At 70.9% G+C, this 56,839-nt stretch carries 52 protein-coding genes, 1 tRNA gene and 1 riboswitch (2 of these 54 only partly in view); of the genes, 21 read left to right on the plus strand and 32 right to left on the minus strand.

Features of this window, described 5'->3' with window-relative positions:
- From ABTY62_RS12570 to ABTY62_RS12590, 5 genes are all read right to left on the minus strand, one after another.
- Positions 1–171 carry the start of a putative bifunctional diguanylate cyclase/phosphodiesterase gene (locus tag ABTY62_RS12570; RefSeq protein ID WP_352129402.1) on the minus strand. 1,995 nt of this gene lie to the left of the window's left edge, so 171 of the gene's 2,166 nt are visible here — the first part of the coding sequence; the start codon lies at positions 169–171; its stop codon lies off the left edge, out of view.
- Positions 172–504: 333 nt separating this feature from the next.
- Positions 505–2,691 carry an NAD-dependent DNA ligase LigA gene (gene ligA / locus ABTY62_RS12575; protein ID WP_352129403.1) on the minus strand — a complete coding sequence of 729 codons (2,187 nt, stop codon included), beginning with the start codon at positions 2,689–2,691 and terminating at the stop codon, positions 505–507.
- Between the two features lie 15 nt (positions 2,692–2,706).
- A complete protein-coding gene (locus tag ABTY62_RS12580; RefSeq protein WP_352129404.1) occupies positions 2,707–3,744 on the minus strand; it encodes a methionine synthase in 1,038 nt (345 codons plus the stop codon).
- 48 nt (positions 3,745–3,792) lie between these two features.
- A complete protein-coding gene (locus ABTY62_RS12585; protein WP_311730309.1) occupies positions 3,793–4,482 on the minus strand; it encodes an SDR family oxidoreductase in 690 nt (229 codons plus the stop codon).
- Positions 4,483–4,572: 90 nt separating this feature from the next.
- Entirely contained in the window at positions 4,573–7,386 is a 2,814-nt protein-coding gene (locus ABTY62_RS12590) for an AfsR/SARP family transcriptional regulator (protein ID WP_352129405.1), read from the minus strand.
- A 212-nt stretch (positions 7,387–7,598) separates the two neighbouring features.
- On the opposite strand from ABTY62_RS12590, the gene ABTY62_RS12595 reads away from it, so the two are divergent.
- On the plus strand, positions 7,599–8,801 hold the full coding sequence (locus tag ABTY62_RS12595; protein WP_352129406.1) for an LVIVD repeat-containing protein: 1,203 nt from the start codon (positions 7,599–7,601) through the stop codon (positions 8,799–8,801).
- 56 nt (positions 8,802–8,857) lie between these two features.
- Here ABTY62_RS12595 and ABTY62_RS12600 read toward each other — a convergent pair whose 3' ends face one another.
- Both ABTY62_RS12600 and ABTY62_RS12605 read right to left on the minus strand, forming a co-directional pair.
- Positions 8,858–9,382, minus strand: coding sequence for an LOG family protein (locus tag ABTY62_RS12600; protein WP_352129407.1), 525 nt, complete (start codon positions 9,380–9,382; stop codon positions 8,858–8,860).
- Between the two features lie 68 nt (positions 9,383–9,450).
- A complete protein-coding gene (locus ABTY62_RS12605) occupies positions 9,451–9,912 on the minus strand; it encodes an ATP-binding protein (RefSeq protein WP_352129408.1) in 462 nt (153 codons plus the stop codon).
- A gap of 168 nt (positions 9,913–10,080) precedes the next feature.
- Between ABTY62_RS12605 and ABTY62_RS12610 the strand changes: the two genes are divergently transcribed.
- The 3 genes from ABTY62_RS12610 (at position 10,081) to ABTY62_RS12620 (ending at position 13,708) form a co-directional block, all read left to right on the plus strand.
- Complete coding sequence (locus tag ABTY62_RS12610) at positions 10,081–10,935, plus strand: helix-turn-helix domain-containing protein (protein WP_352129409.1); 855 nt, start codon at positions 10,081–10,083, stop codon at positions 10,933–10,935.
- A gap of 12 nt (positions 10,936–10,947) precedes the next feature.
- Positions 10,948–11,151, plus strand: a complete 204-nt coding sequence (locus ABTY62_RS12615; protein WP_352129410.1) for a DUF397 domain-containing protein — start codon at positions 10,948–10,950, stop codon at positions 11,149–11,151.
- 292 nt (positions 11,152–11,443) lie between these two features.
- Entirely contained in the window at positions 11,444–13,708 is a 2,265-nt protein-coding gene (locus ABTY62_RS12620) for a peptidoglycan recognition protein family protein (protein ID WP_352129411.1), read from the plus strand.
- A 69-nt stretch (positions 13,709–13,777) separates the two neighbouring features.
- Here the strand turns inward: ABTY62_RS12620 and ABTY62_RS12625 are convergent, their stop codons facing one another.
- Positions 13,778–14,380, minus strand: a complete 603-nt coding sequence (locus tag ABTY62_RS12625) for a hypothetical protein (RefSeq protein WP_352129412.1) — start codon at positions 14,378–14,380, stop codon at positions 13,778–13,780.
- Positions 14,381–14,440: 60 nt separating this feature from the next.
- Here ABTY62_RS12625 and ABTY62_RS12630 point away from each other — a divergent pair, with 60 nt between their 5' ends.
- Both ABTY62_RS12630 and ABTY62_RS12635 read left to right on the plus strand, forming a co-directional pair.
- Positions 14,441–15,094 (plus strand): phosphotransferase family protein, encoded by a 654-nt coding sequence (locus tag ABTY62_RS12630; protein ID WP_352129413.1) that lies wholly within the window; start codon positions 14,441–14,443, stop codon positions 15,092–15,094.
- 16 nt (positions 15,095–15,110) lie between these two features.
- The gene (locus ABTY62_RS12635; protein ID WP_502997446.1) at positions 15,111–15,521 is read left to right on the plus strand and encodes a GNAT family N-acetyltransferase; all 411 of its coding nucleotides are present in this window, start codon (positions 15,111–15,113) and stop codon (positions 15,519–15,521) included.
- 19 nt (positions 15,522–15,540) lie between these two features.
- Here ABTY62_RS12635 and ABTY62_RS12640 read toward each other — a convergent pair whose 3' ends face one another.
- Positions 15,541–15,942, minus strand: coding sequence for a nuclear transport factor 2 family protein (locus tag ABTY62_RS12640; protein WP_352129415.1), 402 nt, complete (start codon positions 15,940–15,942; stop codon positions 15,541–15,543).
- Positions 15,943–16,039: 97 nt separating this feature from the next.
- Between ABTY62_RS12640 and ABTY62_RS12645 the strand changes: the two genes are divergently transcribed.
- From ABTY62_RS12645 to ABTY62_RS12660, 4 genes are all read left to right on the plus strand, one after another.
- Complete coding sequence (locus ABTY62_RS12645; protein ID WP_352129416.1) at positions 16,040–16,627, plus strand: TetR/AcrR family transcriptional regulator; 588 nt, start codon at positions 16,040–16,042, stop codon at positions 16,625–16,627.
- A 323-nt stretch (positions 16,628–16,950) separates the two neighbouring features.
- The gene (locus tag ABTY62_RS12650) at positions 16,951–17,760 is read left to right on the plus strand and encodes a hypothetical protein (RefSeq protein ID WP_352129417.1); all 810 of its coding nucleotides are present in this window, start codon (positions 16,951–16,953) and stop codon (positions 17,758–17,760) included.
- Between the two features lie 105 nt (positions 17,761–17,865).
- Entirely contained in the window at positions 17,866–18,144 is a 279-nt protein-coding gene (locus ABTY62_RS12655) for a hypothetical protein (RefSeq protein WP_352129418.1), read from the plus strand.
- Positions 18,141–18,566 (plus strand): type II toxin-antitoxin system VapC family toxin, encoded by a 426-nt coding sequence (locus ABTY62_RS12660; RefSeq protein WP_352129419.1) that lies wholly within the window; start codon positions 18,141–18,143, stop codon positions 18,564–18,566. Before ABTY62_RS12655 ends, ABTY62_RS12660 begins: the two co-directional genes overlap by 4 nt.
- Before the next feature lie 25 nt (positions 18,567–18,591).
- Here the strand turns inward: ABTY62_RS12660 and mnmA are convergent, their stop codons facing one another.
- Together mnmA and ABTY62_RS12670 are read right to left on the minus strand one after the other, a co-directional pair.
- A complete protein-coding gene (gene mnmA / locus ABTY62_RS12665; protein ID WP_352129420.1) occupies positions 18,592–19,746 on the minus strand; it encodes a tRNA 2-thiouridine(34) synthase MnmA in 1,155 nt (384 codons plus the stop codon).
- Between the two features lie 80 nt (positions 19,747–19,826).
- Positions 19,827–20,729 (minus strand): TIGR03619 family F420-dependent LLM class oxidoreductase, encoded by a 903-nt coding sequence (locus ABTY62_RS12670; protein WP_352129421.1) that lies wholly within the window; start codon positions 20,727–20,729, stop codon positions 19,827–19,829.
- 160 nt (positions 20,730–20,889) lie between these two features.
- Between ABTY62_RS12670 and ABTY62_RS12675 the strand changes: the two genes are divergently transcribed.
- Positions 20,890–21,597 carry an N-acetylmuramoyl-L-alanine amidase gene (locus ABTY62_RS12675; RefSeq protein WP_502997447.1) on the plus strand — a complete coding sequence of 236 codons (708 nt, stop codon included), beginning with the start codon at positions 20,890–20,892 and terminating at the stop codon, positions 21,595–21,597.
- A gap of 24 nt (positions 21,598–21,621) precedes the next feature.
- Here the strand turns inward: ABTY62_RS12675 and ABTY62_RS12680 are convergent, their stop codons facing one another.
- Entirely contained in the window at positions 21,622–22,107 is a 486-nt protein-coding gene (locus ABTY62_RS12680; RefSeq protein WP_352129422.1) for a hypothetical protein, read from the minus strand.
- Between the two features lie 176 nt (positions 22,108–22,283).
- A complete protein-coding gene (locus ABTY62_RS12685) occupies positions 22,284–23,453 on the minus strand; it encodes a cysteine desulfurase family protein (RefSeq protein ID WP_352129423.1) in 1,170 nt (389 codons plus the stop codon).
- Positions 23,454–23,566: 113 nt separating this feature from the next.
- Here ABTY62_RS12685 and ABTY62_RS12690 point away from each other — a divergent pair, with 113 nt between their 5' ends.
- A complete protein-coding gene (locus ABTY62_RS12690) occupies positions 23,567–24,019 on the plus strand; it encodes a carboxymuconolactone decarboxylase family protein (protein ID WP_352129424.1) in 453 nt (150 codons plus the stop codon).
- A 24-nt stretch (positions 24,020–24,043) separates the two neighbouring features.
- On the opposite strand, the gene ABTY62_RS12695 is transcribed toward ABTY62_RS12690, so the two are convergent.
- From ABTY62_RS12695 to ABTY62_RS12735, 9 genes are all read right to left on the minus strand, one after another.
- Entirely contained in the window at positions 24,044–24,943 is a 900-nt protein-coding gene (locus ABTY62_RS12695) for an SRPBCC family protein (RefSeq protein ID WP_352129425.1), read from the minus strand.
- 72 nt (positions 24,944–25,015) lie between these two features.
- Entirely contained in the window at positions 25,016–25,675 is a 660-nt protein-coding gene (locus ABTY62_RS12700; protein ID WP_352129426.1) for a trimeric intracellular cation channel family protein, read from the minus strand.
- Positions 25,676–25,753: 78 nt separating this feature from the next.
- Complete coding sequence (locus ABTY62_RS12705) at positions 25,754–26,803, minus strand: ABC transporter ATP-binding protein (protein ID WP_352129427.1); 1,050 nt, start codon at positions 26,801–26,803, stop codon at positions 25,754–25,756.
- 20 nt (positions 26,804–26,823) lie between these two features.
- The gene (locus tag ABTY62_RS12710) at positions 26,824–27,957 is read right to left on the minus strand and encodes an ABC transporter ATP-binding protein (protein WP_352129428.1); all 1,134 of its coding nucleotides are present in this window, start codon (positions 27,955–27,957) and stop codon (positions 26,824–26,826) included.
- Positions 27,954–28,928: an ABC transporter permease gene (locus tag ABTY62_RS12715; protein ID WP_311730332.1), complete on the minus strand. Its 975-nt coding sequence runs from the start codon at positions 28,926–28,928 to the stop codon at positions 27,954–27,956. Before ABTY62_RS12715 ends, ABTY62_RS12710 begins: the two co-directional genes overlap by 4 nt.
- Positions 28,929–29,082: 154 nt before the next feature.
- Complete coding sequence (locus ABTY62_RS12720; protein ID WP_352129429.1) at positions 29,083–30,849, minus strand: ABC transporter substrate-binding protein; 1,767 nt, start codon at positions 30,847–30,849, stop codon at positions 29,083–29,085.
- A 131-nt stretch (positions 30,850–30,980) separates the two neighbouring features.
- Positions 30,981–31,985, minus strand: coding sequence for an ABC transporter permease (locus ABTY62_RS12725; RefSeq protein WP_352129430.1), 1,005 nt, complete (start codon positions 31,983–31,985; stop codon positions 30,981–30,983).
- A 378-nt stretch (positions 31,986–32,363) separates the two neighbouring features.
- On the minus strand, positions 32,364–33,137 hold the full coding sequence (locus ABTY62_RS12730) for an enhanced serine sensitivity protein SseB C-terminal domain-containing protein (protein WP_352129628.1): 774 nt from the start codon (positions 33,135–33,137) through the stop codon (positions 32,364–32,366).
- A gap of 143 nt (positions 33,138–33,280) precedes the next feature.
- Positions 33,281–34,093: an enhanced serine sensitivity protein SseB gene (locus ABTY62_RS12735; protein WP_352129431.1), complete on the minus strand. Its 813-nt coding sequence runs from the start codon at positions 34,091–34,093 to the stop codon at positions 33,281–33,283.
- A 248-nt stretch (positions 34,094–34,341) separates the two neighbouring features.
- On the opposite strand from ABTY62_RS12735, the gene ABTY62_RS12740 reads away from it, so the two are divergent.
- Positions 34,342–35,577 carry a hypothetical protein gene (locus ABTY62_RS12740; protein WP_352129432.1) on the plus strand — a complete coding sequence of 412 codons (1,236 nt, stop codon included), beginning with the start codon at positions 34,342–34,344 and terminating at the stop codon, positions 35,575–35,577.
- A 31-nt stretch (positions 35,578–35,608) separates the two neighbouring features.
- On the opposite strand, the gene ABTY62_RS12745 is transcribed toward ABTY62_RS12740, so the two are convergent.
- A complete protein-coding gene (locus ABTY62_RS12745; RefSeq protein ID WP_352129433.1) occupies positions 35,609–36,331 on the minus strand; it encodes an AAA family ATPase in 723 nt (240 codons plus the stop codon).
- Positions 36,332–36,617: 286 nt separating this feature from the next.
- Positions 36,618–36,728, plus strand: a riboswitch (glycine riboswitch).
- A gap of 184 nt (positions 36,729–36,912) precedes the next feature.
- Between ABTY62_RS12745 and gcvT the strand changes: the two genes are divergently transcribed.
- From gcvT to ABTY62_RS12775, 6 genes are all read left to right on the plus strand, one after another.
- Complete coding sequence (gene gcvT, locus ABTY62_RS12750) at positions 36,913–38,073, plus strand: glycine cleavage system aminomethyltransferase GcvT (protein ID WP_352129434.1); 1,161 nt, start codon at positions 36,913–36,915, stop codon at positions 38,071–38,073.
- A gap of 92 nt (positions 38,074–38,165) precedes the next feature.
- Entirely contained in the window at positions 38,166–38,546 is a 381-nt protein-coding gene (gene gcvH / locus ABTY62_RS12755) for a glycine cleavage system protein GcvH (protein ID WP_352129435.1), read from the plus strand.
- A 24-nt stretch (positions 38,547–38,570) separates the two neighbouring features.
- Positions 38,571–39,836, plus strand: a complete 1,266-nt coding sequence (glyA, locus tag ABTY62_RS12760; RefSeq protein ID WP_352129436.1) for a serine hydroxymethyltransferase — start codon at positions 38,571–38,573, stop codon at positions 39,834–39,836.
- 99 nt (positions 39,837–39,935) lie between these two features.
- Positions 39,936–41,330 carry an L-serine ammonia-lyase gene (locus ABTY62_RS12765; protein WP_352129437.1) on the plus strand — a complete coding sequence of 465 codons (1,395 nt, stop codon included), beginning with the start codon at positions 39,936–39,938 and terminating at the stop codon, positions 41,328–41,330.
- 384 nt (positions 41,331–41,714) lie between these two features.
- Positions 41,715–42,005 (plus strand): hypothetical protein, encoded by a 291-nt coding sequence (locus ABTY62_RS12770; RefSeq protein WP_352129438.1) that lies wholly within the window; start codon positions 41,715–41,717, stop codon positions 42,003–42,005.
- A 7-nt stretch (positions 42,006–42,012) separates the two neighbouring features.
- Positions 42,013–42,768: a hypothetical protein gene (locus tag ABTY62_RS12775; protein ID WP_352129439.1), complete on the plus strand. Its 756-nt coding sequence runs from the start codon at positions 42,013–42,015 to the stop codon at positions 42,766–42,768.
- 215 nt (positions 42,769–42,983) lie between these two features.
- Here ABTY62_RS12775 and ABTY62_RS12780 read toward each other — a convergent pair.
- Positions 42,984–43,083 (minus strand) — tRNA-OTHER (locus ABTY62_RS12780).
- A gap of 202 nt (positions 43,084–43,285) precedes the next feature.
- Here ABTY62_RS12780 and ABTY62_RS12785 point away from each other — a divergent pair.
- Positions 43,286–43,477 carry a type IV toxin-antitoxin system AbiEi family antitoxin domain-containing protein gene (locus ABTY62_RS12785; RefSeq protein ID WP_352129629.1) on the plus strand — a complete coding sequence of 64 codons (192 nt, stop codon included), beginning with the start codon at positions 43,286–43,288 and terminating at the stop codon, positions 43,475–43,477.
- Here ABTY62_RS12785 and ABTY62_RS12790 read toward each other — a convergent pair.
- The 6 genes from ABTY62_RS12790 to ABTY62_RS12815 form a co-directional block, all read right to left on the minus strand.
- A complete protein-coding gene (locus ABTY62_RS12790) occupies positions 43,474–44,850 on the minus strand; it encodes a serine/threonine-protein kinase (protein WP_352129440.1) in 1,377 nt (458 codons plus the stop codon). The genes ABTY62_RS12785 and ABTY62_RS12790 overlap by 4 nt on opposite strands.
- The gene (locus tag ABTY62_RS12795) at positions 44,847–45,641 is read right to left on the minus strand and encodes an FHA domain-containing protein (protein ID WP_352129441.1); all 795 of its coding nucleotides are present in this window, start codon (positions 45,639–45,641) and stop codon (positions 44,847–44,849) included. Before ABTY62_RS12795 ends, ABTY62_RS12790 begins: the two co-directional genes overlap by 4 nt.
- Before the next feature lie 400 nt (positions 45,642–46,041).
- Positions 46,042–48,060, minus strand: coding sequence for a DUF8189 domain-containing protein (locus ABTY62_RS12800; RefSeq protein WP_352129442.1), 2,019 nt, complete (start codon positions 48,058–48,060; stop codon positions 46,042–46,044).
- Between the two features lie 78 nt (positions 48,061–48,138).
- On the minus strand, positions 48,139–49,563 hold the full coding sequence (locus tag ABTY62_RS12805; RefSeq protein WP_352129630.1) for a DUF8189 domain-containing protein: 1,425 nt from the start codon (positions 49,561–49,563) through the stop codon (positions 48,139–48,141).
- 68 nt (positions 49,564–49,631) lie between these two features.
- A complete protein-coding gene (locus ABTY62_RS12810; RefSeq protein ID WP_352129443.1) occupies positions 49,632–51,143 on the minus strand; it encodes a DUF8189 domain-containing protein in 1,512 nt (503 codons plus the stop codon).
- Between the two features lie 65 nt (positions 51,144–51,208).
- A complete protein-coding gene (locus tag ABTY62_RS12815) occupies positions 51,209–52,213 on the minus strand; it encodes an alpha/beta hydrolase (protein ID WP_352129444.1) in 1,005 nt (334 codons plus the stop codon).
- Positions 52,214–52,496: 283 nt separating this feature from the next.
- Here ABTY62_RS12815 and ABTY62_RS12820 point away from each other — a divergent pair, with 283 nt between their 5' ends.
- Positions 52,497–54,617, plus strand: coding sequence for a hypothetical protein (locus ABTY62_RS12820; RefSeq protein WP_352129445.1), 2,121 nt, complete (start codon positions 52,497–52,499; stop codon positions 54,615–54,617).
- Between the two features lie 34 nt (positions 54,618–54,651).
- On the opposite strand, the gene ABTY62_RS12825 is transcribed toward ABTY62_RS12820, so the two are convergent.
- On the minus strand, positions 54,652–56,361 hold the full coding sequence (locus ABTY62_RS12825; RefSeq protein WP_502997448.1) for a hypothetical protein: 1,710 nt from the start codon (positions 56,359–56,361) through the stop codon (positions 54,652–54,654).
- Positions 56,362–56,614: 253 nt separating this feature from the next.
- Positions 56,615–56,839 carry the 3' portion of a hypothetical protein gene (locus ABTY62_RS12830; RefSeq protein ID WP_352129447.1) on the minus strand. 6 nt of this gene lie beyond the right edge of the window, so the window shows 225 of its 231 coding nt (coding positions 7–231); its start codon lies off the right edge, out of view — the gene reads right to left on this strand; it ends in the stop codon at positions 56,615–56,617.

The raw sequence follows: 56,839 nt of genomic DNA on the forward strand, positions 1-56,839 counted from the left end.
GAGGGACCAGCCCACGGTGCCGTCGGGAAAGAGCGCATGGCCCGCGTCGAGCACTCGGAATACCCCGATGCCGAGTGCGAAAGCGGCCATCGCGACGGCCGCGGCGGGCAGCGCCGGCAGCACGAGCCGGTGCAGCCGTGACGCCGGGGCGGCGCTTTCGGTCGGTTTCATACCCGTCCCTCTCACAGCCGGCGGTGCCAGCGCCACGGCAGGCGCACACCATCAACAGTAGGCGGCAGATGGCTTTGACGGGCGGCGATCGGCGACGGTTGCCCGAATGCCGCCCGACGATCCATAACCATCTGGTATGCGCTGTAAGGGTGATGCCCGCTCGCTATGCCCGGGAAGTGCTCCCAGTCGTAATCCGGCCAGGTTGGACCGGAACCCACTTGGTACTCCACCGGACAGTTCGGCCGGACGGGTCATGCGGAGTCATCCGGAGTCGGGTGGAGCCCATCCGGATGACTCCTGACAGCTCGTTACTTGGTCTCGACTTGATCCCGACTACTCCGCCGGCGTCACCGCGACCTCTCTCGCGGCCTCGGGCCCCTGTTCGAGCAGGACCGCAAATCCATCCTCATCGAGCACGGGAACCTTCAACTGCATGGCTTTGTCGTACTTCGATCCTGGATTGTCGCCGACAACAACAAAACCCGTCTTCTTCGAAACGGAACCCACGACTTTCGCGCCGCGGTTCTGAAGCGCGTCCTTCGCCCCGTCCCGGGTGTGCGATTGCAGGGTGCCGGTGACCACGACGGTGAGCCCTTCGAGCGGCCGCGGCCCCTCGTCCTCGGCGGCCTCCTCCTCGAACCGGACCCCGGCCCGGCGCCACTTCTCCACGATCTCGCGGTGCCAGTCCTCGGCGAACCACTGCTTGACCGAGGCCGCGATGGTGGGCCCCACGCCTTCCACGGCCGCCAGCTCCTCCTCGCCCGCCTCGGCGATCCTGTCCAGCGAGCGGAACTCGCGGGCCAGCGCGGCGGCCGCGACGGGCCCGACATGACGGATGGAAAGGCCGGTGAGGATACGGGCCAGCGGGCGCTCCTTGGCCGCCTCAATGTTGGCCAGCATCGCCAGGGTGTTCTTCTTCGGCTCGCCCTTCTGATTGGCGAAGAAGGTGACGACTTTCTCCTCCCCCGTCTTGGGGTCGCGCTTGGGCAGTCCGCTGTCCGGGTCCAACACATACGACCGGATGGGGAGGAGTTGTTCGACCATCAGGTCGAACAGATCGCCTTCGTCCTTCAGTGGCGGCTCGGCGGGCTCCAGCGGCTGGGTGAGCGCACCGGCGGCGACATAGCCGAAATTCTCGATGTCCAGACACTTGCGGCCCGCCAGGTAGTAGACGCGCTCGCGGACCTGGGCCCGGCAGTAGCGGGCGTTGGGGCAGCGCAGATCGACGTCGCCCTCCTTCATCGGCTGGAGCGGAGTGCCGCACTCCGGGCACTCGGCGGGCATCACGAACTCCCGCTCGGTGCCGTCCCGCAGATCGACGACCGGCCCCACAATTTCCGGAATGACATCGCCCGCTTTACGCAGCACCACGGTGTCGCCGATCAACACCCCTTTGGCCTTCACGACGTCCTGATTGTGCAGGGTCGCGAATTCGACTTCCGAGCCCGCCACCGTGACCGGCTCGACCACGGCGAACGGCGTGACGCGCCCGGTGCGCCCGACGCCGACCCGGATGTCGACCAGCTTGGTATTGACCTCTTCCGGCGGGAACTTCCAGGCGATGGCCCAGCGCGGCGCCCGCGAGGTGGAACCCAGCCGCCCCTGGAGCGGGATCTCGTCGAGCTTGACGACCACGCCGTCGATCTCGTGCTCCAGCGAATGCCGCCGCCTGGGGTCCCCGTAGTACGCGATGTACTCACGGACGCCGTCGAGCGAATCCACGACCTTGTAGTGCGCGGCCGTCGGCAGCCCCCACTCGTGCAGCAGCTCGTACGCCTGCGACTGCCGGTCGATGGCGAAGCCGTCGCGCGCGCCGATGCCGTGGACCACCATGCGCAGCGGGCGGCTCGCGGTGACCTTGGGGTCCTTCTGGCGCAGCGAGCCCGCCGCCGCGTTCCTCGGGTTGGCGAACGGCGGCTTCCCGGCCTCCACCAGCCGCGCGTTCAGCTCCTCGAAGCGCTCCCCGGGGAAGTAGACCTCGCCGCGCACCTCCACCAGCTCCGGGACGCGGTCGCCCTTGAGGCGATCGGGGATCGCGGAGATCGTCCGCACATTGGGCGTGATGTCCTCGCCGGTGACGCCGTCGCCGCGCGTCGCGGCGCGGGTCAGCCGGCCGCGCTCGTACGTCAGGTTGACCGCGAGGCCGTCCACCTTGAGCTCGCATAGGAAGTGGTACGGGATCTCCGCCAGCTCCCTGACGATGCGGTCGGCCCAGCCGGCCAGCTCGTCGTTGTCGAAGGCGTTGTCCAGGCTGAGCATGCGCTCGCGGTGCTGGACCTCCGTGAACTCCGTCTCGTACGCCCCCGCGACCTTCTGGGTCGGCGAGTCGGGCGTCCTGAGCTCCGCGTATTCCTCCTCCAGCGCCTCGAGCGCCCGCAGCAGCCTGTCGAACTCGGCGTCGCTGACGACCGGGGCGTCCTTGACGTAGTACCGGAAGCGGTGCTCCTCGACCTGCTCAGCGAGCTTGGCGTGCTTGTCCCGTGCCTCCGCGGGCACTGTCGACTGCTGTTCGCCGGCCACCGTGTCGTCCTCCCGTTACTCAGGGTTGTCCGCGAGCGATCTCGCCGCCCGGACGCAGTGGGCCAGCGCGGCGCGCGCGTACGCGGGCGAGGCGCCCGCGAGGCCGCACGCCGGGGTGACCACCACGGACTCGGCGAGAGTCCCAGGCGAGAACCCCAGCCTGCGCCACAGCGTCCTGACACCCATGACGCTACCGGCAGGGTCCGACAATGGGGTGTCGGTCCCCGGCACCGCGCCGACGAACAGCGAGGTGCCGCCCTCGACGGCCTCCCCGATCGCCTCCTCTTCACGCTCCGTGAGCAGGGAGAAGTCGAAGGAGACCCCGGCGGCCCCCGCCCGCCGCAGCAGCCCGAAGGGCACCCCGGGCGCGCAGGAGTGGACGACGACCGGCCCGTCCGCCACCGCGATCACATCCCGCAGCGCGCCCTCCAGCACGCCCCGGTCCACCGCGGCGTAGGTGCGGTAGCCGCTGGCCGACCGGACCCGCCCGAGCGCCACCGCCGTCAGGGACGGCTCGTCGAGCTGGAGCACCACCTGGGCCCCGGGGACCCGGCGGCGCACCTCCGCCAGGTGGCCGCGCAGCCCCTCCGCGAGCGAGGCCACCAGGTCCCGGCAGGCGCCCGCGTCGTTCAGCGCGGCCTCCCCGCCCCGCAGTTCGAGCCCGGCGGCCAGGGTCCAGGGCCCGACGGCCGACACCTTGAGCGCGCCCTGGTAGCCCTGGGTGAACTCCTCCAGGGCGTCCAGGTCCTCCCTCATCCAGGAGCGCGCCCGCCGGGTGTCGCGCCCGGGGCGGTCGCTGATCCGCCAGCCGCTGGGCTCCACGTGCGCGTACACCTCGACCAGCAGCCCGGCGGTCCGCCCGATCATGTCCGCGCCGGGCCCGCGCGCGGGCAGCTCCGGCAGGTACGGCAGCGTCTCCAGCGACCCGGTGACGGTCTTGGCGGCCTCCCGCGCGTCACCGCCCGGCATCGACCCGACGCCGGTCGCGGCCCCGGCGCCCCAGCTCGGCTTGTTCGCGTTGTCCGCGCTGTCCGCGGTGGTCTTCTCGCTCACCCCGGAAGGGTACGAGCCCCGGGGCCGCTCGCGTGAACCGCTCGGCCCTCAGGCGATCGGCCGCACCGACAGGTCCGTGATCTCCGCGTCGCGCGGCAGGTCGAGGGCCGCGAGGACCGTGGTCGCCACCGACCCGGCCGTCATCCAGCGCTCCGGGTCGTACTCCTTGCCCTCCTGCTGGTGCACCTTGACCTGCATGGGCGTGGCCGTCCGCCCCGGATAGACGGTGGTCACCCGCACCCCGTGGCCGCTCTCCTCCCAGCGCAGCGCGTCGGCCAGCGCCTTGAGCCCGTGCTTGCTCGCCGCGTACGCGCCCCACTGGCTGCTGGCCCGCAGCCCGGCGCCGGAGTTGACGAAGACCACATGCCCCTGGGCCACCCGCAGCTGCGGCAGCAGCAGCCGGGTCAGCTCGGCGGGCGAGACCAGATTGACGGCGAGCTGGCGGGTCCACACCTTGGGGGTCAGCTCGCCGACCTCGCCGAGGTCCACCACGCCGGCGATGTGCAGCAGCGAGTCCAGCCGCTCGGGCAGCGCCTGCTGTCCCAGCGCCCAGGACAGCCGGTCCGGGTCCGCCAGGTCACCGACGACCGTACGGGCGCCGGGAAAGCGCGCCGCCAGCTCCCGTGCCCGCCCGGCGTCGCGGGCCAGCAGCCACAGCTCCTCGCCCCGCTCGACGAGCCGCTCGGTGACCGCCTCGCCGATGCCCGAACCTGCTCCAGTGATCAGATGCGTTCCCATGCCCCCAGCTTGCCGCACCGGGCGGGGCCGCGGCGGCGCGGGTGCGCGGGTGCGCGGGCCGCCGTTGTCCGGAGGGCACCGAGAAGACGGTCATGGTCCGTCCAACCCTGGTCCGTCCAACTGTTCCTGGACGTGCCGGGCCTGCGCCGCGCGGCGCTGGGCGCGGAACAGCGCGAGGGCCCGCAGCCGGTTCTCCCGGGCCTCCTCGGGCCGTCCCAGGGCCTGCTGGGCGTCGGCGATATGGGCGAGGGTGTCGGCCTCGTCATACGCGTTGCCCGCCTCCTGGAACAGCTCCAGGGCCTCGCTGTAGTGGACGAGCGCCCGGTCGTGGCGGCCGGTCCGGTGGGCGATGTAGCCGAGGCTGTCCAGCGTCGAGGCCTCGGCGCCCCGGCCGGCCTCGGCGCGGAACAGCGCCAGGGCCCGCTCGCAGTGGTCACGGGCCTCCTCGAAGCGGCCCAGCTGGGCGTGGCACCAGCCGACCGCGTTGAGCTGGCCCGCCTGCCAGACGGGGTTGCCGAGCCCCTCGTACAGCCGCAGGGCCTGGCCCGCGTGGGTCAGCGCGGCCTCTTTGTCGCCCTGTTGCTCCCAAACCCATCCAAGCGTGCGATGTGTGTGGGCCTGGCCGGGGACGTCGCCGGCCTCCTCGTACACCGCCAGCGCCCGGCCGAGGTGGTCCAGGGCCTCGGCGCCCTGCCCCAGGTGCGAGGCGGCCTGGCCCAGGCGCCAGTGGGCGAGCGCCCGCGCGGGCGGATGGCCCTCGCGCTCGGCGGCGGTGAGCCCCGCCCGCCAGACCCTGAGGTGGTCCCGGAAGTGGGCGCCACGCCAGTGGTACGAAATCAGCGTCCAGGCCTGCTGCCAGACCGCGGTGTGCCGTTCCTGCTTCAGGGCCAGCCGCTGGGCGGCGAGAACGCAGGCGTGTTCGGCGTCGAACCAGTCCAGGGCCGCGGCGGGGTCCTCGAGGCGGACCGGGACGCAGCCGGGCGCGGCCGGGTCGAGCTCGGGTCTGAACGGCGTGTTCGGCCCGTCCACCAGGCTGTTGGCGGCGAAGGCGGTGTGCAGATAGAAGTCCACCAGCCGCCGCAGCGCGTCCGTGCGTTGCCCAAGCTCGGCGGCCTGACCGCGCTCGGCGGCGTACAGCCGGACGAGATCGTGCATCCGGTAGCGGGCCGGGGCGTGCCGCTGGACCAGGTGCGCGGCCTCCAGCTCACCGAGCAGTACGCGGGTGCGGGGCGCGTCGAGCCCGGCGAGGGAGGCCGCGGCGGGCAGTCCGATGTCGGGGCCCGGCGCCAGGCCCAGCAGCCCGAACAGCTCGGCCGCCGGGGCGGAGAGGGCGCGGTGCGAGGCGGCAAAGACGGCGCGCAGGTTCGCGGTCAGATCTCCGGTGTCCAGCGCGTCCAGCCGGGTCGCCGCCTCCCGCAGCTCCTCGGCGAGCGCGGCGAGCGGCAGGTCGGGGTGGGTGGCGGCGCGCGCGGCCACGATCCCCAGAGCCAGCGGAAGGCCCGCGCAGTGCTCCAACAGCACCTCCACCGCGTCCGGTTCGGCCTCGACCCGCGCGGCCCCCAGGTGCCGCACCAGCAGCTCTCGCGCCTCGGCCGCGCCGAAGACATCGAGCGGCAGCGGCAGCGCGCCGTGCGTGGTGACCAGGGAGGTGAGCCTGGAACGGCTGGTCACCAGCACGGTGCAGCTGGGGCTGCCGGGCAGCAGCGGCCGCACCTGCCCGGCGTCGCGGGCGTCGTCCAGCACGACCAGCACGCGCCGGCCCGCCAGCAGGCTGCGGTACAGCGCGGTCTGCGCGTCCAGGTCCACCGGGATCGAGTCGGGCGCGACGCCGAGCGCGTCCAGGAACCCCCGCACCGCGACCGCTGTCGGCACCGGTTCCGCCGACGGGTCGAAGCCGCGCAGGTTGACGTACAGCTGCCCGTCGGGGAACCGCGCCATGTTCTCGTGCGCCCAGCGGACCGCCAGCCAGGTCTTGCCGACCCCGCCGATCCCGCCGATCGCCGAGATCACAACCGTCTCGCCACCGGCCTCGGCCCGTACGTCGCACACCTCGCTCAGCCGCAGCAGCTCCCGCGCGCGGCCGGTGAAGGCGGGCGGCGGGGCGGGCAGCTGACGCGGCACGGGGATGTGGGCCTCCGGGCCGAGGCTCGTGTCACCCGCGGGCGGTTCCGCGAGCGCGGGGTCCCCCTCCAGGATCCGCTGATGCAGCTGGTCCACCGCCCGGCCCGGGCCGATCCCCAGCTCCGCGACCAGCAGCTCCCGTGTGCGCCGATAGTGCTCCAGCGCCTCGGCCTGACGGCCACAGCGATACAGCGCGAGCATCAGCTGCCCCGCCAGCCGCTCGTCCAGCGGGCGCTCCCCGGCCCGGGTGAACAGCCCGGCCAGCAGCTCCCCGTGGCGCCCCCGGCGCAGCCCGGCGTCGTTACGGTCCAGCTCGGCCGCGAACCGCTCCTGGGCGAGGGCGTCGCGCAGCGCGTTGAACCAGGGCGTGTCGATCGCGCCGAACGCGTCGCCGCGCCACAGCCCGAGCGCCTGCTCCAGCAGTGCCTCGGCCCCCTCGTCGGCGGCGCCGCGGGCCTCGGCGACCAGCTCACGGAAGCGGTGCAGGTCGATGGCCGCCCTCTCGGCCGCCAGGACGTAGCCCCCCGCCTCCTTCCCGATCTCCACCCCGGTCTCGGACAGGGCGGTCCTCAGCCGCGACAGATAGCTGTAGAGCGCCGTACGGAACCGCCGCGGCGGCCGCTCCCCCCAGATCCGGTCCGCGAGCTGATCGATGGAGACCGAACGGTTGGCATCGACGAGCAGCGCCGCCAGAACGGACCGCTGCCGCACATGCCCGACGTCCATCGGACGGCCGTCGGCCCACACCTCGATGCCGCCCAATAACCCGAACGTGACCGCCATTTCGCTCCCACGGTGGAAACAGCCTGCCCTGTGACAGCCCATCCGATCAGCCGATTCAAGGTCCGCACAAGGTCTCTGCAACACCGGCCCGAAAGGCTGTCCTATGCGGCGCCCGGCAGGGGGGCGGGCGCCGCCACTCCTCGCCCGCGCGCCGCCCCGACGCGGCGGCGTGCGGCCCCCCGCCCGAATACCGAATGGGGGATGCGTCTGTCATGGACGTCACACGCCGAACACTTCTCCGCGGCATCTCCGCCGCTCCGCTCGCCGCGGCCGCCGGCGGCCTGGTACTCCCGTCCACAGCGCACGCGGCGGGGTCCGACTTCCGGGTGAAGATGCGCGACCATCCGCGGCGGTCGACCAGCTACTCCTACCCCTACGCGATCGCCGGTCTCGCCAACGCACTCCCGGCCGCGCCCCTGGTGGCGGAGGTGCTGCGGAACGCCGACCGTAAAGCGGCGGTGAACCACCACTGGCCCGACGGGGGCAAGCCGCAGAGGCTCAAGTACTCCTTCGGCTGGGACCCTGACACCAAGGACGGCACCACTCCGGCGTGGTACCCGCAGGGCATCTCCACCAGCTACGACGCCTACCACGGACCGATCCCCGGTACGAACACGGACGTGGAGAAGCGGGCGGTCCTGGTGTCCTGGTACGCAAAGGGCACGAACGCGTGGCAGGGCGCGCGCATCACCTTCGTCGATGTGACCGTCCCGAGCAGGCCGCGATACCGGCACGTGCTGCTCGTGGAGCCCTTGAAGCTTCTCGGCCGGCCCTACGACTTCCGGCCGGTCAAAGTCCACGTGGGAGGCATTGCCTGGTACGGGGACAGGCTCTACATCGCCGATAGCGCGGGCGGCGGATTGCGTGTGTTCAACATCAACCAGATGTTCCAGGTTTCCACCAGTGGGATTCCGTCCCCGGGCTACTGCGGATACAACCGGGCAGACAACAAGTACTACGCGTTCGGCTACCAGTATGTGCTTCCGCAGAGCCGTGCTTACGACAACGCGGGAGCGGAGCTCAGGTATTCGCAGGTCGCGGTGGACCATACGACCCCGCAGCCTTCCCTCCTCGTCAACGAGTTCTTCGGCGGTGGCAGCACCCGGTGCATACGCTGGAACATGAACTCCAGCACGAGTTCCATCACCTCCGAAGAGGCCGTGGAGGAGCGGTCGTTCGAGCGGGCCAACGTCCAGGGGGTCGTCAGTGTGAACGGCTCCTACTACTTCTCGGTCAGCAAAGGTTCCGACCCCGGGCACCTGTACCGCTGCCCGCGCGGCAGCTTCGAGAGGCCCAAGAAGCGCGGAAAGCTCTCGATCGGCCCCGAGGACCTCAGCTACGACGGTGACCGGAACGGCATCTGGAGCCTGGGCGAGCACCCGCGCAGGCGCGCCGTGTACGTGGTGGGCCGCTGAGCCTCGACATCACCAAGGCGTGGCTCCGCTCCGGCGGAGCCACGCTCACGGCTATCTCACTGCTCCAGGTGCGCCAGCGCGTCCGCGCCGCTCTCCGCGAAGAAGACCAGCTCGCTGAGGGGGAGCGGCAGAAAGCCCTCGTCCTCCATCCGCTGGAACTGCTGCTTCAGCCCGTCGTAGAAGCCCGCCGTGTTGAGCAGCACCACCGGCTTGATGTGCAGGCCGTGCTTCTTCAGCTCCAGGATCTCGGTGGCCTCGTCCAGCGTCCCCGTGCCGCCCACCATGACCACCACCGCGTCCGCCCGGGCGAGAAGCTGCGCCTTCCGCTCGGCGAGATCCTTGGCGATCACCATCTCGTCGGCGTTCTCCCTGGCCTTCGCGGACAGGAACTCCACCGATATCCCGACGAGCCGCCCGCCGTTCTCCTGCACCCCGTCCGCCATCACCTTCATCAGCCCGACGTCCGACCCGCCCCACACCAGCGTGTGCCCACGCTTGCCGATCAGCTCGGCAAACTCGCGGGCCGGGGCGGTGTAGCGGTCGTCCAGGTCGGCGGCGGAGCAGAAGACGCAGATATTCATGCTCGCCACTGTACGGCGCGGGTCCGACAGCGCCCCGGATCCGCGCCCGCGCGCGGGTGTGCCGCCGGTCAGGCGGCGAGCGCCGCCATGGGCGTCGGCGACGGCCCGCCCCAGGCCAGCTCGAACCACACCGTCTTCCCACCGAGCCCGAACGGCTCCTCGCCGATGGCACAGCCACCCCACCGGTCCGCGAGAACGTCGAGAATGAACAGCCCCCGGCCGCCGTCCACCTCCACGGAGGGCTTGAACGGCTCGGGGAGCTCGGGATTGGTGTCGGTGACGCTGACCCGCAGCACGGGGTGCCTCCAGAGCAGTCGTACGGACGCGCAGTCGTCGGAGTAGCGGACGGAGTTGGTTGCCAGCTCGGAGGTGAGCAGCGACGCCAGCTCGACCAGTTCACGCAGCCCGTGAGCCGTCAGCACGGCGCGCAGCGTGGCCCGGACGATGCCCGGGCCGCGCGGGTCTCGGGGGAAGCGGAGTTCGTACTCCCAGGGTTCGGTGAACAGCAGCGGTGGCGGATGCGGGGTCACGTGGCACCTCCGGTGGGCGTTTTGCGCGGTGGCGAGTAGCTTGCCCGTGCAGCAGCGCCCACGCATAACGCGTGCTACCAAGTTAGCTAGAACGGGTGACTAGTTCGGGTTTCTTCACCGCACAGCGCACTCCTGGGCAAAACTGTGCGCGAACGCAGGAGAGGACATATGGCACCCAAGCAAGCACCGACCGTCCGCCGGCGAAGGCTCGGAGCTGAACTGCGACGGCTCCGCGAAGAGGCGGGCATGTCGGCGCCGACCGCGGGCGGCCTCCTGGGAACGGACCGAACGGTGATCTCCAACATCGAATCGGGCCGCTTCGGCATCAGCGAGGAGCGCCTGCGGCGGCTCGCCAGCATCTACGAGTGCGACGACTCGGCCCTCATCGATGCCTTGGCACAGATGACGGGACGACAGAAGCCCGGCTGGTGGGAGGAGTACCGAGGCAAGATCCCGCCAGGGTTCCTGGACGTCTCCGAGATCGAGCACCACGCTGTTCGGCTACGGACAGTCCAGACCGCCCACCTACCTGGGCTCTTCCAGACCGAAGACCATGCACGCGCGGTATTCGACCTCTTTCTTCCGCCGCTGCCTCGCCTGGAAGTGGAACTGCGAGTGGCCCACCGTCTCGCACGGCAATCCGTATTGCTCGGCGACAAGCCCACCCCATACACGGGCGTGATCCACGAGGCGGCCCTGAGGATGCAGCTCGGCGGCAGGCAGGCCGCCCGCACGCAGCTTGAACACCTACTGACCGCAAGCGACCGCGAGAACGTCACCATCACCGTGATCCCGTTCGAGGCGGGCGGCTACCCGTTCATGGGGGACTCGTCCGTCCTCTACGCCGAGGCACCGAACCGACGCCTGGACACGGTGCACATGGACTCACCCAACGGTGCGGTGTTCATCGACTCTTCCACCCAACTCGCGCACTTCCGGACCCGACTGGACTTGGTCGAGAAGGTGGCATTGACTCCGGAGAAGTCGCGAGACTTCATCCAAGCGATCGCCAAAGACCTGTGAGGGGTTCCCTTCGTGTCCACCTTGAGCTGGCTCAAGTCCTCCTTCTCCGATGCTGGCGGCAACAACTGCATGGAGGTCGCTTCCGACGGCAGCCGCATAGCCATACGCGAGAGCTCCGAACCCAACGCCATCCTTGCCACCGACCGAACCGCGCTGCGCGCGTTCGTCCGCGGCGTGAAGGACGGGCGCTTCGACCCCCTGCTGGACCGCCGGTAACCGACGCGGCAATACGGCCATGGGCCCCGAGTGCGGACGCGCACCAGGGCCCCTCGCATGCCGCGACTCACGCCGATGCGTGACGCGCATCACCCAGGCGACCCAGCAAAGTGACCTTCCAGCCCCATAAGCTGCCCAATGCACTTACCGGAACGACTCAATCCGCTTCCCCCCACGCTCGGCGGCGGTCACGACGACCGTTCACGCCTGATCAGACAGCCGGAACGCCCGGACAACCGTGGGCTGGGAGAGAACGTTGAGATCAAGACGCACGTGGGTAACGGCTGCCGCAGTGACAGTCGGCCTGACGGGGGCGCTGGCCTTCGCAGGGCTGGCCGGCGGCTCGGCGGACACCGGAAGGGCAGACAGCTCCAAGCCGGTCAAGGCCGCCGTCCACCGCATCGCCTTGAAGCCCGGCACGGACGGGAACGTGACGCTCGGAGACCGCTCCACCGAGCCCTTCAGTCTGCTCGGCGTGAGCTGGACCAACCCCAGGGCCAAGGCGCCCAAGAAGGTCGAAGCGCGCACCCGTGACGCGAAGACCGGCGCGTGGTCGCAGTGGTTCACCGTGGGAGAGAATGACGCCCGGGGGGACGTTCCGGTGAAGGGCGAGCGGGGAGCGACCGAGCCCTACTGGGTCGGGCCTTCCAACGGCGTCGAGTTGCGCGTCCTGGCGGGCAGCAAGACCTCGGCCACCCTGCCGCACGGCCTGCGCCTCGACCTGGTGGACCCCGGAAAGGCCGCCACCGCCGACCCCGCCCCGGCCGCGTACACCCTCGACGATCCCAGCGCCTCCGCCTCCGCCTCGGACAGCGCGACGCCGGCCGATACGCCGACCGACACACCCACGGACGCGGCGACCGACACCCCCACCCCCAGCGACACCCCCACCACGGCAACGGACTCCCCCTCGCCGAGCGACCCGCCGACCCAGGCCCCGACCAGCGACGCCCCGTCCGCCTCGCCGAGCGACACGGCGACGGCCTCGACCTCACCATCGCCGAGCGCCTCCGCCACCAGCGGCCCGCCCTCCACCGCGCCCGAGCCGCCGATCGTCTCGCGCACCACATGGGGCGCCGGCGCCACGGGCATCACGCCGGAGGACCCTCCGACGTACAACACGGACGTGAAAGCGGTCTTCGTCCACCACACGGACGGGACCAACGACTACAGCTGCGCGGATTCCGCCTCGATTGTGCGTGGCATTTACATCTACCACGTCAAGACCAACGGCTGGAACGACATCGGGTACAACTTCCTGGTCGACAAGTGCGGCACCATCTTCGAAGGCCGCGCAGGCGGCATCGATATGCCGGTACTCGGCGCGCACACGTACGGCTGGAACCGCGAGAGCGCCGGCATCGCCGTCCTGGGCAACTACACCTCCACCGGCGCGTCCACGGACGCGCTGACGTCGATCGCCCGGCTGGCCGGATGGAAGCTCGGCCAGTACGGCGCCGACCCCTCCGGCACCGTCCAGCTCACCGCTGGAGCGACCCAGAAGAACTACTTCGGCACCAGCTACACGGCCGACGCGAAGTACACCTTCAACCGGGTCTCCGGACACCGCGATGGCTACAACACCGAGTGCCCCGGCAACTCGCTGTACGCCCAGCTACCCACCATCCGCAGCTGGGCAGCGGGCCCCGTCGCCGGTTTGAAGATCACCTCGGTATCCGGGGCCGGTCTGTACAACTCGGCCTACTACACCAAGTCCGGCATCACCGTTCGCTGGTCGGCCACCACTCCCGCGGTCCTGATCAAGAAGTACGAGCTGCTGGTCGACGGCAAGGTCGTCGCCACCACCTCCGGCACCAGCGCCTCCGCGTCGGCCACCCTGGCGGTGGGCACGCACAAGGTCGCGGTGCGGGCCGTGCACCAGTCGGGGAAGACGGCGACCACCGCCGCCACCACCGTCATCGCCGAGACCACCGCCCCGACCTTCACCACGACACCGAAGCTCACGCTGCGGACCGGCACGGTCAACACCACCGCGGTCCCGGTCCGCCTGGACTGGAAGGCAACCGACGACGCCGCGCTCCAGAACGTCAAGCTGCTGTCCCCGACCACCGCGACGTTCGGCCCGACGACCACCACTTCCAACCGCACGGCCACGTCCGGCACCGCCTCCACCTGGTCCATGCGCGCCTACGACTACGCGGGCAACTACCGCACCTCCTCGCCCTCCTACACGTCCGTCATCCTCCAGGAGTCCTCGGCGGTGAAGTCCGGTAGCTGGACGACCAAGTCCTCCACCAGCTACCTGGGCGGCAAGTCGTACTCGAGCGGCAGCAAGGGCGCCAGCCTGACCTGGACCTTCACCGGCCGTTCCGCGGCCTGGGTGGTCTCCCGGGCATCGTCCTCCGGCCAGGCGTACGTCTATGTGGACGGCACCAAGGCCGCCACCATCGACCTGCGCTCCTCCTCGACGATGTACCGCAACGCCATCTGGACGAAGTCCTGGTCCACCAGCGCCAAGCACACCGTCAAGATCGTCGTCGTCGGCACCAGCGGCCGCCCGACCATCACCTCCGACGGCCTGGTCTACATCAAGTGACCAGCCGCGCCTGACCCACGAGAGCGGGGCGCGGCCGGTGGTCGGCCGCGCCCCGCACACATCTCCAGCTCAGTGACCAGCGGGCGGCTCGAAGCAGCCGGTCTCCATGTACGGGCCATTCGTCCGCACCTCGTAGTTGGTCTTCTGCACAAAGGCCGTGACGCAGGCGTCGTCATGTACGCGAAGGCCGACCAAGGCTCCCTCAGGCGTCACGTAGTGGTCGGTCTCGAAGCGCGGTGACATCCCCTTCACGGTGAGCGTCCCGCCGAGCCGCTCGCCCCCGGCCCCGGTCCGCTCCTCCTCGTACCCGAGCTTCAGCATCGCCGCGCGCACGCTTTCGACGTCCCACTTCTTCTCTTTCCAGAGCCGCCTGAGCACGGGCTCGATGCGGTCGGCCTCCTTGCGCGCGGCCTCCGCGCTGTCGGCGGACATCGCACCGGGGCGGCGGAAAGCGTTGTTCTCGTTGTAGTGCGGGGCGCCGTCGCCCGCTCCGGGCTCCACATAGGGGGTGGTGCCGGGGGAACTCTGGCCGGAGCTCGGGGGCGGGTTCGGGGCGCTGGCCGCCGAGTCCGTGACGCGCTGCTCACCGCAAGCGGTGAGGGATATGGCGGTCCCCAGGAGGAGAGCGACTGCGGCGAAGCGTCTTCGCCGCTCGCGCGTTGAGGTCAACATGGTGGTGACTCTGCCACGAATTGGGTAGCGGTGTGCCGGCCCGTGGCTGATCATCGGGGGATGCGTCCGCTGAAGCACGGCTACACCAACCACACCGTCGGCGACGGCGCTGTCGTGCGGAAGACCTACGCGGGTCCGGACGCCGAGCTCAGGCTCGACCGTGAGCGCACGCTGTTGGCCCGGCTCCAGGGACGGCTCCCCGTGCCACCGGTGCATGAGGCCGACACCGGCACCCTCACGCTCGGCTTCATGACCGGCGTGCCAGGCCAGGAGCTGCTGGACGCCGGCCACGCCGCGGAGGTCCTGGAGGCGTGCGGGGCGCTGCTGCGGCGCATCCACGGGACCGAGGCGAGCGTGCGGGGCGGGGTGTTGGTGCACGGCGATTACGGGCCCCACAACGTGCTGCTCGCCCCCGTCACCTTCCAGGTCACCGCCGTGGTCGACTGGGAGTTCACCCATCTCGGGGACCCGGTCGAGGACCTGGCCTGGTGCGAGTGGATCGTACGGATGCACCACCCCGAGCACCGCCACGCCCTCGACGCCTTCTTCCGCGCCTACGGCGAGGATGTGGTGCCGCCCTGGCCGGTCCGCCAGGCCGCCATGCTGGCCAGGTGCGCGTCCCTGCGGGAGTTCTGCCACCGCTGGGAGCCGAACGGTGCGGGGGTGGCTCTGTGGCGGGAGCGTGCGACCGCGACGGCGGCTTGGCATGAGTAACCGAGGAGACGAAGACGTGGTCAATAGTTCCGCACACGACGGCGATACGGTGCTGACGGTGCGCCCCGAGCTCACGGACGCGGAGCTCAACGAGCTGTTCAGCGCCTCATGGCCGGATCACAGCCCGACCGCCTTCGAGCCGCTGCTGGCCCGCAGTCTGTTGTGGATCGCCGCGCACCGGGACGGCCGGCTCGTCGGATTCGTCAACGTCGTCGGCGACGGAGGTCTCCACGCCTTCATCCTGGACACCACCGTGCACCCCGACGAGCGTCGGCAGGGGCTCGGGGTGCGGTTGGTGCGTGCGGCGGCGGATGAGGCGAAGACATATGGCGCGGAGTGGTTGCATGTCGACTACGAGCCGCACCTCGAGTCCTTCTACGGGCAGTGCGGATTCCGGCCCACCGCGGCGGGTCTGATGCGGCTCTGAGCGACGAGCTGCCCGATCATCACCCGCCCAGGGGGACCCGTCGCGCGAGCACCTTTCGGTGGCTGATCCGCCAGCCCCGGTCCATGCGCACGATGGTGTCCTCGTATGTCACGCTCCCGGTCGTGCCGTCGGCGTAGACGCCGATTCCCTTGGAGCGCGCGTGCACGCGGCCGTCGGTCTGCTCGCTCAGGACGGTGTTCGTGACATGGTGTCCGACCGGGTTCAGCTCGCCCAGGGCGCGCCCGGCTTCGGCGCATGCCGCCACTCCCCTCAAGACCTCCTGCCCGAAATCCGTGACGTCGTAGATGACGTCGATGGTGAACACCTCGTCGAGGCGGTCCAGTTCTCCGCTGTCGCAGAGATGCCCGTGCATCGCGATCAGCTCGGTGATGGCGCAGCGATCTTCGCAGGTGAGAGTCATTGGCGATCCTCAAGTCGGCAATACGGGGAGCTCCCCGGTTCATTGCGCGATACCGTAAACAGGGACGTCCCCGTATCGCAACCAAGGGAGCATGGCGATGACGCGCCCGGATCCGTTGATGGCCCCGCGACCACGCAGGGCGGACGCGGCAAGGAGCGTCCAGTCGCTACTCGCCGCGGCGAAAAGGCTCTTCGACGAGCACGGCCCCGACGTCGCGCTGGACGAGGTGGCGCGCCGGGCGGGCGTCGGCAACGCGACGCTCTACCGCCACTTCCCCACCCGCCAGGACCTGATCGTGGCGGTGTACGCGGATGAGGTGACGCTCCTCTGCGAGCAGGGCGCCGACCTGCTCGAGTCCGAGTCGGCGACTGACGCGCTGTTCACCTGGCTGGACAGCTTCGTCGTCCACGTCGCCGCGAAACGCGCCTTGGCGTTGGCCGGGACCGCGGACAGCGCTCAGCGGCGCACCACATTGTTCGACCACTGGCACACGGCCATGCGATCGACGGCACAAGAACTGCTCACCAGGGCCCAACGCAGCGGTGCCGTCGACACGGACCTGACGGTGGACGACATGCTCGCGCTGACGAACGCGGCGGCTCTCGCCGGCAGCAGCGCGGATCACGCACGGCAGCTCCTACGCCTCCAGTGGCGCGGCTTCGCGGGCGCCCGAGCACTCCCGTAGCCGAGCTGCGCACCATTGCCGCAGGTCACACCGGATGTCGAGCGGCTGGTCACCGGTCGGGTAGCACCAGGTGCCGTGGGGCAGGCATGCGGTGGGACGGCGCCCTACCAAAGGACGTGGTAGAGAACTCCCACCCGCCTCCCCAACCCATCACCCCTTCGGGTGACTTGGGCTCAGACGCGTCTGCGAAGGGGTTACGCTCGCGGCAACACAACCCCACACAGACGACGGCCCCCGGCCGGGACTGCCATCCCGAACACGAGGGCCTGACCGATCAGGAAGACCAACCCTTCCCAATGGCTGAAGAGCAGTCTAGTGCGCCCGTGAGCGCTTCCGCCGACGCTCCGGCATCCGGCGTGATTCATATCCGCACCCGCCACACCGATCACTTCACCGTGCTCTCCAACCGGCTCGCCCAGCGCGCGGGCAGCGCGGTGACCGTCGGCGTCGCGGCGTACATCCTGTCCCTCCCCGATGGCGCGTCCATCCGCATCGACGCGCTGTGCGCGCACTTCAAGGAAGGCCGGGGCCGGATCGCCGCCGCTCTCAACGAGCTGGAGGCGGAGGGGTGGCTCGAGCGCCGTGTCGAGCGCGGCCCGGGCGGGCGGATCGTCACGCGGACGTTCGTGTACGACGCTCCAGGACGTACGACGGGGAGCGGCGAGGCCCCACCGCCGCCCGGATCGGCGCGTCCGACGCCCGCCGAGCGCCGCAGAGCTCGGCCTCACGCCGAGCGTCCAGACGGCCGACCGGCTCCGGCCGCCGACCCCCGCGCCGCCGCTGTCCTCGCGTCCCTGCGCCACCGCGACGCGCGCCTGATCCTGTCCGAACGGGAGACCGCCGCGCTGGCCCCGGCCGTCGCGGAGTGGCTCGACGGTGGGGTCGGGCCATACGAGATCGCCGAGACGCTCACGGCCGGGCTCCCCGCCCGCATCACCCGCCGCCCGGCCCGGCTCCTCGCCTACCGCCTGGCCACGCTGCGACCACCGGCCCGGACCCGTGAGGCAGCGCCCCCACCGGTTGCCCCGCTACAGAACTGCGACGGCTGCGACCGCGCCTTCCGCGCGCCCCGGCCCGGCCGCTGCCGAGACTGCCGAATGTCGGGGGTGGCCTCCGAGCCGCTCGCCGCTTGACCTTCGCCTGAACGGCGATCCTTGAGCCCCTCCGTACGGAGGTCTCTAACCTGAAAGGCAAGGGTAGGTATGCAGACCGCACGGTTAGCAGCAGAGGAGATGATCATGGGACCTGCGCCCGGCGACGCCCAGCACTCGACTGCTGCGGATCAGAGCGAGCACCCGCTGCGCACGATTCGCGACATTCGCGATTCACTCCCCGACCACCAGCGGCGACTCTTCGATGCCGAACTGGCGGACACCGAGTTCGACGCGCTGCCCGCGATGCTCGATCGATGGATCACCCTGGGCACCGATGGATTTGAAGAGTTCCTCCTGTCCGCTCCATTCGAGGGTCTGGAATTCGGTGCTCGCTCGTACGACGTCGAGGCGGACTCCGAGTGAACTACCTACTCGACACAAATGTGCTCGCCGAGCTCACGAAAGCGAAGCCCGACGAGCGAGTCGTGGAGTGGTTTCACTCGACGCCGCGCCCGAGTCGCTACGTAAGCGTGATCACCATCGCCGAAGTCGAAGCGGGTGTCGTGGCTGCTCCTGATCCCACTCGTCAAGCCCGCTATGCCCGTGCTCTTGCCCAGCTACGGCTGGAGTACCGGCATCGGGTCGCCGTCATCGGAGAGCGCGAAGCCACGGCGTACCTCACCCTGCACAAGTCTCTGAAAGCCGCCGGGACCTGCATCGACCCACCGGATGCTCTCATCGCCGCCACCGCCCTGGCCAACGGCTGGACCGTGGCGAGCCGGAACACCAAGCACCTGCGGCGCACCGGTGCTCTGATGATCAACCCGTGGGAGGAGCCCGCGTAAGCGACGGGCGCGCGCGGCGTCGGCGTCAGCTCGCCGACGCGGCCCGCTCCGCCCGCTCCGTCGTCGCGATCGTCGCCGACCCCACGACCCGCGTCCCGTCGTACAGCACGATCGCCTGGCCCGGGGCCACGCCCCGGACCGGCTCGGTGAAGGTCACGCGCACTTCGCCGTCGACCGCCTCGGCCGTCACTTCGGTCTCGCCGCCGTGGGCGCGCAGTTGGGCCGTGTACGTGGCGGGGCCGGTGGGTGGGGTGCCGCACCAGCGGGGGGTGATGGCGGTGAGGGCCGTGACGTCGAGGGCCTCGACGGGGCCGACGGTGACGGTGTTGTTCACCGGGGAGATGTCCAGGACGTAGCGGGGCTTGCCGTCGGGCGCCGGGTGGCCGATGCGCAGGCCCTTGCGCTGGCCGATGGTGAAGCCGTACGCGCCGTCGTGGGTGCCGAGCCTGCGGCCGTCCTCGTCGACGATGTCGCCCTCGGCCGTGCCGAGGTGCTTGGCCAGGAAGCCCTGGGTGTCGCCGTCGGCGATGAAGCAGATGTCGTGGCTGTCCGGCTTCTTGGCGACGGCCAGGTCGCGCCGCTCGGCTTCCGCGCGGATCTCGTCCTTGGTGGTGAGGGTGTCGCCGAGCGGGAACATGGCGTGGGCCAGCTGGCGCTCGTCGAGGACGCCGAGGACGTACGACTGGTCCTTGGCCATGTCGGAGGCGCGGTGGAGTTCGCGGCTGCCGTCCTCGTGGTGGACGACGGTGGCGTAGTGGCCGGTGCAGACCGCGTCGAAGCCGAGCGCCAGCGCCTTGTCGAGCAGCGCCGCGAACTTGATCTTCTCGTTGCAGCGCAGGCAGGGGTTGGGGGTGCGCCCGGCCTCGTACTCGGCGATGAAGTTGTCCACCACGTCCTCGCGGAAGCGCTCGGCGAGGTCCCACACGTAGAAGGGGATGCCGATGACGTCCGCGGCCCGGCGGGCGTCGCGCGAGTCCTCGATGGTGCAGCAGCCGCGGGCGCCGGTGCGGAAGGACTGCGGGTTGGCGGAGAGCGCGAGGTGGACGCCGGTCACGTCATGGCCCGCCTCGGCCGCGCGCGCGGCCGCCACCGCGGAGTCGACACCGCCGGACATGGCGGCGAGGACGCGCAGGCGACGGCCGTCGCGGGGACCTGTGGGCGCACCGGGGAAGTCATTCATAACCCCTCCAGGGTAGGCCCTGGAGGGTGGCGGCCCGGCGCCCCACCAGGTCGTTACGGAATGCGGTCGGGCAGCGGCGGTCAGTCACCGTTCGCGCGGTCCAGGATGCGCTGCGCCAGCTCCAGCGCGTGGTCCACGTCCTTGGCCAGATAGATCAGATCCACGAAGGCGTGCTCCACGCCCGCCTCCGCCTCCGCCCTGGCCAGCGCCGTCGTGATGTCCTCGACCGTGGCCTCGAAGGAGGGGTTGACCCGCAGGATCGCGTCGAGGGCGGCGGGGTCCCGGCCCTCGCGCTCGGCCGCCTCCCGGATGGTGGCCATGGGACCGATGACGGCGGCCTGCGGGTCGAACGGGACGGGCGGGACGGCGATCGGCAGCCAGCCGTCGGCGCGGCGGGCCACCCGGCTCAGGGCGGTGGGGGCCCAGCCTCCCAGGTAGACGGGCGGGTGGGGGCGGGTGGCCGGCTTGAGGTCGACGTACGAGGCGGGCACGGTCCAGTGTTCGCCGCGGTATTCGACGGGGTTGGTGGTCCACCAGGCCGCCAGGGCGTCGAGGATCTCCTCGAGGCGGCGGCCGCGCTCGGCCATCGGGACGTTCACGGCCTCGTACTCCTCCGGGGACCAGCCGGTGCCGAGCCCGACCAGCAGCCGTCCCCCGCTCATCGCGTCGATGGTGGTGAGGGAGCGCGCCAGCACGGCCGGCGGGTACCAGGGGGCGTTGATGACGTTGGTGCCGAGCTGGACCCGCTCGGTGACGGCGGCGGCGGTGGCCAGCGTGGCGAAGGGGTCCAGGGCGGTGCGGAATTCCGGCGGGATCGTATCGGCGCCCGCGTATCCGACGGTCGGATCAACCGGGTCGAGCAGCCGGTCGCCGACCCACAGACTCGCCGCGCCGAGCTCCTCGGCCTGCCGCGCGAACCGCGCCACGTCCTCCGGGCGGTGCGCCAGGGCGCCGAACTGGGGCAGCGAGAACCCAATACGCATGCTGTTCACTCCTACTCCTCATCGAGTACTGTCCAGCCACTAGATGGTCCAACTTTCACCTACCTAGGGGTAGAGCGGTCGGTCCGTCGACGGCGGGTTTGCGCCATGATCCGACAGCCGCCGCGGAACCGCGCGCGCCTCGCCGCCCGTTGACAGTTATATGAACGAGAGCACGGACAGCAGCGCCGGCCAAGAGCCGCCCGGGACGCCCGGGACGCCCGCCGACGGGATGCCTGGCGGCCGGCGCGGGCCCGGGCGGCGGGCGCTGCTGTTCGGCGGGGTCGCCGCCGGGCTGGGCGCGGTCGGCTACGCGGCGCGGGACGAGCTGGAGCGGCTGTGGTGGCGGCTGCCCGGCGTCGACCAGCCGCGCGAGGAGGGCGAGGTCGACTACCCGGGCGCGCGGTGGGTCGCGGCCTCGCCGGAGAACTGGCGGCGGGCGGACCGGCCGTACGACTACACGGTCGACCGAGTGGTGATCCATGTCGTCCAGGGCAGCTTCAACGACGCGCTGGCGGCGTTCCGGAACCCGGAGCACGGCGCCGCGGCGCACTATGTGGTGCGCCGCGACGGACGTATCGCGCAGACGGTCCGCGAGTTGGACGTCGCGTTTCACGCGGGAAACCGCCCGTACAACGAGCGCAGCGTCGGCATCGAACACGAGGGGTTCGTGGACCGGCCGAGCTCCTTCACGGAAGCGATGTACCGCTCCTCGGCGCAACTGACGGCCAGGATCTGCGAGCGGTACGGATTTCCGGCGGACCGCGAGCACATCGTCAACCACTCCGATGTGCCGGGCACCGACCACACCGACCCCGGGCGGCACTGGGACTGGGACCACTATCTGCGGCTGGTGCGTGCGGCAGCGTAGCGGTGGGCTTCGGTTCTGCGGAGTTTACGGGAGCCAGATGTGCCCGTTGTGCATGAAATCTAGCTCGCGTGGCGTCGTCACCGGCCAGCCGTTGGCGTCTTTCATCCCGGGAGCGAAGTAGGAGCCGTACGCGTTATAGACGGCGGAAGCGCGATTCCAGGGGCTGCGCACTTCATGCCATACGGAGTCCTTGGAGACGTCCACGGTCGCCACCGTGGGGTTTTGGTCCTCGCCGCCGGTGACGAAGGTCGAGATGTTCACCGGGGCCGGAGTTCCCTCTTCCCGGCGTATCCGGATAACGGAGGCGGCCTTGTACCCCTGGTCGTCCTTCTGGATGTCGTAGCACGCCGCGACCTCGACCTCGCCGCCCTGGACGCCGAACCAGGTGTGCCCGCCCACCCAGCAGTTCTGGATGCCGGTGACGGGCTCGGCTTCCGAATCGGCCGGTATGGCCTGTGCCGTCGCACTCGTACCCACAAGAGCCAGTGCGGCAATTGCGGCGGCGGTCATGCTCCGTCTCACCGAAAATCTCGTCATTGAGCCTCCTCGGAAGGGGTTGCATTCCGGGGAGAGACTAGCCGCCGGGAAGGATGTTCAGGCGGGTCGGAAAGATACCCCGAACCGCCTGGGGATGTTTCTCGCCACGGCGAATTCCGTCATTGGTCGATCCTTTGGTCATGTGGTTCCTAGCTCAGGCCCGCGCCGCGCGCCCGCTCCACCACCGGGCCGATCGCGTCCGCCACCGCCTCCACATCCGCCTTGGTGGAGGTGTGGCCGAGCGAGAAGCGCAGCGTGCCGCGCGCCAGGTCGGGGTCGGTGCCGGTGGCGAGGACGACATGGCTGGGCTGGGCGACGCCCGCGGTGCAGGCCGAGCCGGTCGAGCACTCGATGCCCCGCGCGTCCAGCAACAGCAGCAGCGAGTCGCCCTCGCAGCCGGGGAAGGAGAAGTGCGCGTTGGCCGGGAGGCGGCCGGCCGGGTCCGGGTCGCCGCCCAGGATCGCGTCGGGGACAGCCGTCTGGACGGCCCCGATCAGCGCGTCGCGCAGCGCGCCGATCTCGCGGGCGAACTCCTCGCGGTGCGCGGCGGCGTGGGCGGCCGCGACCGCGAAGGCCGCGACGGCCGGGGTGTCGAGCGTGCCGGAGCGCACCTGGCGCTCCTGGCCGCCGCCGTGCAGCAGCGGCGCCGGGGTCCACTCGCGGCCCAGCAGCAGCGCGCCGATGCCGTACGGCCCGCCTATCTTGTGGCCGCTGACCGTCATCGCGGCCAGGCCCGAGGCGGCGAAGTCGAGGTCGAGCTGGCCGAAGGCCTGGACCGCGTCGGCGTGCATCGGGATGCCGAACTCCCCCGCCACGGCGGCCAGTTCCGGCACCGGCATGACCGTGCCGATCTCGTTGTTGGCCCACATCACGGTCGCGAGGGCGACGTCCGAGGGGTCGCGGGCGATCGCCTCGCGCAGCGCGTCGGGGTGCACCCGCCCGTACGCGTCGACGGGCAGCCACTCGACCCGCGCGCCCTCGTGCTCGGCGAGCCAGTCGACGGCGTCGAGGACGGCGTGGTGCTCGACGGGGCTGGCGAGCAGTCGGGTGCGGGCGGGGTCGGCGTCCCTGCGGGACCAGTACAGTCCCTTCACCGCGAGATTGTCGGCCTCGGTCCCGCCCGAGGTGAAGACGACTTCGCTCGGGCGCGCGCCCAGCGAGGCCGCGAGCGATTCGCGGGACTCCTCGACGGTACGGCGCGCCCGGCGGCCGGCGGCGTGCAGTGAGGAGGCGTTGCCGGTGACGGCGAGCTGGGCGGTCATCGCCTGCACCGCCTCCGGAAGCATCGGGGTGGTGGCGGCGTGGTCGAGGTAAACCATGGTGGACCCGATTCTACGAGCCTGACCGGGGGCGCGTACGGGGCGCACAGGGAGCGCACGCCACACCCGGACCGCTTGCCTTGGAGTGCGCTCCAACTCCTACGGTCTTCGACATGAGCAACGCGAGCAACGCGAACGACAAGATCAAGCAGGAGCGGTACGAGTACGGCATGGAGGTGCTGAGCCGGATCGACGGCGAGGTGGGGCAGCGGGTGGTGGAGTCGCTGGCCGACATCTCCCCCGAGCTGGGCCACCAGGTCGCGGCCTGGGCCTTCGGCGACATGTACGCCCGCCCGGAGCTGGCCCCGCGGGACCGGCAGCTGGTCACCCTCGGCATCCTCACCGGCCTCGGCGGCTGCGAGCCGCAGCTGGAGGTGCACATCAACGCCTCCCTGAACGTGGGGCTCACCCCGACCGAGATCACCGAGGCGCTGCTGCACTCGGCGGTCTACTGCGGCATACCCAAGGCGCTCAACGCCACCTTGGTCGCCAAGAAGGTCTTCGCCGAGCGCGGCCTGCTGCCCGTCCCCGCCACCACGGCCGTCGCCACCAACCACAAGAGCTGAGCGGGGGCCCTGGCCCTCCCCGGCTCAGCCCGGCATGTGCAGCAGCTTCGTCGCCAGCAGCGTGATGTGCTTCCGCCACTCCGCCGACGCCGCGTCCCGCTCCTCGGTGGCCTCGGCCGGGCCGGTCTGGGTGAGGATCAGGCGGGCGCCGTGGCCGGTGCCGTCGGTCAGCCGCCAGCGGACCCGGCCGGCCGGACGGCCGCCGCGCAGCCAGTCGTAGGTCAGCTCGCGGGGCGCGGCCACGTCCACGACCGGGCCGGGCGGGACCGCGTCCGTCCGGAAGCCGATCGGCACCGGGCCGCCCTCCACGGGCTCCTCGGCGCCGGACGGGCCGGTCAGCGCCTGCCACACCGTCTCGGCCGGGCGGACCAGCTGCCGCTCGAACCGCAGCCGCCAGCCGTCCTCGGTGATCTCCACGACCCCCTCGGCCAGCCCGAACGCCTCGACGTAGCGCTCGTGCAGCTCGGCCGTGTCCCCGGCGATCCCCGCCTCCGCTCCGGCCTCCGCTCCGGCCTCCGCTCCCTCCAGCAGGGTGGCAAGCGCCGAGACGCAGGTGTGCCAGCCGGAGGCGAAGCTGGCCGCGCCGAAGCGGTCACGGAAGGTGTGGGTGAGGGTCAGCGCACAGCCGTCGCCCTCGGGCCGCAGCTCCCAGCGGAGCAGGTCCTCGCCCCAGGTGAAGGCGAAGACGCGCGGCGGGTCGAGCTCCGTGACGGCGCCGTGGGTGTCCGGTACGTCATGCCCGGGGAAGACGAAGTCCACCCGCCCGCCGACCTGTGGATCCAGCCTGACCTCGGCGGGGAACCAGTGGGCCATCAGGGCGGGGTCGGTCAGGGCCCGCCAGACCTCCTCCGGCGGATGGGCGATCCGCCGCTCCAGGCGCAGGGCGGAACGGCCGCCCTCGGTCGAGCTCAGCGTGTCCTTCACGGTCCTTCTCCCATCAGACCCGCCCCTCGCCATCCAACCACGAGGGCGCTCAGAGGCAGGAAGACGCCCCGCTCAGACCTCCTCGACCGCCGTGCTGCGCCGGTTCCACGCGCGCGGTGCGCGCCATCCGAACCGCATCGCCAGCAGCCGGACCGCGAACGCCATGGCGGCCGCGAGGGCGCTGGTGGCGCCCGTGAGCGCGTCGAAGTGGATGAGCAGCGCCGCGATCGTCGCGCCCACGATGGCCGGGACCGCGTACAGATCGCGGTCCCAGCGCAGCACCGAGGGCACCTCGTGGGCGAGGAGGTCGCGCAGCACGCCGCCGCCGATCGCCGTGGTCATGCCGAGGACGGCGCAGAAGGTGAGGCCGAGCCCGTGGTCGTACGCTTTCATCGTGCCGGTGACGCAGAACAGCCCGAGCCCGGCCGCGTCGAAGACGCCCACCGCCACCGTGATCCGCTCCACCTCGGGGTGCAGAAAGATCACGATGACGGTGGCGACGAGCGGGGTGAGGAAGTAGCCGAGGTCGGTGAAGGCGGCCGGCGGCACGGCGCCGATGACCAGGTCCCGGAACACCCCGCCGCCCAGCGCGGTGACCTCGGCGAGCACCGCCATGCCGACGACGTCGAAGTTCTTGCGCACGGCGAGCAGGGCGCCGGATATCGCGAAGACGAAGATTCCGGCGAGGTCGAGCGAGTGCTGGACGGACGGGCTGAACAGATCGATGAACACCCGACATTTTTACTCATCTGTCGGGCATCCCCTCTTCTCGGGCCGCCCCGGGCACACTGGTGGCCCCGGCGGCCCCGATTACTCCGGCTTCTTCTCCGTCTTCGCGGCCGCCTCGGGCTCGGATACGGATTCCGGGTGGTGGCAGGCCACCTGGTGGCCGGTCGCCAGCGCGATCAGCGGCGGCTCCTGCTGCTTGCACACCTCGGTCGCCTTCCAGCACCGGGTGTGGAAGCGGCAGCCGGACGGCGGCGAGATCGGCGAGGGCACATCGCCCTTGAGCAGGATCCGCTCGCGCTTGGCGCGCCGCCTGGGGTCCGGCACCGGCACGGCCGAGAGCAGCGCCTTGGTGTACGGGTGCATGGGGCGCTCGTACAGGTCCTTGCGGTCCGCCAGCTCGACGATCTTGCCGAGGTACATCACCGCGATCCGGTCCGAGACATGCCGGATGACGGACAGGTCGTGCGCGATGATCACATACGTGAGGCCGAGCTCCTCCTGGAGGTCGTCCAGCAGGTTGACCACCTGGGCCTGGATCGAGACGTCCAGCGCCGAGACCGGCTCGTCCGCGACGACCAGCTTGGGCTTGAGCGCGAGCGCCCGGGCGATGCCGATGCGCTGGCGCTGGCCGCCGGAGAACTCGTGCGGGTAGCGGTTGTAGTGCTCGGGGTTGAGGCCGACCACCGACAGCAGCCGCTGCACCTCCGCCTTGACGCCGCCCTCCGGCTTGACCCCCTGGAGCCGGAACGGCGCGCTGACGATGGTGCCGATCGTGTGCCGGGGGTTCAGCGAGGAGTACGGGTCCTGGAAGATCATCTGCACATCGCGGCGCATCGGCCGCATCGCGGCGGTGCCGAGGTGTGTGATGTCCTTGCCCTCGAACTCGATCTTCCCGGAGGTGGGCTCGAGCAGCCGGGTGATCAGCCGTCCCATGGTGGACTTGCCGCAGCCCGACTCGCCCACCACGCCCAGGGTCTCCCCGGGCCGTACGTCGAAGTCCAGGCCGTCCACCGCCTGCACCGCGCCCGCCTGTCGCTGCAACAGCCCCTTCTTGATGGGGAAGTGCTTGACCAGGCCGGACACCTTGAGCAGGGGTTCGGGGGTGGTGGTCGCCTGCTCCGGGACCGTCATCTTCGGATCCTTCGTGTCCGTCACAGCTTCGGCGCAATCTCTTCGGTCCAGATCCGCGTGCGCTCCTCCTGCGTCATATGGCACGCGGAGAAGTGGTCGCCGCCCCCGGCCTCACGCAGCTCCGGCCGCTCCGTGCGCGTGATGTTGTCCTTGGGCACATCGGCGTACGGGCAGCGCGGGTGGAAGGCGCAGCCGGACGGCACATTGATCAGGCTGGGCGGGGAGCCCTTGACCGGGATGAGGCGCTCGGTCTGGTCGCGGTCGATGCGCGGCATCGAGCCGAGCAGGCCCCAGGTGTAGGGGTGCTGGGGCTCGTAGAAGACCTTCTCGGCCGGGCCGCGCTCGATGCAGCGGCCGCCGTACATCACCAGCAGGTCGTCGGCGAGCTCGGCGACGACGCCCAGGTCGTGGGTGATGATGATGACGGCGGAGCCGAACTCCTTCTGGAGATCCCGGATGAGGTCGAGGATCTGCGCCTGCACGGTGACGTCCAGGGCGGTGGTCGGCTCGTCGGCGATCAGCAGCTCGGGGTTGTTGACCAGCGACATCGCGATCATCGCGCGCTGCCGCATACCGCCGGAGAACTCGTGCGGGTAGCTGTCCACCCGCTTGTCCGGCTGGGGGATGCCGACGCGGTCCAGGAGCTCGATGGCGCGCTTGCGGGCCGCGTCCTTGGAGACCTCGTTGTGGACGCGGTACGCCTCGGCGATCTGACGGCCGATGGTGTAGTAGGGGTGCAGCGCGGACAGCGGATCCTGGAAGATCATCGCCATGTCGCGGCCGCGGAGCTTGCGCACCTCGTCCGGGTCGGCGCCCAGCAGCTCCCGCCCGTTCAGCCAGATCTCGCCGGAGATCCGCGCCTTGCGCCGGCCGTACTGCCCGGCGGTGTGCAGGCCCATGATGCCCAGCGAGGTGACGGACTTGCCGGAGCCGGACTCGCCGACGATGCCGAGCGTCTTGCCCTTCTCCAGCCGGAAGCTGAGCCCGTCCACGGACTTGACCAGGCCGTCGTCCGTCGGGAAGTGCACCTGGAGGTCACGCACCTCGAGGAAGGCGGTGGGGGCGGGGGAACCGGCCGCGGCCACCTCCCCGAGCGCGGTGCCGGTGGCCGGCAGCTCGCCGCCGGGCGTCTCGGACTTCTCGATCTCGGTCATCCGAGCCTCACTCGCGGGTCGACGACGGCGTACAGGAGGTCCACGATGAGGTTGGCCACCACGATGAACAGGGCCGCCATCAAGGTGACGCCGAGGATGACCGGAAGGTCCTTGTTGCTGATCGCGGTCACCGCGAGCCGGCCGAGGCCCGGCAGGTTGTACGTGGTCTCGGTCAGCACCGCGCCGCCCAGCAGGGCGCCGAGGTCCAGGCCGAGCAGGGTGAGGATCGGGGTCCAGGTGGAGCGCATGGCGTGCCGTCCGATCACGACGCGCTCCCGCAGGCCCTTGGCGCGGGCCGTGCGGATGTAGTCCTCGCCCATGATCTCCAGCATGGTGGCGCGGGTGAGCCGGGCGTAGGTCGCGGCGTAGAGGAAGGCCAGGGTGATCCAGGGGAGGATCAGGCTCTGGAACCACATGGCCGGGTCGTCGCTGATGCTCGTGTAGTCCGCGTCGATCCAGTTCAGTTGGTAGCTGAAGATGGCCAGGGAGAGCAGACCGGTGAAGTAGATGGGCAGCGAGACACCGGCGAGGGCGACGCCCATCGCGGCGCGGTCCCACAGGGTGCCCCGGCGCAGCGCGGAGACGACACCGGCGGCGACACCGCCGACCAGCCACAGCACACAGGCGCCCGCGGCGAGCGAGAGGGTGACCGGCATGGCGTCGGTCAGCTGCGGCCACACGGCCTGCTCGGTGCGGAAGGAGTAGCCGAAGCAGGGCGCGGGGCAGTGGGTGACGTCGTTGCCGTTGGCGTAGTCACGGCCGGCGAACAGACCCTCGACGAAGTGCCAGAACTGCACCAGCAGCGGATCGTCGAGGCTCAGCTTCTGTCTGATGCCCTCGATGGCCTCCGGGTCGGACTGTTTGCCGACGAAGAGGAGCGCGGGATCGGAACCGGCCCACTTCGGGATCATGAAGAAGATGGCGAAGGTCGTGAGCGTGACGACCAACAGCATCATGATGACGGCGAACAAGCGCCGGATGACATAAGCAAGCACTGTGCGCGGCCCGGCGGCGGTCCGGGGCCCCCGATCGGGGAGCGCCCGGACCACCGCCCGCGGCCATCACCTGCCCTTCGGGCCTATCGAGATCGGCGATGGTGGGGTGTGACGGTCGCTTGGCGAACCATCACTTGACGACGCCGAGCTGGGAGTAGTCGTAACGGCCGTTGTAGGCCCCCGACGAGAAGGCGTTCGTCAGCCGCGAGCTGCGCCAGGTGATGTTCTTCTCGTAGAGGAAGGGCATCTGCACGGCCTTGTCGGCGATGGCGTGGTTGATCTTCTTGTAGATCTCGCCCGCCGCGGCCGGGTCGGTCTCCTTCAGCGCCTCGTCGAAGTACCCGTTGATCTTCGGGTCGTTGGTCTCGGAGACGTTGTAGTTACCGGTCTGCTGGATGAAGCGACCGTCGATCAGCGGCTGCTCGAAGCCCTGGCCGGTCGGGAAGTCGGGGCCCCAGCCCGTCATGGACAGACCGTAGCCGCGCTTCTTCATCACCTCGGGGGAGCCGGTGATGCTCGCCGAGGAGGCGCCGTCGATGTTGTTGACCTCGATGTCGATGCCGACCTTGGCCAGCGACTCCTGAAGCGTCTCGGCGGCCTCGACCTCGTTCGGCTGGTCGGTACGGGCGACGATGTTGGTCTTGAAGCCGCCCGGCTTGCCGCACTGCTTCAGCTCGTCCTTGGCCTTGGCCGCGTCCGGCGCGCCCTTGCGCTCGAGGACGCCGTACGGGTCGTAGTCGTCCGCGCCCGCGATGCTCTTGGGGAGCATGGTGGTGGCGATGTCACCGGCGGCCTGCGGGCCACCGCGGGTGGTCTGGAGCGCCTCGAAGTCGGTGGCGTAGAAGACCGCCTTGCGGCAGTGGACGTTGTCGAACGGCGCGACCTTGGTGGCGAAGTCGACGTAGCGGACGAAGCTCGTCGGGATGTTGTCGACGTTGCCCTTGTGCTGCTTGATCGCTTCGCTGCGGCCGGCCTGGCTCATGCCGGTGGCGCTGAGGAAGACGTCGTAGTCGCCCTTGATCAGCCGCTGGTCGATGGCGTCCAGGTTGGAGTTGAAGTCCACCGTGACCTTGTCCGGCAGGGCCGGGCGGATCGGGTCGGACTCCTTCTTCCACTTGTCGTTGCGGACCAGCACCGCGCCCTTGCCCGGCTTGTACGACTCGACCTTGTACGGGCCGGAGGAGAAGGGCTGGTTGGTGTACTTGGCGCCGGTGTCCTTGTCGGCCTTCACCGGGGAGCCGGTGGGCATGGCCAGCATCTGCTCGAAGTCACCGTTGGGCTTGGGCAGACGGAAGATGATGGTCTTCGCGTCCGGCGTCTCGATCGCCTTCAGGCCCAGCTTGTCCTTGGAGGTGTCCTTGTACGGGCCCTTGTACTTGCCGTCGGGGTCGAGGACCTGGCGCAGATAGGCCGGGCCGCCGGAGATGACGTCCTTGGCCCAGATGCGCTCGATGCCGTACTTGACGTCCTGGGCGGTGATCGGCGAGCCGTCCTCCCAGGTGATCCCGTCACGCAGGGTGTAGGTGTAGGTCTTGCCGTCGTCCGTGATCTTGGCGTTGGAGGTGGCCAGATCGGGGACGAGGGTGTTGCTCTCCTTGCCCGGCTTGGGCGCGTAGGTGATCAGTTGTCGCGTGTAGAACCGCGAGAAGTCCCAGGCGAAGCCGTAGTACTGGCGCTGCGGGTCGAGCGAGTCGAAGTCCTGCTTGTTGACGAACTTGAGCGTGCCGCCCGTCTTCGTCGACTTGCTGGCGATGCCCGTCACCGCGGCGTTGAAACCGGCGCCCTCGCCCTTGTCGTCTTTGGAGCCGCCGCCGCACGCCGCGGTGGCCATCAGGGCACCGACGGTGAGCGCCGCACCGGCGATCCGCCTACTTCTCGACGAACGTAGGGGTTTCATTGTTTCTTGCAACCTCCGGGATATGGGTCCTTGGCATGGCGCCGGGGAACCTTCGGGTGACCGCCGCCTGACAGGTGCGGCAGGGGCAGATTCGTATCGGTGCGGCTGGGCCGCGGCCGCGCGGGTCGCCGTCAACGCGTTCCCTTCGGGTCGAGGGCGTCGCGGACGCCGTCACCGAAGAGGTTGAACGCCAGCACGGTGATGAAGATCGCCAGACCCGGGATGATCATGAACATGGGGTCGTCCTGATAGGTGCCGACGGCCTTGGAGAGCATCTGACCCCAGGAGGCGGTGGGCGGCCTCACGCCCGCGCCCAGGAAGCTGAGCGCCGCCTCGGTGAGGATGTTGGTGGGGATCATCAGCGTGGCGTAGACGGTGATGGGCGCGACCAGGTTGGGCAGCAGCTCCCGGAAGAGGATGTAGCGCCGGCCCGCGCCCAGGCTGCGCGCCGCCTCGACGTACTCCTTCTCGCGCAGCGACAGCGTCTGGCCGCGCACGATGCGGCCGACGTACGGCCAGCCGAAGAAGCCGATCACCGAGACCAGGATGGCGATACGCACCCCGCTGCCGGTCAGCCCCAGCAGTTCGTTCGGGAGCACGGAGACCAGGGAGATGATGAACAGCAGCTGCGGGAAGGCCAGCAGCATGTCCATCACGCGGCTGATAACGGTGTCAATCCAGCCGCCGAAATACCCCGCGATGATGCCGAAGACGGTCCCCAGGACCACGGCGACGACCGCCGCGAGGAAGGCCACCAGCAGCGAGATCCGCGCGCCGTAGACGATCCGGCTGAACACATCGCGGCCGTTCGACGGTTCGACGCCGAAGAGGAAGTCGGAGCTGATGCCGCCCATCGAACCCTTCGGGGTGCCGAACAGCGGGTCGATCTCCTCCTGGTGGAACTCGTTGGGCGGGTGCCCCAGCAGGCTCACGATCAGCGGCGCGAAGACGGCCACCAGCACCAGGAAGACGACCACGGCCCCACCGGCCAGCGCGAGCTTGTCCCGCTTGAGGCGCGTCCAGGCGATCTGACGCAGCGACCGCCCTTCGACCGAGGCCTTGACTACATCCGCTGCGACATCGACGGATGCGTCCGGCTCCGCATCCGTGCCTGTGCTGTGCAATGGTGCCGTCATGGTGGTGGGGACCCCTCTCGACCGGTGGTGACCGGCCCACGACCTGCCGCTGTAGCGGCGTGGTTCACAAACGCAGGTGAAGGTTGTGCTCGTGGTGCGGAAGTTTTATGAAGGAGGGGCACACGCTACCCACAGGTACGGACACCTCCTGTTGCGGGAGTCTTCATCGCGCTTGTGATCACCCGCCAGCCCATCACGGCAATGGATGCCTAACCGTGATGTGGTGAGGGGTGTTCCGTTATCCGGAACACAACTCCGCTGAGCGGTACGGAATGTCCCGTTAACAGGACTGTCAAACGGGAGTGTTAGGGCGTGAACGGGCGCGGAGCGCCGCGCGTGAACGCGCGCGGGAGCACCGGGGCGCGCCGAACAAGGCGGTTACCAGGCGCTCGGCGCGGGCCCCGACCGCTGGCCGCCGTGCGGCGGCGGGTACCCGTAGCCATGGGCCGGAGCGGGCTGGGCCGCCCCGAACGCGTCCCGGTCGAAGAACGGACGCGCGCTGGCCCGCATCCACATCGCCACCGGGTCGTACTCGTCGGACATCGCGACGGTGGAGACCGGCAGCCCCTCGGGCACCGCGCCCACCGACTGGCGCATCATCACCCGGGCCGACTCCACGGCCGCGGCGCCGCCGTCGTACAGATCCAGCCCGATGGCCAGATACGGCGCGCCGAGCGCGGGCTGCACCCAGGCGCGGCGCAGCGACCGCACCGCGGGCGTGCGATGCGCGTTCTGCCCCAACAGGGCGTAGAACTGCGAGAGTTCGAGGGAGGGCTCGCTGAGCCGCAGCGGCCCCGCGGGCAGCCGGTCCAGGCCGCCGGCGATCCTGCGCAGATCGAGCCAGGGGATGCCGACACCGCCGCCGGGGGCGTGCGGATTGAGCCACAGGCCGTACCGGTCGGGGAAGAGGGAGGCCGCGATCTGGCGCCCGCTCACCACCTCATGGGCGCGGCTCCAGCCGCTGGCGGCGAGCTCCTGAGCGGAGGTCACACAGGGGGCGTAGCCGAGCCCGCCCACGTCCATGTTGCCGTACTGCGCGTCGGGCGAGCCGGGCGCGCCCTGCCACAGCAGCATCCACACCTGGCCTTCGGCGAGGGCGTACAGCAGCGACTCATAGGCGTCATACCGTCCCGGAGCGACCTGCTGAAGCATCCGCTCGATGTGGCCGCCTCCCGCGCTCACCTGGGTCCGCCCCTCTCTCGGCCTGTCCACACCGCTACCAAGGGCGCACGGACGCGCCCCGCCACCGGTCATCCAACCAGCTTACGGGCCCCTACAGTGGTCTCCTGGGCGACTCAGCGGTCACGGTCGTAGAACGGTCGCACCCGCTCGCGCATCCAGTCCGCCACCGGATCCTGCGCGATGTCCAGCAGAACCAGCTGAACCGTCCACGGCAGCGGCACCACGCCGAGCGCCCGTCCGAGCGCGTCCACCGCGCCGGCCTGGCCCTCCGGGCCGGGGAGGTCCAGCTCGACGCCGACGAACAGCGCGGGCGGCTCCCCCTCGACGCTGGCCAGGGCGCGCCGGGCAGACCGCAACCCGGCCACCTTGCCGAACTCGAGCCCGGCGGCGGCCAGGAAGTCGACCGGCTCCTCCTGCCAGTCCGGCTCGAAGAGCCGCACCCGGCCGCCGGTGACCGGGCCGTCCAGCTCGGAGCGCCCGGTGCGGCACAGCTCGGCCACGGCGGGCGGCGGAAGCGGGACGCCGACGGCGCCGCCGGGGTTCACGGCGATGCCGAGCTGGGGCGGCAGGCCGCGGGCGAACTCGACGGCCGGGGCGACGGTGAACGTCATATGGGCGCCGACGACCTGAAGGAACTGCTGCTCGGAGCTGAACACCGGCACATACGCGGCGCCTTCGATCTCCATGGTGGGCAGGTCCAGGTCGCTGTTGTCCGGGCCGCCGCCGTTGGGCAGCGGGACCCAGACGTGGCTGCGGGCCAGGGTCTCGACGATCCGGGCGCCGGCGCCGGGGACGTCGACCGAGGCCGCGAGCACTTCCTCGAGCTCGTTGCCCGGGAACCCGGGAGCCTCGGAAAACGCAGGGAACGCACCGTCAGGGAACCCTCCGTGAGCCGGTGCTGGACCGTGCTGCTCCGGGATGCTCATTTCCGCCTCAACCGCCATCTCGTCCGACCTGCACAGGAACCCTAACGGCTGCATGGACTTGCGGCATCGGCGGCCGGTGATCTCCACAGCAAATCCCCAGGTCGAAGGGGAGGCAACAGCCGATCCCGGACAGCTTTTGACGGTCTTTTGACCATTTCCGAACGTAATCGTCAAGTTGCGCTCGGTTTGCACCCCTCGCACCGTGGTGCCGAGTACGCCCATACATCACCACAGCGAAGGAAGGTCTCATGATCCGCGCGTCTCGCAAGGCCGAAGTCCTCGTCACCTCTGTCATGGCCGGCTCCCTGCTGTTCGGCACCGCCGGCCTGTCCGCCGCCACGGTCGGCGGAAACGGGGGCACGGCCGGCGCCAAGGCCCCCGCCCCCACGGCGCTCGCCAAGGAGCCGCTGACCGCGGCCCAGACCCAGGCGATGCGCGATCTGCGCGTCCTTCTCGACCGGGTCGCCGACCTGGCCATGGCGGTGGAGGAGGCCCCCGGCGGGATGCTCTCCGAGGCCGAGCTGGTCAAGCACGCGACGGCGATCGACAGCGCGGTGAAGACCGCCCGCGAGTCCGCCGAGGCGGCCCAGGGCCCGAACGCCACCACGCAGGGCCGGGAGCGCCGCGACGACACGCCGCCCGGGCAGGAGCAGGGACAGGAGCAGGGCCAGGGGCAGGAGCAGGGCCAGGGGCAGGAGCAGGGCCAGGGGCAGGAGCAGGGCCAGGGGCAGAACGCGGGCCAGGGCCAGGGCCAGATCACCGTGCCGCCGCAGGCCGCCGACCAGGGCAACCAGAACAACCAGGGCATGAAGCCGCCCCAGGCCGCCGGGCAGGGTGAGACCGCGACCCCGCCGTACGCCCAGACCATGCCGACGGACGTCTCGACGGACCCTCTGGACGAGCTCCAGCGGGCGATCGACGACCTGCTGGACGCCGTCGCCGCGGGCGACGCGGACGCGGCCGCCGCGGCGCTCCCCCGTATCGGCGACGCCATCCTGGAGCTGCTCAACGCCCTCATCGGCCCGCTCCCCGGGATGGACCTGCCGATGACGCCCCCGATGCTGCCGCTCCCGGACGAGGCGTCGACCGTCGCCGTGGAGGCGTCCGCCCTCGCCGCCCGGACGCCCGCCCCGAAGCCGAACCCGGAGAAGCCCGGCACCGAGAAGCCCGGTACCGAGAAGCCCGGCGCCGCGGAGAAGCCCGGCACCGAGAAGCCGGGCGCCGCCGAGAAGCCGGGCGCCCAGGACCAGCAGGGTGCCCAGAAGCCCGGTGCCCAGAAGCCGAGCGCGAAGCCCAGCGCCCCGAACCAGAACGCCGACCAGCCCGGCGCCATGAGGCCCGGTCAGAAGCCCGCGGCGAAGCCCGCCGCGCCGAAGCCCTTCACCACCGCCGCCTCCCCGCTCTCCGCCGCCGAGGCGACCGACGACGCCGTCGCCCCCATGCCGCTGCCGCGCCCGGTGGACGCGGCCCCCGACCAGGGTTGAGGACGGCCGCCTCCCCTCGCCCTGCCGCGCGTCACTCGAAGCCGATCCGGCGCAGTGCGCTCGCGGCCGTGCGGTCCAGCAGCGCCACCGACGCGCAGCCTTCGGGCGGCCGCCCGCCCTCGGCGGCGACGACCAGCCGCCCCACCGCGCGGCGGTGCCGTCCGAAGGCGTAGCGAGAGACCGCACGGCCGCGCGCGGCCTGCCCCTCCAGGGCCACCGCGGCCTCCACGTCCAGCAGCACCATGTGCAGCCGGCGGCCGGTGCGCCGGGCGTCGCGGGCCAGCCAGCGGCGCACCCAGGAGAGGGTGCCGCAGTCGTGCACCACGACGCTGGCGCCCGAGCGCAGCGCCCGGCGCAGCCCGGCGTAGTGGGCGTAGCGCACCAGCGGGCGGTAGAGGGCGTACGGCAGCCAGCGGGGCAGCCGCCGCTCCCAGCGCTCGCGGGCGTCCTGTGAGTCCACCCGCAGCACCGGGCCGCCGGACTGGTCGAGGCCGGGCACGGCCTGGCCGATCATGGTGCTCTTGCCGCTGCCGGGCAGGCCGGAGGCGACCACCATGTCCCCGGTGCGGTAGCGCAGCTCGCGCGCGCCGAGTCCGGGTCTGGACCCGCGGCCGGGTCCGGGCCCGGGCCCGGGCCCGGGCCCGGCCGCGCCGCCGCCGTCGCCCCCGTCGCCGTCGCCGTCGCCGTCGCCGTCGACAACGCCGCCGCCACCGCGCAGGTCGTGCACCGCCGCCCGGCGCCCCGGTCTGATCACGCCTCCGGTCGCGCCTCCGGTTGGCGCCGCGCCCTGCGTCACCGGCAGGGGCCCACATGTCGTCCCGTACGTACCCTGCCCCTGCACCGTGATCGTCCTCCTAGGTCGGTCACTGCGGCTCTTCACCGAAGAGTGTCAAGAAAAGGTAATGTCCTTCAAGGTGGTCTTCCTGTGGGACGGACTTTCATGCCTTGTGAACCGGGGTGGGCGGCGGCGCGGGGCGAGCGGGTCTTCCCTTCTCGGGCGTACGTGCGATGATGTTGCGCGCAACTCCATACAGGCCGCTTGAATCCGCGCGGGAGAGTCCTCGGCCACCGGCAGCAGTGCCGGCCGTCCGGGGCGCCGAAGGAGCAAGTCCTCCCTTGAATCTCTCAGGCCCCGATACCGCGCGGGCGAGGCAGATCTGAAAAGCGAGCCGCTGGCGTGGCTCCACCCACGGTGCAAGCCGGACCGCTCTCCGCGACGACGTCTCCGACGCCGGCCGGGAGAAGGGGTCACGGCGAACCTCTCAGGTTCCGATGACAGATGGGGAGGACTCGTCCTCGTCGTCCTCGTCGCCGTCCCGCCCTGGAGCCAGCCCCATGACCGACGCCCCGTCCCCCTCGTCTCCCCTCTCCGCCTCGTCCCCCCCGTCCGCGCCTCGCCGTACCGCGCTGGACGCGACGCACCGCGCGCTCGGCGCCACCATGACCGACTTCGCGGGCTGGGAGATGCCGCTGCGCTACGGAAGCGAGCGCGACGAGCACACCGCGGTGCGCACCCGCGCCGGCCTCTTCGACCTCTCCCATATGGGCGAGATCACACTCACCGGGCCACAGGCCGCCGCCGCCCTGGACCGGGCGCTGGTGGGCCATCTGTCGGCGCTCGCCGTCGGCCGGGCCCGCTACACCATGATCTGCGACGCCGAGGGCGGCATCCTGGACGACCTGATCGTCTACCGCCTCGGTGACCAGGAGTTCCTGGTGGTCGCCAACGCCTCGAACGCCCAGGTGGTGCTGGACGCGCTGACCGAGCGCGCCGCGGGCCTGGACGCGGCCGTGCGGGACGACCGGGACGCCTATGCGCTGATCGCCGTCCAGGGGCCGGCCGCGGCCACGATCCTGAGCGGCCTGACCGACGCCGATCTGGACGGCCTCAAGTACTACGCGGGCCTGCCGGGCACGGTCGCGGGCGTCCCGGCGCTGATCGCCCGCACCGGCTACACCGGCGAGGACGGCTTCGAGCTGTTCGTCGCGCCGAAGGACGCCGAGCGGCTGTGGCAGGCGCTGACCGAGGCGGGCGCCCCGGCCGGGCTGATCGCGTGCGGTCTTTCCTGCCGGGACACGCTGCGCCTGGAGGCCGGGATGCCGCTGTACGGGCATGAGCTGACCCGCGGGACCACGCCGTTCGACGCGGGGCTCGGCCGGGTGGTGAAGTTCGGCAAGCCCGGTGACTTCACCGGGCGCGCGGCCCTGGAGACGGCGGCGCGGCAGGCCGAGACCGCCCCGCCGCGGGCGCTGGTCGGCCTGGTCGCGGCGGGCCGCCGGGTCCCGCGCGCGGGGTACGCGGTCGTCGGCGCGGACGGCACGGTGATCGGCGAGGTCACCTCGGGCGCGCCCTCGCCCACCCTCGGGAAGCCGATCGCGATGGCGTACGTGGACGCCGGGCACGCCGCGCCGGGCACCGCGGGGGTGTCGGTGGACATCCGGGGCACCCATGAGCCGTACGAGGTCGTGGCCCTCCCCTTCTACAAGCGGCGCTGAGCGCCCGTCGCGGCCGCCGCCGCTCTTGCCGCCTGTCCCACCAGGCAAGACCCGTTTCCCAAGCACTCCCCCGTATCCAGGAGAATCGGACTATGAACAACCCCCAGCAGCTGCGTTACAGCAAGGAGCACGAGTGGCTGTCGGCCGCCGACGAGGACGGTGTGTCGACGGTCGGCATCACCGAGTTCGCGGCCAACTCGCTCGGCGACGTCGTCTTCGTCCAGCTCCCTGAGGTCGGCACGACGGTCACCGCGGGTGAGACCTGCGGCGAGCTGGAGTCCACGAAATCCGTCAGCGATCTCTACGCGCCGGTCTCCGGCGAGGTCACCGAGGTCAACGAGGACGTGGTCAATGACCCGGCGCTGGTGAATTCCGCCCCCTTCGAGGGCGGCTGGCTGTTCAAGGTGAAGGTGACGGACGAGCCGGACGAGCTGCTCTCCGCCGACGCTTACTCCTCCTTCACCGAAAACTGACCCCCTCCTTCGATCGGGACCCTGATGTCGCTTCTCAACAGCTCCCTGCACGAGCTCGACCCGGACGTAGCCGCCGCGGTCGACGCCGAACTCCACCGCCAGCAGTCCACCCTGGAGATGATCGCCTCGGAGAACTTCGCTCCGGTCGCGGTCATGGAGGCCCAGGGCTCGGTCCTGACCAACAAGTACGCCGAGGGCTACCCGGGCCGCCGCTACTACGGCGGCTGTGAGCACGTCGACGTCGTCGAGCAGATCGCCATCGACCGCGTCAAGGCGCTGTTCGGCGCCGAGCACGCCAACGTGCAGCCGCACTCCGGCGCGCAGGCCAACGCGGCCGCGATGTTCGCCCTGCTCTCCCCCGGTGACACCATCCTGGGCCTGAACCTGGCGCACGGTGGTCACCTCACCCACGGGATGAAGATCAACTTCTCCGGCAAGCTCTACAACGTGGTGCCCTACCACGTGGACGCCGAGACCGGCCTGGTCGACATGGACGAGGTCGAGCGGCTGGCCAAGGAGCACCGCCCCAAGCTGGTGATCGCGGGCTGGTCCGCGTACCCGCGCCAGCTGGACTTCGCCGCCTTCCGCCGGATCGCGGACGAGGTCGGCGCGTACCTGATGGTGGACATGGCCCACTTCGCGGGCCTGGTGGCGGCCGGGCTGCACCCCTCCCCGGTGCCGCACGCCCATGTGGTGACCACCACCACCCACAAGACCCTCGGCGGCCCGCGCGGCGGGGTGATCCTGTCCACCGCCGAGCTGGCCAAGAAGATCAACTCCGCGGTCTTCCCCGGTCAGCAGGGCGGCCCGCTCGAGCATGTGGTCGCGGCGAAGGCCGTGGCCTTCAAGATCGCGGCGGGCGAGGAGTTCAAGGAGCGCCAGCAGCGCACCCTCGACGGCGCGCGGCTCCTGGCCGAGCGGCTCACCCAGCCCGACGTGGCCAAGGCCGGGGTCTCCGTGCTGTCCGGCGGCACCGAGGTCCACCTCGTCCTGGTCGACCTGCGCGACTCGGAGCTGGACGGCCGGCAGGCCGAGGACCGGCTGCACGAGATCGGCATCACGGTCAACCGGAACGCCATCCCGAACGACCCGCGCCCCCCGATGGTCACCTCCGGCCTGCGCATCGGCACCCCGGCGCTGGCCACCCGCGGCTTCACCGCCGACGACTTCCGCGAGGTCGCCGACATCATCGCCGCGGCGCTCCAGCCGTCCTACGACGCGGAGGGGCTGAAGGCGCGCGTCACCGCGCTCGCCGACAAGCACCCTCTGTACCCGGACCTGAAGAAGTAATCGGGCCCGCAAGGTGTGTGGGGGCGCACCACCCCCGCGCCCCCACACACCCCGCACCACCACGCACGCACCCACCGTGCAGACGCAAGGAGTTCACCGGTGGCCATCTCCGTCTTCGATCTCTTCTCGATCGGCATCGGCCCGTCCAGTTCCCACACGGTCGGCCCCATGCGCGCCGCGAGGATGTTCGTCCGCCGGCTGAAGAACGACGGCCTGCTGGCCCACACCGTCGCCGTACGCGCCGAACTCTTCGGCTCCCTCGGCGCCACCGGCCACGGCCACGGCACCCCCAAGGCCGTCCTCCTCGGCCTGGAGGGCCACTCCCCGCGCACCGTGGACGTCGAGACCGCCGACGACGAGATGGACCGCATCCGCACCACCAAGCGGCTGCGGCTGCTCGGCGCGGAGATCGGCACCGAGCACGAGATCGACTTCGACGAGTCCGCCGAGCTGGTGCTGCACCGCCGCCGCTCGCTGCCGTACCACGCCAACGGCATGACCCTGTTCGCGTACGACGCCGACGGCCTGCCCCTCCTGGAGAAGACCTACTACTCCGTCGGCGGCGGCTTCGTCGTGGACGAGGACGCGGTCGGCGCGGACCGCATCAAGCTCGACGACACCGCGCTGAAGTACCCCTTCCGCACCGGCGACGAGCTGCTGCGCCTGTCCCGCGAGACCGGCCTGTCCATCTCCGCCCTGATGCTGGAGAACGAGAAGGCCTGGCGCACCGAGGCGGAGATCCGAGCGGGCCTGCTGGAGATCTGGCGCGTCATGCAAAGCTGCGTCGAGCGGGGCCTGTCCCGCGAGGGCATCCTCCCCGGCGGCCTCAAGGTCCGCCGCCGCGCCGCCACCGCCGCCCGCGCGCTGCGCGCCGAGGGCGACCCGGCGACCCACGCCATGGAGTGGGTGACCCTCTACGCCATGGCCGTCAACGAGGAGAACGCCGCGGGCGGCCGCGTGGTCACCGCCCCCACCAACGGCGCGGCCGGCATCATCCCCGCCGTCCTCCACTACTACGCCAACTTCGTCCCCGGCTCGAACCCTGACTCCCACGACGACGGCATCGTCCGCTTCCTCCTCGCCGCGGGCGCCATCGGCATGCTCTTCAAGGAGAACGCCTCCATCTCCGGCGCCGAGGTCGGCTGCCAGGGCGAGGTCGGCTCCGCCTGCTCCATGGCCGCCGGCGGCCTGGCCGAGGTCCTCGGCGGCACCCCCGAGCAGGTCGAGAACGCCGCCGAGATCGGCATGGAACACAACCTCGGCCTCACCTGCGATCCGGTCGGCGGCCTCGTCCAGATCCCCTGCATCGAGCGCAACGGCATGGCCTCGGTGAAGGCCGTCACGGCGGCCCGTATGGCGCTGCGCGGCGACGGACGGCACCACGTCTCCCTCGACAAGGTCATCAAGACCATGAAGGAGACGGGCGCCGATATGAAGGTCAAGTACAAGGAGACGGCGCGGGGCGGGCTCGCGGTGAACGTCATCGAGTGCTGAGGGGACGGGCCCTGACCAGCGCGTTCGTGTCTTTCAGCGCTGTCAGGGCCTTCCCTGCTTACGCGGCGGAAAGTCCCCGAAAAGTCCGACCGCGGCTTCGCGGGTCCGGACCACGGACCGGGCATCGTCGCATTGCCCGCTACATAGAACGGCACACCGTCCCGGCCGAACTCGATCGCAGCGAACGCCTCATAGAATGGGCCGCCCACGTGATCGACTCCGTTCCCCAGGCGCGGACCGCTCCACAGCGACAGCGCAACCGGCCGTGGCGCCTCGCCGAACAACTGATCACGAAGTGGGCGCGGGGCCTCCTCAACACCGGGCGGCCTGGCCGCCGCGCCGCCGCCGGGTATCGGAGTACCCTGGGGTACTGGAGGTTCGGACATGACGACGCAGTCTGCGGGATCGAAGCCACGCACGGCAGCTCCCCTGAAGGTGGATCTCGAGACCGACCAGCTGATCACCGAAGGCGCGCACTTCCTCGGGGTGACAAAGAAAGACCTGGTGGCGGACGCGGTGCGCATGTACATAGAGCATCGCCGCGAGGAGATCCGACGAGGCATGGCCGAGTCCATGCGCGTACTGGACGGGACCACGAAGTCCCGCGTCGCGCTGCTGACGGGCATCTCCGCCGAGGACATCGACCGGCTCGGTGGGATCGACGAGGAGAGGTAACGCCCCGGTGGATCGAACGCGCCCCACTCTGCGCTGCCTGACCGAGGACCTGCGCTTACCCGTCCCGCCCATCACGACACCACTCGACGAGGTCGATCACCCTGCGCTGAACAAAGCCCAGGAGCATTTCATCGGCACCGAAGAGCGACCGCACGAACGCATCGGCGCCATCGACGACCAGGTCCTGTTCAAGGTCAAAGTCCAACGATGGCGCGGCGCGGTCTGGAAGTCCGAACCATGTCCGTGGCTCGTGGCCGCAGGCATCCGCGAGGACGGCTCAGCCGACGACTTCTACACAGCCCTCGCCACCGACGCGAAGGCCGCCCGCAGTGCCTACAACGCGCAGCACTCCCGCCCACTGTCCACGCAGACGTACGTCGGCGGCCTACTCCCGGACCGGGATGACCACTTGCGCTACCGCCTGGAGGAAGGCACCCGTTTCATACGCCGCCTGGAGAACATCATCCCCCAGCTCGCCAGCGCCTCACTCCAGGACGACGCCGAGCACACCATCGCGTACGACACCTTCACACTGGGCATCCAGATCCGCGCCCACGAAGGACATGAGGCGTACGTCGCAGTACGGATCACCGGCTCGGTCCCCGGTGACCTCGTCCGCATCGTGCTGGACATCGTCCCCGGCTGCGATCGCGAAGGCTGGTTCCCCGAATCACGCCTTCCCGACCGGGACCTGCTCCCCGCGGAACAGGCATGGTCGAACCTGATGGACCCTGCCGAGGCCAGGAAGCTCCTCGGGGATTGACGGACCGGAATCGCCGAAAGATCTGACATCGCATCAGTGTCACGGCAGGAACTGCCAGGCCGATCCTATGCGGGCCCCCTTTGATCCCAGCGGCCGCGTGCCAAAGCTGTCCCAACGTGAGGACTCGTGGGGCTCTCCGTGATCACCACAGAAGGCCCCGCTTCATCCAGGAAAGCAAAACCCCAGGTCAGATGCCATCTGACCTGAGACCCCAGTGGAGCCGCCTTCGGGATTCGAACCCGAGACCTACGCATTACGAGTACGGCGGTCCATCGAAGCGGTCGAACCTGCTCCGTCGGATACCTTGTAGGCAGCCAACGGCGAAAAGTCCCCGAAAAGTCCCCGGGGAAATCCCCTCGAGACAGGCGTCTGACCTGGAGGTTCGTGGCACTCACCGCACGCCGGACCACCGCCGTCCGAGCGAGGTCAAAGGGCACCCGCCGTCACCGCACCGGCAGGCTGAATCAAACCGATCCCCTCCGAGGGACCTGTGGGGACCATTTGATACGTGAATGCCATGGAAGACTCGCGCCTGAAGCAACGGCTGGCCGGGCTCTCCGCCACCTTCACCACAGCACAGGCGCGTCAGGCTTTGTTGTCACCCCGCGACCTGGCGTCGTTGGTTGCGGCGGGGGAGATAGACGCACTGTCCCGTGGCGCGTATCGGCGGGCCGACGCACCGGCCAAATGTCAGGAGGCCGTGGGTTAGGGGCAATTCGGAAGCGGGGGCCGGTCCTTGGTGCGTACGGCGGGGAGCCAGGCGGCGGCGGGTGCCGAGCCGCTCGGGAGCCGTACCCGGAACCATCGGGTGGACCTCAGGTCGTCCTCGTCGACGATGGGCAGGCCGTACGGCAGTTGGCATTCGGCGATGAGGACGTCGCCGTGCCACACCCGGGTCGGGACGACGTTGCCGGGGGTGTACGGGCGCCTCGGGTTGATCGCCAGCCCCAGACTGCACCGCAGGTCTCGGTCGGTCCGGTCCTGACAGCCTCGTTCGGCGTTGAACACAGTGAGTTCGCCGGCGCCGGTGGGCCGGACGAGGTCCTTCCGAGAGGCTTCGCCCGAGAGTGTCGCGCCCGCGGTGGCGCACAGGGCGACGACGAGCAGGGCCGTGCGGGCCCGGCCGTGCGGCCGTGCGCCCCTGTAGCGCCGCGTCGGCTGCCCGGCGGCGATGCGGCCGAGCAGGCTGTCGGCTGTGTGCTCGGCGCGTGCCTCGTGCGTCGGGGCCAGACAGTCCGCGGCCAGGTCGCGCCAGAACGGCGGGACGGCATGGTCCATGCGCAGCGGGGCACGGCCCCCGCCGTACTCTTGGACGGCGGCGCCGCGCGCCACGGGCGTGGCACCGGCGAAGGGTGAGGTGCCGGAGGCGAACACCTCGTGGATGACGATGCCCAGGGCCCAGATGTCGGTGCTCGGCCGGACCTGCACGCCCAGTGCGCCGAGAGGGGCCTTCCAGCGCTCGGGCGGCAGATAGTCGAGGGTGCCCAGGGGCGGCGCGTAGCCGTGCGTGCCGGTCAGTTCGGTGGCGAGACCGAAGTCCGAGAGTTTCACCGAGCCGTCCCGGCCGAGCAGTACGTTCTCGGGTTTGAGGTCGGCGTGCACCCAGCCCGAGCGGTGGAGGTGGGCGAGTCCCTCGCAGATGCCCTCGATCAGCCGGCCGCGGTCCGCCTCGGGCACCCCGGCGTCGAGGAGTTCGCGCAGGCTGCGCGCGGCCCGTTCCATCACGAGGACGATCGCGCCGTCCAGCGACGGCCGGTCCGGCGCTCTGAGGACGAACGACTCGATGAGACCGATCAGGCGCGGGTGCCCCGTCCTGCGGCCGAGCTCGACCTCACGGTGTGCGGACTCCACGATCCGGCGTGCCTGGCGGGGCGCGAGTCCGGCGGTCGGCATGACCTTGAGCGCGACCTCGGCGGGCCGGGCCGGTCCCCCGGTGCGACCGGATGGCCGGGCGGCGTAGACCGTGGACCAGCCACCGACGCCGATCAGTTCGCTGACCAGCCACTCCCCCGCGCGGTAGCCGCTCGGCAGGAGGTCCGCGGGCTCTCCCGTGGTGCCGCCCGGGCCGTGCAGTGGTGTCATCTCGCCGGCTGCCGCTCCCGCCCGGCCGCGCCCGCCGGCGGTGGCAGCAGCGCGAGGTGTTCCTCCCGTACGAGCCCGAAGCGGAGCGCGAGCCCGACGATCTCCTCCCGCTTGCCGTTGCGGCGGTCGGCCTTGCCTGGGTCGTGCACGTCCGGTGGGCCGATGCGCAGCTTCTGCTCGGCGAGGTAGTCGATGTGGGAGCTGATGGCCCGCGCTGTCAGGGCACCGGAGGTGGTGTGTCCGTTGAGACGCTCCACGATCTGGGGCGTGGTGGGCACCGCGACCCGTGACTGGTCGCGCAGGCGCGGCTCGCACAGGGCGACCAGGACGAGGAAGTACGTGGCCGTCTCGTCGAGGGAGTACGCCGTGACGGTGCGACTCCCCCACAGCACGCCCATGACGTCCGGGTCCAGATAGACATGGTCGGGCGCGAACACCTGGAAGGCGACGGGCACCTGGCTGCGGGTGGGCAGCACCACGCGCGAGAACTCGAAGGGAATGGGGGCGCCGACCCTGCGCGGCTGAACCCTCAGGTACTCGCCCGCTCCCTCCGGGTTCTCCACCAGATAGCTGTGGCTGGTGCTGTGGTTCGTCAGCTGCCAGTGATCGTCGGTCACACGGATCTCGCCCGCGAGCCGGGACACCGCGTCGTCGTCCAGGCGGAGTTCGACCGGAGTCGTGGGAGAACCGCGCCCGAACCGCGCGACCTCGCCAGGGCCCAGCCGTAACGTCACCGGTTCACCGCCGTCGGCGCCGCTCCCCTGCGGCAGATGGACGACTACGCCGCTCACCGCTCACCCCCCGGTTCCGCGTGTCCTGGAATATCGGACGGGCGCAACAATACCCAGCCGTCAGGGGGTGAACCGGCGGGCTTCGGCCACTTCGGCCGGGGCCGCCGCGGGCGGGCGGAGGCTCCCGAATCCCGTGGCCCCGGGGCCGGTTGCCCGTGGGGCGGGCCAGGCGTTCCTCCGGTGACCCAAATGCACTCGAATTCCGCGTCAAGAGCTGTGTTTTAAAATGGTTTCCCAGCTTCTGTCGGACCGGGCCCGCACACGTCGACCCGCCGGCCGTGGACGTCTCCGCTGCTCGCCGCAGTGTGGGGAAGGGCACCGCACACGGCCGGGGAGGCATGCCTTCCGGTGGGTTCGCAGCCGTGTTCGCCCTCGTCGGGTGGCGAGATCCGGCCCCTGTTCAGGGGGCGGGACTGCCCGACACGACCGGTGCGACCGGCCGATCGCCGAATGTCGCCCACGGTCCCCACCCGCCGCCCGGCCTGACCTGGACCCGCCGGCGTATCCGGCCCTCGGGGGTGACGGCGAAGACATGGGTCCGCCCGGCGGGGTCGATCGCGGCCATGGGCGTGGCGGCGAGACGGATGCCGGGTTCCCCGAACTCCGCGCCGGAGTCCCAGCCGCCGCCCGGGGCGACCTGCCGGCGGTGACTGAGCCGTGCCCCGCCGGGCGCCAGGGAGAAGGCCTCCAGGCGGCCGTCGGCGTTGACGGCGAGAGTCGGGGCGGCGGCGCTCCAGCCGAACAGCGGCAGCCAGTCGTCCCAGCCGCCGCTGGGCACGGACTGCCGACGGTGAAACGTCCCCACACCGGACGGCCCGATCGCGGTGACGGTGAGCCGGCCGCTGCCGTCCCGCGCCACCCTCGGCGCGGCGCCCGCCGCGGTCCCGAACGGGTGCCACGCGGCGGTCCAAGGGCCGCCCGGCGCCTCCTGCCAGCGGTGGTAGATCCCGGAACCGCCGGGCGAGAGGGCGAACGCCTCCAGCCGGCCGTCGGCGTTGGCCGCGACAACGGGGGGCGCACCCGCGGCTCCGCCGAATCCCGGTTCCCAGGGTTCCCAGGCGAGCGATCCCGGCGCCCCCTGGCGTCGGCGGGCGACGGAGGCACCACCGGGGCTCAGCGCCAGGACCTCCAGCCGGCCACTCGCGTCACGGGCGACGGCGGGGGCGGCACCGGCCGGGCCGCCGAACTCCTCCCAGTCGTACCAGCTTCCGTCCGGCCGCTGCACCCGATGGTGCAGGTTGGCGCCGCCCGGGGCGAGCGAGAACACCTCCAGCCCGCCGTCCGTGTTGCGGCCGAGCGTCGGGACCGCCCCGGCCGGACCGCCGAAGACCTCCCACTCCGACCAGGTGTCGGCGTTCGAGTCGAGCTGGACACGGCGCAGCATCGACCGGTCCCCGGCGTCGAGCGCGAACACCGTGAGCCGGCCGTCGGCGTCGAGGCCGGCCACCGGGTTGTCGGGGCTCTGCCACGGCACCGGTGTGTCACGCCAGTGCAGGGGCGCCACGTACAGCCCTTGCCGGAACCAGCCCGCGGCGCTCACGTACCAGTTCTCACCGTCGGCGACCACCTCGACGGCGTGACCGGGTACGTGTCCCGCGTACCCGTCGAGGTCGAAGTGGAACGGGTCCCGGGACGCCAGCACGTCCGTGCCCTCGTAGCCGCCCCGCGGACCGATGAACAGGTAATACCAGCCGTCCCGTTCGACGACGAACGGGGACTCGGTCACCGAGACCGTCGTGTCGGTGCTCGCGTCGGTGAACGCGATCCCCGGCTCGCTCCAGTGCAGCAGGTCATCGGAGCGGCGGTGGGCGACGACGTGGTGGCCACCCGGCTCCGAGAGTTCGGTGTAGTACATGACCCACTCGCCGCCGACCCGCACCACCATCGGGTCGCGTGCGGCGAGGCCCCGGAACAGCGGGCCGGACGGCTCACGGGTCCAGGTGAACAGGTCGGTGGAGGTGGCGAGGTTGATCGCGGCGCCGGTTTCGCCGCCGGCGGCGTAGAACATCCAGTATCTGCCGCCCGCCTCGACGACGTGCGGCGCCCATAGGTGTTCCTCGCCGAAATAGGAGGGGTCCACGGTGAGGGCGTCGGCGTGCGCGGTCCACGGCCCGTGCGGCGCCGGGGCGGAGACGTGGGTGAAGGCGATCTCCGCGGCGCTGTCCGGTGACTCGCCGCGCGGCGCGCTCGCGCCGACGATGCCGAACAGGTGCCAGCGGCCCTTGGCTTGGACGAGCGTGTGGTCGTTGAGGTAGCGGGGCCCGGCGGGGGTGGACGGGTCATGGACGTGGGTGAAGGGGCCCGAGCCGATCCACCGGTGGGGCGGGACGTCCGAGGCCTCGGCGCGGCCGGCGCCCAGGAGTGGCAGCGCGCCCGCCGCGGCGGCGCGCAACAGGTTCCGTCTGCTGATCGGAAGCATGAGTCTCTCCAGCCGGGCCCCGCGGCCGGCCGAGCCGTAGGGGCTCCGCCGGCTGCGGGGCGAGGACGGGTCCAGGGATCAGTCGACTGCGGGGCCGGCGGTGTTGTTGACCCAGGCCCAGTCGGACCAGGATGTGAAGCCCGTCTGCCACTTGTGGTAGACGCCGGAGCCGCTGGCGCCGAAGACCTCGATGCGACCGTCGGCGTTCGCCGTGGCGGTGACCTCCGTGCCACCGGTGCCGAAGGACTCCCACTGGCCGTACGGGGCGTTCACCCCGGTCTGCCACAGATGCTGCGCCACACTGCCGTTGATGGCGAACACCTCCACCCGGCCGTCCGGCGAACGCTCACTGCTGAGCTGGGACTGGGCAGGACCACCCGTCGACTCCCAGTCCGACCAACTCTTCGCACCGGTCTGGTACTTGTGGAACACACCTGCGGGACCGGATGCGAAAACCTCCAAGCGTCCGTCCTGGTTGTGGTCCACCGTCAGGTCGCGGCCCCCGCCGCCGAAGTCCTCCCACGCCGACCAGCCGCCGTTCACCGCCGTCTGGTACTGATGCTGGAAGACATCACCGTTGAGCGCGAAGACCTCCAGGCGCCCGTCCGAGGACTTCTCCATCTCCAGCCGGCCATTCACCGGACCACCACCCGCCGACTCCCACTCCGACCAACCACCGCTGGCAGCCGTCTGATACTTGTGGAAAACCCCGGCCGGACCGGACGCGAACACCTCCAGACGCCCGTCACCGTTCGCACCGACCGCGATGTCCTTCCCACCCCCGCCGAAGCCCTCCCAGCCAGACCACCCACCCGAAGGCGAAAGCTGATAGGCGTGCTGGAAGACATCACCATTGATGGCGAACACCTCAAGACGACCATCCGCATTCGGACCGATCGCCAGCTCCGCGCCACCAGGACCCCCCAGAGACTCCCACTCGGACCAGCCACCGTTCACACTCGTCTGCCAAGCGTGCTGAACACCATCAGCCCCCGCCGCGAACACCTCAAGACGACCATCCGCCGACCGCGCCGACACCACCCGACCCGACTCCGCCGGATACACCAGCGGTCCGGGGCCGGGCTCGTGGTGGCCGAGCCGGTCCACCGCGGCCTGCGCCTCATCCATGTGCCGCCAGTGCGCGCCCGCGTTGTAGGTGGACCAGGGCTGCCAGTTCGTACCGCCGGAGGAGATCTCGAAGGCGGCGTTGGCGTTGCACTGGGCTTCGTAGGCGCAGGCGTCGTCGACCTCGGGGTGCCAGTAGTCGTTGATCTGCCACAGGCCGCGGTCCCGCGAGGGGGGTGTGTTGTTCTGAACATTGGTCGCCGAGGGGTCGCAACTGGACTCCGCGAGGGCAACGGCGACGGCGGTCACCAGGCCGTCGCCGCGGAAGCCCGCGTTGTAGCCGACCTCGGCGCACAGGTCGCTCGGAGCGGCATAGGCCGGCGAGGCGCCGACGACGACCCCCGCCGCGAGCAGCAACGAGACCAGCGCCGACAGCATGACGCGGTGGAGCGCTCTTCGGGGCCGCCGCACGGTGTTCTCCTGCTCTCTTGTCACCTGTTCTCTCCTCAGTTGACTGCCGGACCGGCGGTGTTGTTGACCCAGGCCCAGTCGGCCCAGGACGCGAAGCCCGTCTGCCACTTGTGGTAGACGCCGGAGCCGCTGGCGCCGAAGACCTCGATGCGACCGTCGGCGTTCGCCGCGGCGGTGACCTCCGTGCCACCGGTGCCGAAGGACTCCCACTGGCCGTACGGGGCGTTCACCCCGGTCTGCCACAGATGCTGCGCCACACTGCCGTTGATGGCGAACACCTCCACCCGGCCGTCCGGCGAACGCTCACTGCTGAGCTGGGACTGGGCAGGACCACCCGTCGACTCCCAGTCCGACCAACTCGTCGCACCGGTCTGGTACTTGTGGAACACCCCGGACGGACCGGACGCGAAAACCTCCAGCCGACCGTCCTGGTTGTGATCCACCGTCACGTCGCGGCCCCCGCCACCGAAGTTCTCCCACGCCGACCAGCCACCGTTCACCGCCGTCTGGTACTGATGCTGGAAAACATCACCGTTCAGCGCGAACACCTCAAGACGACCGTCCGGCGACTTCTCCATCTCGATCCGGCTGCTCGCCGGACCACCACCCGCCGACTCCCACTCCGACCAACCACCGCTGGCAGCCGTCTGATACTTGTGGAAGACCCCGGCCGGACCGGACGCGAACACCTCCAGACGCCCGTCACCGTTCGCACCGACCGCGATGTCCTTCCCACCCCCGCCGAAGCCCTCCCAGCCAGACCACCCACCCGAAGGCGAAAGCTGATAGGCGTGCTGGAAGACATCACCATTGATGGCGAACACCTCAAGACGACCATCCGCATTCGGACCAATCGCCAGCTCCGCCCCGCCAGGACCCCCCAGAGACTCCCACTCGGACCAGCCACCGTTCACACTCGTCTGCCAGGCGTGCTGAACACCATCAGCCCCCGCCGCGAACACCTCAAGACGACCATCCGCCGACCGCGCCGACACCACCCGACCCGACTCCGCCGGATACACCAGGGGAGTGGGGCGCGGACCACTGCCCGGGACGCAGGGCAGCACCACGCCGCGCTCGGCGAGGTAGGGCTCGGGGTCGATGCCGTACGTGGCGGACGAGTCGCCCCAGACCCGCAGGTGGAGATGGGGGCCGGACGAATCGCCCTCGGATCCCATCAGGGCGATCTGCTGCCCGGCCACCACGTGGTCTCCGGCGAGGACGTCCCGCTGGTACATGTGCCCGTACTCGGAGATCGTCCCGTCCGGGTGCTGGATGCGGATCCACTGGCCGTAGCCGCTGTCGTACCCGGAGATGGTCACCTCGCCGTCGCCGACGGCGTAGATCGGGGTTCCGTAGTCGTTGGCGATGTCGACGCCGTTGTGACCGCTGTGGAAGTGCTGGGACACGAATCCGGCGGCCGGGCAGGTGGCCGGGGAGTCGGTGGTGCGGGCGGCGGCCGGGGACGTGGTGACCAGCGCCAGCAGGAGGGCGGCTGTCGCCGCGAGGACACAGGTCAGTGCGCGTCGGGAGAGTCCGATCAGCACGAGACGCTCCTCCCCATGGTCGTCTCGGGGTGGCTGGGACGGGTGCGCGGCGCCCGATGCGCCGGTCACGCCTTGCGGAGGCGGTCGATGATGCCGTCGATGTCGCGCTGCATCATGTCGTGGCGAATGAAGTGGCCACCGGGCAGCTCGTGCCACTCGTGCGGGATGCCCGCGTTGTCGAGAAGGGAGCGGAACTCGCGCTGCCCGGCGAGCACGTGGGTCTCGTTGGCCGTGTCGAACCAGTTGACCGGGTCGGGGCTGGTGCCCGCGACGAGGAACACCCGCTTGTCGCGGTAGCTCTCGATGCGCTGCACCGGGTTGTCGGCATTCACCCGGGCCTCGTCCCAGAGGGGCGCGCCGTAGACCGTGCCGCCGCCCAGGTCGAGGGCGCCGGAGCTGACGTTGGCCCAGTGGACGACCATGCCGTTGTCGCGGCGCAGGCTGGCAGGGCCCGAGTGGGCACTGACCGAGGCGAAGTGGCCGTAGTACTTGGCGGCGTACTTCAGCGCACCGAAGCCTCCCATCGAGAACCCGGCCACGGCCCGGCCCTCGTACTCGGCGTAGGTACGGAAGTTGGCCTCGATCCAGGGCAGCAGCTGGGCGATGTGGAAGGTCTCCCAGTTGCGCGGGCCCGTGTTCGAGCTGACGGGGTTGGAGTACCAGCCCGCGTGGCCGCCGTCGGGCATGACCACGATGATGGGCTTGCCGGCGGTCCAGTCGCGGACGCCCTCGCGGTCGAAGGTGATGAAGTCCTGGTCGGTGCCGCCGCCGTGGAAGAGGTACAGGACCGGGTAGGTGCGACCGCTCGAGTGATAGTCGTCCGGCAGGAGCACGTTGACGGCGGGGTTCCAGCCGATCTCATTGGTCTGGAACCGGTAGTACCACATCCGGGCGTCGCTCTCGTTGCGCTCCACGATCCGCAGGCCGAATCCGTCGTCAGCCGCGGCGGCGGGCGCGGCGGCGGCGGGCGTGGCGCCGGCCAGGACGGCTCCGGCGCCCACGGCCATCGCGGCGGAGAGCCCGCCGGCAGCCCTCAGGATGTTCCTGCGGGTGGGGTGCTGTGCGCTCAACGTGACCTCCAGAAAATCGGGGAGCATGACGAAGTGTCCGGACCGGTCCGGCGGACGCCGTCGACAACGTAGGGGTGAAAGCCGCGGGCTGGGCATCCGGAACGCTCCGGAGTGACACCCGTGACGCCACGGCACGCTGAGTGCACCCCGCGCTCCCCTGGGAGTCGTACGAGGGTCGTAACCTGTGCCCCCCACCGCCCCACGCTGGTAGCGTCGTCCGGCGGTCAGCGGCCGCCCAGCCACCGGCGACGGGGGGCTGCCGAGGCGGAGGGAGACGCGACACGTGGGCGGCAGGGACGGCGAGGGCGAGGGCCACGGCGGCGACGGGCACAACGCCGTGTACGGCGGGACCGTGCACGGTGGGCTGATCCAGGCGCGCCTGATCGAGGCGATGAACCTCTACCAGGCGCCCCCTCCGCCACCCCCGGTGCCCCGGCAGGTGCCGCCTCCGCCGCGCGGGTTCGTGAACCGCGAGGAGAAGCTGGCCGATCTGCACGCGCTGGTCGACCGCGCGCGGTCGGACCCGGCGCCGCCCGTGGTGGTGGTCAGCGGTCTCGGCGGGGTCGGGAAGACGGCGCTGGTGTGCCGTTGGGCCTGGCAGGTGGTGGATCAGTTCCCGGACGGGCAGCTCTACACGGACCTGGCGGCGGTGCGCCGTGACGGGGGCGTGGATGTCGGAGGGGTGCTGGGCGGGTTCCTGCGGGCGCTGGGGGTACACGAGAGCTACGTACCGGCGTCCCTTGCCGACCGTACGGCGATGTTCCGATCGGTCACCGCGGGCCGTCGGCTGCTGGTCGTCGTGGACAACGCGCAGCACGCGGCCGAGGTGCGGCCCCTGGCGGCGGCCGGCGGGATGACGGTGATCACCAGCCGGACCCAGCTGCCCGGTCTGGTGCTGGACGGCGCGGAGGACGTCGCGGTCGAGCCGCTGACGCAGGAGGCCGGGACGCGCCTGGTACGCGGCTGGCTGAGTGGGCCGCACGGGGCGGAGACCGCGCTGGCCGAGCTGGTGCGGATGTGCGGCGGGCTGCCGCTGGCCCTGCGCGCGGTGGGGGCGCGGCTGGTCACCTCGGGCCAGTTGAGCGTGGACCGGGTGCTTGCGGAGCTGGCCGACGAACGGCAGCGGCTGCGCCGCACGGCCCAGGCGGGTGGGGACCCGGAGTCGGCCGGGGTCGGCCCGGTGTTCGACGCGGTGTACGAGACCTTTCCGCCCCACACGCGGTGGCTGTACCACCTGTTGGGCATCCATCCGGGCCCGACGTTCACCGAGTCCCTGGCCCGGGCCGTCGGCGGCGCCCGGGTCGCGGACGCGCTGGGTGATCTGCTCGCCGCCCACATGGCCACGCGCGTGGACGAGGGCGGCGAGTGGTTCCGGCTGCACGATCTGGTGCGGCTGCATGCCCGGGAGTGCGCCGAGACTCATGAGTCCGAGTCGGTCCGTACGGCCCTGCTGGGCCGCGTCGTGGCGTACTACCGCGTGGCGGCCGACGCCGCCGACCGGGCCGCGGCGGGCGACCGCTTCCGGCTCGCCCTGTCAGTCGGCGACGACGAGGCGGCGCTACGCGCCGCGGCGCCCACCTTCGCCGGCCGGGCCGAGGCGCTGGAGTGGCTGGACACGGAGCGGACCAACCTGCTGCCCGTGCTCCGCGCGGCCGCCGAGCACGGCTGGCACGACGCGGTGTGGCGGCTGTGCCAGTCGCTGTGGACGCTGTACCACACCCGTAAGCACTACGGGGACTGGATCGAGTCGCACCACCTCGGCGTGGAGGCCGCGCAGTGGGAGGGGCGCGTCGACGCCGAGGTGCGGATGCGCAACCAGCTGGCGCGCGCCTACTACGAGTTGAAGGAGCTGGACCGGGCGGCGGACGAGCTGGCCCGTGCCGGGGAGCTGCTCGGCCTGGTGAGCGACCCCCGGCTGCCCGGGGTGATCTGGGAGACCGACGGGCTGCTGCGCCTGGCGCACGGCCGGCCACTGGAGGCGCTCGACCTGTTCGAGCGGGCCAAGGAGGCCAACGAGGCCGCCGGGGACCGGCACGGCGTGGTCGTCCAGAGCTACAACGTCGGCCAGGCGCTGTTCCACGCCGGCCGGTACGAGCGGGCGCGCGCGGTGCTGAGCGAGGCGCGGGGCATCGTGGAGGAGACGGACGACGACCCGATGCGGTCGCGGATCGGCATCGTCCTCGGCCGGGTGCACCGGGCCGAGGGGGCGGTGGACGAAGCCATGAGCGCTCTGGCCGACGCCGTGACGTGGGCCGCGAGGCTGGGCCAGCACACCAAGTGGGAGGAGGCGCTGGACCAGCTCATCGGCCTCGCGGCCGAGGCGCACGACGAGCGGCTGGCGGAGTTCTGCCGCGAACAGCGGCAGGCGCTGCTGAGGACGGTCCGCGTCACCGCCGACGAGTGAGCCATAAGTGAGCTAAGAGTGAGCCATGAGTGAGTCAGGGCTGGGGGCGTAGGCGCACCCGGGTCTCCTCGGCGCCCGTACGCACCGTCAGGCCCCGGCCCAGGTCGGCGGCCGCGCCGCCGCTGGTGAGCCACACGTTCACCGCGCAGCCGAGCAGCACCGGGTCCAGCTCCGGGTCCGCCTCCCCCCACGCCCGGTCGGCGGCCGCCTCCCACGCCTGTCCGTCGCGCAGCCGCACCAGGTGCCGTCCGTGGCCGAGCGCGGCGACGGTGACGGCCACACCCGGGAGCCGCGCGGCCTCCTCCGCCGCCCAGCGCGCGGGCGGGACGGCGGCGTGCGGGGCGGCGCGCACGCTGACCTCGGCGGTCTGGGGCCACAGCGGGTGGGTCTCCTCCGTGGTGACGGCGAAGAAGCCCCGCGTCCCCTGGTGGCCGCGCAGCACCGGGAACCGCCGCACCTCCACCACCCCGTCGCTGACCTGGCCCTGGACGTCGAATGTCGCCGTGCGCCGCGCGGACCGGTGCGGCCGGGGTGCCGGAAGCGGCTCCGGCTGCGGGTCTTCCTCGGGGGCGCGTACGTGGTCGGGCAGCAGCCGGTACATCTCGCGCTGGAGGATCTTCGCGGCCTGGCCACGGGCGCCCAGCGACCGGTCCGTGAGGCGCGTGAGGCTGCCCGGAACATGGTGATCGAGGGCGTGACGCAGCTGCTGGTGCAGGTCACCGTCGGGGTCCAGGCGTGGTGCGGCCCGTATGAACGCGGCGGTGGGGGACGCCGGGTCCAGCTCTTCCGCCCCGGTGCCCACCACCACGGTGGCGCGGTCGAGGGCGGCGCCGTAGAGGGTGGTGGAGCCGTGGTCGCCGACGATGCAGTCGGCGGCGACCAGGGTGGCCTGCCAGCCCTGTTCCGGCGGGATGACCAGCAGACCGGCGTCCATGGCCGACGCCAGCCGGTCCAGGACGCGCGCCGTGCCGTGCCGGGTCCACACATTGGGGTGCAGCACGACGGCGACAGCGAACTCATCGGCCGGAAGCGCCCGTACCAGACGCAGCGGGAGGTCCTGGCAGGTGCCGATCAGCGAATGCCTGCTCCAGGTGCTGTTGACCACGACGAGCCGACGGCCGCCCACCGCGCCGAGTGCCTCGCGGTACTCGTCGCGCAGGGACAGACTCCGCTCCATCCGGTCGAAGCACGGGTCGCCGACCAGCAGCGCACGGCTCACCGCCGCTGGGCACGACCTGGCCAGACGGCCGATCTGCTCCTCGTGGGACACCCCGATGGTTTGGGGAATGACGCGTCCGAAGCGGGTGAGTTCCCGCCGGGAGAGCCCCACCGCCGAGACCGTGTTCCCGGTCGACTCGGCGATCAGGCGGTTGTATCCGGCGCCGTGTGGCAGCACGATCAGCGGCGCGCCCAGGTTCCACATCGACTGGTGGACCGTACACGCCACCGCGAGGTCGAACCGCCGCCGCCGCGCTTCCCGCCAGGGCAGGACCGTGGGGCCCAATGACGCCAGATAGTCCACCAGACCGGCGTCGAACGCCGAGCCGGGATCGATCGTCAGATAGATCTCGATGTCGTCCGGCCGCAGCAGGGGCAGCACATCCAGCAGGCGGGTGGCCGACGTCAGGGTGCGCGCCACGCCCAGGACCGTCGCCCGCGTCTCCCAGGTGTCCCACCGGGAGGACCGACGACGTCTGCGGGACGGCAACAAGAATTCTCCGGACGGCTGTGCACGGGGCAACACGGGGCAACGGGACGAGGTGATCGTACTCAACAACTCCCCGCTCAGGGACGTTTCGCGCGGCCTGTGTCGGTCGCGCACCTCCCCCCACACTCAGACGCACCTCCGCCGTCGACAGCGGCGGCGGAGGGCCGGTGCTGTCGACGGCGGGGCGGTTCGCCGGTTAATGGTGCGGATTTCCCGCAGAGCGGGTACGCATTGCGGGTACGCATTGCGGTGCCGGCGGCCTTGATTAATGCGTCGCGATATTCGCGATTTACCAGGGGTACATCCAGATTCCATTGCCCTCGGCAACGCAATTGAAGCCGGTGAGAGCGCCCTGCTGGGCGAGCTTGTTGCCCAGGGTCTGGCATTCGAGGTAGGACGCGGTCCAGTGCGGACGCAGGTTGGTCGCCGCCGAAGCGGTGCCGGCCGTGGCCAGGGGCAGCACAACGGCCGCGGTGGCCACCGCGGCCGCAGCCGCGACCTTGATGCGCAGGCT

Source organism: Streptomyces sp. NPDC097640, assembly GCF_040302705.1.
In the GTDB taxonomy this organism is placed as follows: Bacteria; Actinomycetota; Actinomycetes; order Streptomycetales; family Streptomycetaceae; genus Streptomyces.

Excerpts from the sequence above, each read along its gene's own strand:
- ABTY62_RS12585 (WP_311730309.1), bottom strand. The coding sequence starts at position 4,482 with ATGGGAACGCATCTGATCACTGGAGCAGGTTCGGGCATCGGCGAGGCG.
- ABTY62_RS12590 (WP_352129405.1), bottom strand. The coding sequence starts at position 7,386 with ATGGCGGTCACGTTCGGGTTATTGGGCGGCATCGAGGTGTGGGCCGAC.
- ABTY62_RS12595 (WP_352129406.1), top strand. The coding sequence starts at position 7,599 with ATGGACGTCACACGCCGAACACTTCTCCGCGGCATCTCCGCCGCTCCG.
- ABTY62_RS12600 (WP_352129407.1), bottom strand. The coding sequence starts at position 9,382 with ATGAATATCTGCGTCTTCTGCTCCGCCGCCGACCTGGACGACCGCTAC.
- ABTY62_RS12610 (WP_352129409.1), top strand. The coding sequence starts at position 10,081 with ATGGCACCCAAGCAAGCACCGACCGTCCGCCGGCGAAGGCTCGGAGCT.
- ABTY62_RS12625 (WP_352129412.1), bottom strand. The coding sequence starts at position 14,380 with ATGTTGACCTCAACGCGCGAGCGGCGAAGACGCTTCGCCGCAGTCGCT.
- ABTY62_RS12630 (WP_352129413.1), top strand. The coding sequence starts at position 14,441 with ATGCGTCCGCTGAAGCACGGCTACACCAACCACACCGTCGGCGACGGC.
- ABTY62_RS12640 (WP_352129415.1), bottom strand. The coding sequence starts at position 15,942 with ATGACTCTCACCTGCGAAGATCGCTGCGCCATCACCGAGCTGATCGCG.
- ABTY62_RS12645 (WP_352129416.1), top strand. The coding sequence starts at position 16,040 with ATGACGCGCCCGGATCCGTTGATGGCCCCGCGACCACGCAGGGCGGAC.
- ABTY62_RS12655 (WP_352129418.1), top strand. The coding sequence starts at position 17,866 with ATGGGACCTGCGCCCGGCGACGCCCAGCACTCGACTGCTGCGGATCAG.
- mnmA (WP_352129420.1), bottom strand. The coding sequence starts at position 19,746 with ATGAATGACTTCCCCGGTGCGCCCACAGGTCCCCGCGACGGCCGTCGC.
- ABTY62_RS12670 (WP_352129421.1), bottom strand. The coding sequence starts at position 20,729 with ATGCGTATTGGGTTCTCGCTGCCCCAGTTCGGCGCCCTGGCGCACCGC.
- ABTY62_RS12675 (WP_502997447.1), top strand. The coding sequence starts at position 20,890 with ATGAACGAGAGCACGGACAGCAGCGCCGGCCAAGAGCCGCCCGGGACG.
- ABTY62_RS12680 (WP_352129422.1), bottom strand. The coding sequence starts at position 22,107 with ATGACCGCCGCCGCAATTGCCGCACTGGCTCTTGTGGGTACGAGTGCG.
- ABTY62_RS12685 (WP_352129423.1), bottom strand. The coding sequence starts at position 23,453 with ATGGTTTACCTCGACCACGCCGCCACCACCCCGATGCTTCCGGAGGCG.
- ABTY62_RS12690 (WP_352129424.1), top strand. The coding sequence starts at position 23,567 with ATGAGCAACGCGAGCAACGCGAACGACAAGATCAAGCAGGAGCGGTAC.
- ABTY62_RS12705 (WP_352129427.1), bottom strand. The coding sequence starts at position 26,803 with ATGACGGTCCCGGAGCAGGCGACCACCACCCCCGAACCCCTGCTCAAG.
- ABTY62_RS12710 (WP_352129428.1), bottom strand. The coding sequence starts at position 27,957 with ATGACCGAGATCGAGAAGTCCGAGACGCCCGGCGGCGAGCTGCCGGCC.
- ABTY62_RS12720 (WP_352129429.1), bottom strand. The coding sequence starts at position 30,849 with ATGAAACCCCTACGTTCGTCGAGAAGTAGGCGGATCGCCGGTGCGGCG.
- ABTY62_RS12725 (WP_352129430.1), bottom strand. The coding sequence starts at position 31,985 with ATGACGGCACCATTGCACAGCACAGGCACGGATGCGGAGCCGGACGCA.
- ABTY62_RS12730 (WP_352129628.1), bottom strand. The coding sequence starts at position 33,137 with ATGCTTCAGCAGGTCGCTCCGGGACGGTATGACGCCTATGAGTCGCTG.
- ABTY62_RS12735 (WP_352129431.1), bottom strand. The coding sequence starts at position 34,093 with ATGAGCATCCCGGAGCAGCACGGTCCAGCACCGGCTCACGGAGGGTTC.
- ABTY62_RS12740 (WP_352129432.1), top strand. The coding sequence starts at position 34,342 with ATGATCCGCGCGTCTCGCAAGGCCGAAGTCCTCGTCACCTCTGTCATG.
- gcvT (WP_352129434.1), top strand. The coding sequence starts at position 36,913 with ATGACCGACGCCCCGTCCCCCTCGTCTCCCCTCTCCGCCTCGTCCCCC.
- gcvH (WP_352129435.1), top strand. The coding sequence starts at position 38,166 with ATGAACAACCCCCAGCAGCTGCGTTACAGCAAGGAGCACGAGTGGCTG.
- glyA (WP_352129436.1), top strand. The coding sequence starts at position 38,571 with ATGTCGCTTCTCAACAGCTCCCTGCACGAGCTCGACCCGGACGTAGCC.
- ABTY62_RS12770 (WP_352129438.1), top strand. The coding sequence starts at position 41,715 with ATGACGACGCAGTCTGCGGGATCGAAGCCACGCACGGCAGCTCCCCTG.
- ABTY62_RS12785 (WP_352129629.1), top strand. The coding sequence starts at position 43,286 with ATGGAAGACTCGCGCCTGAAGCAACGGCTGGCCGGGCTCTCCGCCACC.
- ABTY62_RS12790 (WP_352129440.1), bottom strand. The coding sequence starts at position 44,850 with ATGACACCACTGCACGGCCCGGGCGGCACCACGGGAGAGCCCGCGGAC.
- ABTY62_RS12800 (WP_352129442.1), bottom strand. The coding sequence starts at position 48,060 with ATGCTTCCGATCAGCAGACGGAACCTGTTGCGCGCCGCCGCGGCGGGC.
- ABTY62_RS12805 (WP_352129630.1), bottom strand. The coding sequence starts at position 49,563 with ATGCTGTCGGCGCTGGTCTCGTTGCTGCTCGCGGCGGGGGTCGTCGTC.